This window comes from Salinarimonas soli, assembly GCF_008386575.1.
In the GTDB taxonomy this organism is placed as follows: Bacteria; Pseudomonadota; Alphaproteobacteria; order Rhizobiales; family Beijerinckiaceae; genus Salinarimonas_A; species Salinarimonas_A soli.
This window is the reverse complement of the sequence record NZ_VUOA01000024.1, coordinates 1-55,598: the sequence shown is the minus strand read 5'-3', so window position 1 is coordinate 55,598 and position 55,598 is coordinate 1. Positions and strand designations below refer to the sequence as shown.

51 protein-coding genes and 1 pseudogene (1 of these 52 running past the window's edge) are annotated in these 55,598 nt (G+C 71.7%); 29 read left to right on the top strand and 23 right to left on the bottom strand.

All coding sequences use genetic code 11. The features are described from left to right. Window positions 1-694, top strand: partial view of a PAS domain S-box protein gene (locus F0L46_RS13755; protein WP_149818458.1) — the 3' end only. It extends 2,309 nt beyond the left edge of the window; only the last 694 of its 3,003 coding nucleotides appear in the window; its start codon lies off the left edge, out of view; it ends in the stop codon at window positions 692-694. A gap of 4 nt (window positions 695-698) precedes the next feature. Here the strand turns inward: F0L46_RS13755 and F0L46_RS13750 are convergent, their stop codons facing one another. From F0L46_RS13750 to F0L46_RS13730, 5 genes are all read right to left on the bottom strand, one after another. Next, window positions 699-2,522 (bottom strand): histidine kinase famiy protein, encoded by a 1,824-nt coding sequence (locus F0L46_RS13750; RefSeq protein WP_149818456.1) that lies wholly within the window; start codon window positions 2,520-2,522, stop codon window positions 699-701. Between the two features lie 115 nt (window positions 2,523-2,637). Then, window positions 2,638-5,316 (bottom strand): GAF domain-containing hybrid sensor histidine kinase/response regulator, encoded by a 2,679-nt coding sequence (locus F0L46_RS13745; protein WP_149818454.1) that lies wholly within the window; start codon window positions 5,314-5,316, stop codon window positions 2,638-2,640. Between the two features lie 299 nt (window positions 5,317-5,615). Continuing rightward, the gene (locus tag F0L46_RS13740; protein WP_149818452.1) at window positions 5,616-5,891 is read right to left on the bottom strand and encodes a DUF2189 domain-containing protein; all 276 of its coding nucleotides are present in this window, start codon (window positions 5,889-5,891) and stop codon (window positions 5,616-5,618) included. Window positions 5,892-5,923: 32 nt separating this feature from the next. Next, complete coding sequence (locus tag F0L46_RS13735) at window positions 5,924-6,181, bottom strand: PilZ domain-containing protein (protein ID WP_188311966.1); 258 nt, start codon at window positions 6,179-6,181, stop codon at window positions 5,924-5,926. 186 nt (window positions 6,182-6,367) lie between these two features. Next, a complete protein-coding gene (locus tag F0L46_RS13730) occupies window positions 6,368-7,537 on the bottom strand; it encodes an enolase C-terminal domain-like protein (protein WP_149818448.1) in 1,170 nt (389 codons plus the stop codon). A gap of 165 nt (window positions 7,538-7,702) precedes the next feature. Between F0L46_RS13730 and F0L46_RS13725 the strand changes: the two genes are divergently transcribed. Beyond that, the gene (locus F0L46_RS13725) at window positions 7,703-8,617 is read left to right on the top strand and encodes a DMT family transporter (RefSeq protein ID WP_149818446.1); all 915 of its coding nucleotides are present in this window, start codon (window positions 7,703-7,705) and stop codon (window positions 8,615-8,617) included. Window positions 8,618-8,860: 243 nt separating this feature from the next. Here F0L46_RS13725 and F0L46_RS13720 read toward each other — a convergent pair whose 3' ends face one another. The 7 genes from F0L46_RS13720 to F0L46_RS13695 all read right to left on the bottom strand — a co-directional run bounded on the left by F0L46_RS13720 (window position 8,861) and on the right by F0L46_RS13695 (window position 14,790). Further along, window positions 8,861-9,817, bottom strand: a complete 957-nt coding sequence (locus tag F0L46_RS13720; RefSeq protein WP_149818444.1) for a CobW family GTP-binding protein — start codon at window positions 9,815-9,817, stop codon at window positions 8,861-8,863. Between the two features lie 47 nt (window positions 9,818-9,864). After that, the gene (locus F0L46_RS13715; RefSeq protein WP_149818442.1) at window positions 9,865-10,779 is read right to left on the bottom strand and encodes a metal ABC transporter substrate-binding protein; all 915 of its coding nucleotides are present in this window, start codon (window positions 10,777-10,779) and stop codon (window positions 9,865-9,867) included. 3 nt (window positions 10,780-10,782) lie between these two features. Further along, window positions 10,783-11,649, bottom strand: a complete 867-nt coding sequence (locus tag F0L46_RS13710; RefSeq protein WP_149818441.1) for a metal ABC transporter permease — start codon at window positions 11,647-11,649, stop codon at window positions 10,783-10,785. A 181-nt stretch (window positions 11,650-11,830) separates the two neighbouring features. Then, window positions 11,831-12,568, bottom strand: coding sequence for a zinc ABC transporter ATP-binding protein AztA (aztA, locus tag F0L46_RS13705; RefSeq protein WP_149818439.1), 738 nt, complete (start codon window positions 12,566-12,568; stop codon window positions 11,831-11,833). Window positions 12,569-12,572: 4 nt separating this feature from the next. Continuing rightward, window positions 12,573-12,710, bottom strand: coding sequence for a hypothetical protein (locus tag F0L46_RS26200; RefSeq protein WP_188311965.1), 138 nt, complete (start codon window positions 12,708-12,710; stop codon window positions 12,573-12,575). 240 nt (window positions 12,711-12,950) lie between these two features. Next, window positions 12,951-14,525: an OpgD/OpgG family glucan biosynthesis protein gene (locus F0L46_RS13700; RefSeq protein WP_149818437.1), complete on the bottom strand. Its 1,575-nt coding sequence runs from the start codon at window positions 14,523-14,525 to the stop codon at window positions 12,951-12,953. An 82-nt stretch (window positions 14,526-14,607) separates the two neighbouring features. Then, window positions 14,608-14,790: a hypothetical protein gene (locus F0L46_RS13695; protein WP_149818468.1), complete on the bottom strand. Its 183-nt coding sequence runs from the start codon at window positions 14,788-14,790 to the stop codon at window positions 14,608-14,610. Window positions 14,791-14,971: 181 nt separating this feature from the next. On the opposite strand from F0L46_RS13695, the gene F0L46_RS13690 reads away from it, so the two are divergent. Then, entirely contained in the window at window positions 14,972-16,564 is a 1,593-nt protein-coding gene (locus F0L46_RS13690; RefSeq protein ID WP_149818435.1) for a gamma-glutamyltransferase family protein, read from the top strand. A gap of 233 nt (window positions 16,565-16,797) precedes the next feature. Here F0L46_RS13690 and F0L46_RS13685 read toward each other — a convergent pair whose 3' ends face one another. Beyond that, window positions 16,798-17,400, bottom strand: a complete 603-nt coding sequence (locus F0L46_RS13685; RefSeq protein ID WP_149818433.1) for an HD domain-containing protein — start codon at window positions 17,398-17,400, stop codon at window positions 16,798-16,800. Between the two features lie 112 nt (window positions 17,401-17,512). On the opposite strand from F0L46_RS13685, the gene mutL reads away from it, so the two are divergent. Continuing rightward, window positions 17,513-19,372 (top strand): DNA mismatch repair endonuclease MutL, encoded by a 1,860-nt coding sequence (gene mutL, locus F0L46_RS13680; RefSeq protein ID WP_149818431.1) that lies wholly within the window; start codon window positions 17,513-17,515, stop codon window positions 19,370-19,372. Between the two features lie 98 nt (window positions 19,373-19,470). Here the strand turns inward: mutL and F0L46_RS13675 are convergent, their stop codons facing one another. Further along, entirely contained in the window at window positions 19,471-19,995 is a 525-nt protein-coding gene (locus F0L46_RS13675; protein ID WP_149818429.1) for a hypothetical protein, read from the bottom strand. Window positions 19,996-20,085: 90 nt separating this feature from the next. Beyond that, window positions 20,086-21,255 carry a benzoate/H(+) symporter BenE family transporter gene (locus tag F0L46_RS13670; RefSeq protein ID WP_149818427.1) on the bottom strand — a complete coding sequence of 390 codons (1,170 nt, stop codon included), beginning with the start codon at window positions 21,253-21,255 and terminating at the stop codon, window positions 20,086-20,088. A 291-nt stretch (window positions 21,256-21,546) separates the two neighbouring features. Here F0L46_RS13670 and F0L46_RS13665 point away from each other — a divergent pair, with 291 nt between their 5' ends. Together F0L46_RS13665 and F0L46_RS13660 are read left to right on the top strand one after the other, a co-directional pair. Further along, a complete protein-coding gene (locus tag F0L46_RS13665) occupies window positions 21,547-22,800 on the top strand; it encodes a lytic murein transglycosylase (protein WP_149818425.1) in 1,254 nt (417 codons plus the stop codon). Between the two features lie 116 nt (window positions 22,801-22,916). Further along, window positions 22,917-24,260 carry an SGNH/GDSL hydrolase family protein gene (locus tag F0L46_RS13660; protein WP_149818424.1) on the top strand — a complete coding sequence of 448 codons (1,344 nt, stop codon included), beginning with the start codon at window positions 22,917-22,919 and terminating at the stop codon, window positions 24,258-24,260. 9 nt (window positions 24,261-24,269) lie between these two features. On the opposite strand, the gene F0L46_RS13655 is transcribed toward F0L46_RS13660, so the two are convergent. After that, complete coding sequence (locus tag F0L46_RS13655; RefSeq protein ID WP_240539989.1) at window positions 24,270-25,538, bottom strand: ATP-binding protein; 1,269 nt, start codon at window positions 25,536-25,538, stop codon at window positions 24,270-24,272. Between the two features lie 76 nt (window positions 25,539-25,614). Next, a complete protein-coding gene (locus F0L46_RS13650; RefSeq protein ID WP_149818421.1) occupies window positions 25,615-26,670 on the bottom strand; it encodes a YihY/virulence factor BrkB family protein in 1,056 nt (351 codons plus the stop codon). A gap of 182 nt (window positions 26,671-26,852) precedes the next feature. Here F0L46_RS13650 and F0L46_RS13645 point away from each other — a divergent pair, with 182 nt between their 5' ends. From F0L46_RS13645 to F0L46_RS26195, 4 genes are read left to right on the top strand one after another with little or no spacing between them, the layout of a single operon-like run. After that, on the top strand, window positions 26,853-27,380 hold the full coding sequence (locus tag F0L46_RS13645; RefSeq protein ID WP_188311964.1) for a hypothetical protein: 528 nt from the start codon (window positions 26,853-26,855) through the stop codon (window positions 27,378-27,380). A 10-nt stretch (window positions 27,381-27,390) separates the two neighbouring features. Next, on the top strand, window positions 27,391-27,792 hold the full coding sequence (locus F0L46_RS13640) for a phage holin family protein (protein ID WP_149818419.1): 402 nt from the start codon (window positions 27,391-27,393) through the stop codon (window positions 27,790-27,792). Next, window positions 27,789-28,196, top strand: a complete 408-nt coding sequence (locus tag F0L46_RS27075; RefSeq protein ID WP_149818417.1) for a DUF3618 domain-containing protein — start codon at window positions 27,789-27,791, stop codon at window positions 28,194-28,196. Before F0L46_RS13640 ends, F0L46_RS27075 begins: the two co-directional genes overlap by 4 nt. 34 nt (window positions 28,197-28,230) lie before the next feature. Beyond that, window positions 28,231-29,115, top strand: coding sequence for a hypothetical protein (locus tag F0L46_RS26195; RefSeq protein WP_188311963.1), 885 nt, complete (start codon window positions 28,231-28,233; stop codon window positions 29,113-29,115). 66 nt (window positions 29,116-29,181) lie between these two features. Here F0L46_RS26195 and F0L46_RS13625 read toward each other — a convergent pair whose 3' ends face one another. Further along, window positions 29,182-31,881 (bottom strand): hybrid sensor histidine kinase/response regulator, encoded by a 2,700-nt coding sequence (locus F0L46_RS13625; protein WP_149818415.1) that lies wholly within the window; start codon window positions 31,879-31,881, stop codon window positions 29,182-29,184. Between the two features lie 128 nt (window positions 31,882-32,009). Between F0L46_RS13625 and F0L46_RS13620 the strand changes: the two genes are divergently transcribed. From F0L46_RS13620 to F0L46_RS13610, 3 genes are all read left to right on the top strand, one after another. Continuing rightward, entirely contained in the window at window positions 32,010-33,185 is a 1,176-nt protein-coding gene (locus F0L46_RS13620; RefSeq protein ID WP_149818413.1) for an ATP-binding response regulator, read from the top strand. Then, window positions 33,182-34,447: a pilus assembly protein TadG-related protein gene (locus F0L46_RS13615; protein WP_149818411.1), complete on the top strand. Its 1,266-nt coding sequence runs from the start codon at window positions 33,182-33,184 to the stop codon at window positions 34,445-34,447. Before F0L46_RS13620 ends, F0L46_RS13615 begins: the two co-directional genes overlap by 4 nt. Window positions 34,448-34,601: 154 nt before the next feature. After that, a complete protein-coding gene (locus F0L46_RS13610; protein WP_188311962.1) occupies window positions 34,602-34,937 on the top strand; it encodes a response regulator in 336 nt (111 codons plus the stop codon). A gap of 60 nt (window positions 34,938-34,997) precedes the next feature. Here the strand turns inward: F0L46_RS13610 and F0L46_RS13605 are convergent, their stop codons facing one another. Continuing rightward, on the bottom strand, window positions 34,998-35,393 hold the full coding sequence (locus tag F0L46_RS13605; RefSeq protein WP_149818407.1) for a hypothetical protein: 396 nt from the start codon (window positions 35,391-35,393) through the stop codon (window positions 34,998-35,000). A 276-nt stretch (window positions 35,394-35,669) separates the two neighbouring features. Here F0L46_RS13605 and F0L46_RS13600 point away from each other — a divergent pair, with 276 nt between their 5' ends. Beyond that, entirely contained in the window at window positions 35,670-36,749 is a 1,080-nt protein-coding gene (locus F0L46_RS13600; protein WP_149818405.1) for an apurinic/apyrimidinic endonuclease family protein, read from the top strand. Beyond that, window positions 36,746-37,057, top strand: a pseudogene (locus F0L46_RS26865) (hypothetical protein); the annotation flags it as partial. The gene F0L46_RS13600 and the pseudogene F0L46_RS26865, both read left to right, overlap by 4 nt. A gap of 167 nt (window positions 37,058-37,224) precedes the next feature. Here the strand turns inward: F0L46_RS26865 and F0L46_RS13590 are convergent. Further along, complete coding sequence (locus tag F0L46_RS13590; RefSeq protein WP_210247638.1) at window positions 37,225-38,157, bottom strand: dihydrodipicolinate synthase family protein; 933 nt, start codon at window positions 38,155-38,157, stop codon at window positions 37,225-37,227. 167 nt (window positions 38,158-38,324) lie between these two features. Between F0L46_RS13590 and F0L46_RS13585 the strand changes: the two genes are divergently transcribed. From F0L46_RS13585 to F0L46_RS13575, 3 genes are all read left to right on the top strand, one after another. After that, the gene (locus F0L46_RS13585) at window positions 38,325-38,654 is read left to right on the top strand and encodes a hypothetical protein (RefSeq protein WP_149818401.1); all 330 of its coding nucleotides are present in this window, start codon (window positions 38,325-38,327) and stop codon (window positions 38,652-38,654) included. 13 nt (window positions 38,655-38,667) lie between these two features. Then, on the top strand, window positions 38,668-39,036 hold the full coding sequence (locus F0L46_RS13580; protein ID WP_149818399.1) for a PRC-barrel domain-containing protein: 369 nt from the start codon (window positions 38,668-38,670) through the stop codon (window positions 39,034-39,036). A 265-nt stretch (window positions 39,037-39,301) separates the two neighbouring features. Further along, window positions 39,302-39,964, top strand: a complete 663-nt coding sequence (locus F0L46_RS13575) for a vitamin K epoxide reductase family protein (protein ID WP_149818397.1) — start codon at window positions 39,302-39,304, stop codon at window positions 39,962-39,964. A gap of 51 nt (window positions 39,965-40,015) precedes the next feature. Here F0L46_RS13575 and F0L46_RS13570 read toward each other — a convergent pair whose 3' ends face one another. Beyond that, the gene (locus F0L46_RS13570) at window positions 40,016-40,558 is read right to left on the bottom strand and encodes a GcrA family cell cycle regulator (protein ID WP_149818395.1); all 543 of its coding nucleotides are present in this window, start codon (window positions 40,556-40,558) and stop codon (window positions 40,016-40,018) included. Window positions 40,559-41,018: 460 nt separating this feature from the next. On the opposite strand from F0L46_RS13570, the gene F0L46_RS13565 reads away from it, so the two are divergent. The 10 genes from F0L46_RS13565 (at window position 41,019) to glmM (ending at window position 51,760) form a co-directional block, all read left to right on the top strand. Continuing rightward, a complete protein-coding gene (locus F0L46_RS13565) occupies window positions 41,019-42,227 on the top strand; it encodes an aspartate aminotransferase family protein (protein ID WP_149818393.1) in 1,209 nt (402 codons plus the stop codon). Then, window positions 42,224-43,147 carry an ornithine carbamoyltransferase gene (gene argF / locus F0L46_RS13560; RefSeq protein ID WP_149818391.1) on the top strand — a complete coding sequence of 308 codons (924 nt, stop codon included), beginning with the start codon at window positions 42,224-42,226 and terminating at the stop codon, window positions 43,145-43,147. The genes F0L46_RS13565 and argF overlap by 4 nt, the downstream gene beginning before the upstream one ends. A 150-nt stretch (window positions 43,148-43,297) precedes the next feature. Next, complete coding sequence (locus tag F0L46_RS13555) at window positions 43,298-44,281, top strand: Hsp33 family molecular chaperone (protein WP_149818389.1); 984 nt, start codon at window positions 43,298-43,300, stop codon at window positions 44,279-44,281. 240 nt (window positions 44,282-44,521) lie between these two features. Next, window positions 44,522-45,061: a ubiquinol-cytochrome c reductase iron-sulfur subunit gene (gene petA, locus F0L46_RS13550; protein ID WP_149818388.1), complete on the top strand. Its 540-nt coding sequence runs from the start codon at window positions 44,522-44,524 to the stop codon at window positions 45,059-45,061. 51 nt (window positions 45,062-45,112) lie between these two features. Beyond that, entirely contained in the window at window positions 45,113-46,393 is a 1,281-nt protein-coding gene (locus F0L46_RS13545) for a cytochrome b (RefSeq protein WP_149818386.1), read from the top strand. 28 nt (window positions 46,394-46,421) lie between these two features. After that, window positions 46,422-47,306, top strand: coding sequence for a cytochrome c1 (locus F0L46_RS13540; RefSeq protein ID WP_149818384.1), 885 nt, complete (start codon window positions 46,422-46,424; stop codon window positions 47,304-47,306). Between the two features lie 291 nt (window positions 47,307-47,597). Then, window positions 47,598-48,473 carry an S-methyl-5'-thioadenosine phosphorylase gene (locus F0L46_RS13535; protein WP_149818382.1) on the top strand — a complete coding sequence of 292 codons (876 nt, stop codon included), beginning with the start codon at window positions 47,598-47,600 and terminating at the stop codon, window positions 48,471-48,473. A gap of 312 nt (window positions 48,474-48,785) precedes the next feature. Then, a complete protein-coding gene (locus F0L46_RS13530; RefSeq protein ID WP_149818380.1) occupies window positions 48,786-49,331 on the top strand; it encodes an adenine phosphoribosyltransferase in 546 nt (181 codons plus the stop codon). After that, complete coding sequence (locus F0L46_RS13525; RefSeq protein WP_149818378.1) at window positions 49,332-50,351, top strand: MaoC family dehydratase; 1,020 nt, start codon at window positions 49,332-49,334, stop codon at window positions 50,349-50,351. A 68-nt stretch (window positions 50,352-50,419) separates the two neighbouring features. Further along, the gene (gene glmM, locus F0L46_RS13520; RefSeq protein WP_149818376.1) at window positions 50,420-51,760 is read left to right on the top strand and encodes a phosphoglucosamine mutase; all 1,341 of its coding nucleotides are present in this window, start codon (window positions 50,420-50,422) and stop codon (window positions 51,758-51,760) included. A 40-nt stretch (window positions 51,761-51,800) separates the two neighbouring features. On the opposite strand, the gene F0L46_RS13515 is transcribed toward glmM, so the two are convergent. After that, the gene (locus F0L46_RS13515) at window positions 51,801-52,397 is read right to left on the bottom strand and encodes a hypothetical protein (protein ID WP_210247637.1); all 597 of its coding nucleotides are present in this window, start codon (window positions 52,395-52,397) and stop codon (window positions 51,801-51,803) included. Between the two features lie 35 nt (window positions 52,398-52,432). Then, entirely contained in the window at window positions 52,433-54,217 is a 1,785-nt protein-coding gene (locus F0L46_RS13510) for an ABC transporter ATP-binding protein/permease (protein WP_149818374.1), read from the bottom strand. A gap of 215 nt (window positions 54,218-54,432) precedes the next feature. On the opposite strand from F0L46_RS13510, the gene F0L46_RS13505 reads away from it, so the two are divergent. Further along, window positions 54,433-55,428 (top strand): sialic acid TRAP transporter substrate-binding protein SiaP, encoded by a 996-nt coding sequence (locus tag F0L46_RS13505; RefSeq protein WP_149818372.1) that lies wholly within the window; start codon window positions 54,433-54,435, stop codon window positions 55,426-55,428. Window positions 55,429-55,598: the final 170 nt, after the last annotated feature.

Below are 55,598 nucleotides of genomic sequence, written 5' to 3'. Positions count from 1 at the left end.
GGCGGTGGAGGAGATGCCGGCCCTGCGGGGGCACGCGGGCGGGCCGGGCGCCTTCGTGGCGGTCTCCGTCACCGACACGGGCGCGGGCATCGCGCCCGACAAGCTGCCGCACATCTTCGAGCCGTTCTTCACCACGAAGGAGGTGGGCAAGGGCACGGGCCTGGGATTGTCGCAGGTCTACGGTTTCGCCAAGCAGTCGGGGGGCGACGTGGCGGTGGAGAGCCGGGTGGGGGAGGGCACCACCTTCATTCTCTACCTGCCGCGCGTCGAGACCGCGCCCGCGCCGGAGGCGAGCGGGCCTGCCGCGGACGCCCCCGAGGCGGGGCGGGGCCGCCGGGTGCTCGTGGTGGAGGACAACGTGGACGTGGGCCGGTTCTCGACCCAGCTCCTGGAGGATCTCGGCTACGAGACCACCTGGGCCGCCAATGCCGACGAGGCCCTGCGCCTCCTCGCCGCCGCCCCCGACGGCTTCGACGTGGTGTTCACCGACGTGGTGATGCCCGGCATGAGCGGCGTCGAGCTTGGGCAGGAGATCCGGCGTCGGCACCCGGACCTGCCCGTGATCCTGACCTCCGGCTACAGCCACGTGCTGGCCGAGGAGGGCCGCCACGGCTTCGAGCTCGTGCAGAAGCCCTATGCCGTGGAGGAGCTCTCCCGGGTCCTGCGGCGCATCGCGTCGCGCCGCCCGCGCTAGGGACTCAGCCCTCGGCGGCGGGGTTGGGCTGGCGGGGCTGGCGCCGGGGCGCCTCGACGGTCTCGCCCCGGGCGTGCCGGGCCGCCGCCTGGTTCAGGGCCGCCCGCACCCGGTCGGCGAGCTCCGAGCGGCGATAGGGCTTGCCCAGGACGTCCATGCCGGGCGCGCCGGGCCCGTCGGTCACGAGCTCGTCGTTGTAGCCCGTGGTGAGCAGGACGGGCAGGCCGGGCTGGCGCTCGCGCAGGCGCTGGGCGAGGACGAGGCCGTTGATCCCGCCCGGCATGGCGATGTCGGTGAACAGGATGTCGACATGGCCGCCCGCCGCCTCGTAGGCCGCGAGCGCCTCCTCGCCGCTGCGCGCCGTGAGCACCGTGTAGCCGAGATTGGACAGGTGGTTGCGGGCGAGATCGAGCACGTCGTCGCTGTCCTCCACCACGAGGATCGTCTCCGCCATGCCGCGGGGATCGTCCTGCAGCGCGCGGCCCGTGGACGCCGGCGACCGGGACTCGGCGGCGAGCGCCTCCGCCTGGGCGGTGGTGGGAAACAGCATCCGCACCGTGGTGCCCCGGCCCGGCGTGCTGTCGAGCTCCAGGCGCCCGCGCGATTGCTGCACGAAGCCCTGGACCATCGCGAGGCCGAGGCCCGTGCCCTTGCCCACCTCCTTGGTGGTGAAGAACGGCTCGGTCGCGCGCTCCAGCACGCGGGGGGGCATTCCCGGGCCCTCGTCGCGCACCGAGAGGGCGATGTACTCGCCCGGCGGCAGCTCGTGCGCCTCCGTGTCGGCGTCGAGGCGCACGAGCTCCGTCGAGGCCGTGACCACGCCGCCCTTGGGGCCCAGCGCGTCGCGGGCGTTGATGAGCACGTTGAGGAGCGCCATCTCCAGATGGGTCGGGTCGACGAGGCAGGCGGGCAGGCGCTGCTTCAGGTTGAGGACGAGCTCCACCGACGACCCGAGCGTCGAGGAGAGCATGTCCCCGAACTCGATGAAGAGGGCGTTGAGGTTGATGGGCTTGGGCTCCAGGCGCGTGCGGCGCGCGAAGGCGAGGAGCTGGCGGGTGAGCCGCGAGCCCCGCTCGACAGACCGCATCGCGGTGTCGAGCGCCCGGCGCTGACGGTCGGTCAGGGGATCGTCGGCCACGATCTCGAGGTTGCCCTCGACCACCTGCAGGAGGTTGTTGAAGTCGTGCGCGAGCCCGGCGGTGAGCTGGCCGATCGCCTCCATCTTCTGCGCCTGCCGGAACGCCTGCTCGCTGCTGCGCCGGCGGGTGACGTCGAGCTGCGAGGCGAAGAAGTAGAGAAGCTTGCCGCCCCGGTCGAAGACGGGCCCCACGAACACCGCGTTCCAGAACGGCGTTCCGTCGCGCTTGTAGTTCAGGATCTCGGTCGAGATCGCGCGCTTGGCGAGCACCGCGTCGCGCAGCTCGGACACGGTGTCGGGATTGGTCTGCGCGCCCTGGAGGAAGCGGCAATTGCGCCCCACCACCTCGTCCTCGGCATAACCCGTGAGGTCGAGGAAGGCGCGGTTGGCGAAGGCGATGGGGTTGTCGGGCCTGTTGGGATCCGTGAGGATCATGGGCATGCGCGTCATCTCGATCGCGGCGAAGAACACGCCCCCGCGATCGTCGAGGCCGGGCCGGGTGATCGTGCCCTCCTGCCAGTGCAGGACGCCAGGGCCGCCGGTGGGCGAGTAGGAGCTCTCGTCGGGCAGGCCGGCGGCGGGCACGCCCTCGCTTTGGCCCTTGCCCGATGTGCGGTCGACGCTCTCGGCATAGGGCTCGCCGTCCCCGCTATGGGGCGGGCGGTTGTCCTTGGCGGTCTCGTCGTCCATCACGCCTGCCTTCTCCCCTGCGGCGCCTCTCGCGCCCGGAGCCCGTCCCGCGGCTCCTCGTTCCAAGCCCTTCGATGCCATGCCCCGGCCCCACCGGGCAAGGCCGTCCGGCCCGTCACCCGGTCGAGCGCCAGGAGCGCGCGGGCGCCGCCTGGTCGCCGAGCACGTCGCGCACCTTCGCCAGGAGATCGTAGCGGCGGTAGGGCTTGTCGAGCACCGGGTACTCGGCGCCGCGGCTCGCGTCGCCGTGCAGGCCGAGCGAGGCGTGGGCATAGCCCGTGGTGAGCAGGACGGGCAGGTCCGGGCGGCGCCGGCCGACCTCGCGGGCGAGGTCGAGCCCGCTCATGCCGCCGGGCATCACCACGTCGGAGAACAGGAGGCCCACCTCCGCGCCGGCCGGGTCGGCGAGGATCGCCAGGGCGCGGGGACCGTCGGGCGCGCGCAGGACCCGGTAGCCGGCATCCACGAGCACCGCCTCGGCGAGGTCGCCCACGGCCTCCTGGTCCTCGACCACGAGCACGGTGAGGGGGCCGCCGTCGGCCCGGCGCACGTCCTCGGCCACGCCCTGAGCCAGCCCCTGGCGCGCGACGGGAACGGCGGCGGGCTTGGTCTCGGCGACGGGCAGCAAGAGCTTCACGGTCGTGCCGGAGCCCACCACGCTGTCGATGAGCACGGTGCCGCCGCTCTGCTTCATGAAGCCGAACACCGTGGGAAGGCCAAGCCCCGTGCCCTTGCCCTGCTCCTTGGTGGTGTAGAAGGGCTCGAAGATCCGGGTCATGGCCTCGGGCGGGATGCCAGCCCCCGTGTCCGAGACGGCGATCTCCACGTAGCGCCCCGGGGCGATCCCGGCCGCGGCGGCGATGCCGGCGTCGATCTCGCGGTTGGCGGTGCGGATGGTGAGGCGGGCCTCGGCGCGCTCGGCCATGGCGTCGCGCCCGTTCACCGCGAGGTTGAGGATCGCGTTCTCGAGCTGGTTGGGGTCGGCGACGGCGGGCCACAGGTCGAGCGCCGCGTCCGTCTCGAGGTGGATCGCCTCGCCGAGCGTGCGCGCCAGGAGATCGGCCCCCATGCTCGTGACGAGCTCGTTGACGTCGACGGCGCGGGGGGCGAGCGGCTGGCGCCGGGAGAAGGCGAGCAGCCGCTGGGTCAGGGCGGCGGCGCGCTGCGCGCCCTTGAGGGCGTTGTCGATGAGGCGCTGCGTGCGGGCCTCGTCCCCTGCCGCGAGGCTGCGGCGGGCGATGTCGAGGCTGCCCGTCACCACGGTGAGAAGATTGTTGAAGTCGTGCGCCACGCCGCCCGTGAGCTGGCCGATCGCCTCCATCTTCTGCGCCTGGCGCAGGGCCTCCTCGGCCTTGAGGAGCTCGGCGGTCCGGTTGTCGACCTGCGTCTCCAGCGTCTCGTTGAGGCGGCGCAGCTCGGCCTCGGCGACGCGCAGGTCGTGGACGTCGGTGTGGCTGCCGATCCAGCTGCCCACGGCGCCGCTCTTGTCGGGGATCGGCACGGCGCGGGCCAGCATGTGGCGGTAGGCGCCGTCGCGGCGGCGCAGGCGGTACTCGGCCTCGTAGGGCGAGCGGGTCTCGACCGCCCGCGCCCAGAGATCCGCGACCCGGTCCCGGTCCTCGGGATGGATGGCGTCGAGGAAGCCGTGGCCCTTGAGCTCGTCCCAGCTCTGGCCCGTGAAGGCGGACCAGTGCGGCTGGGGCTCCTCGAAGGCGCCGCTCGCGGGCGCGTCCCACACGATGGCCGCGGTGGCCTCCACGAGCGAGCGGTAGCGCTCCTCGCTCGTGCGAAGCGCGGCCTCCGCGTTGGCGCGCTCGACGGCGCTCCAGATGCGCTCCGCCACCTCCTCGACGAGGGCGACGTCGCCCCGGGCCCAGGAGCGGGGCTCGCGGGCATGCACGTAGAGCGCCGCCTGCATGCGTCCGTTCTTGAGGAGCGTGCTCGTCACCACCGACGCCGTCTCGATCGCCGCGAAGGCGGCCACGGCACGGGGCATAGCGGTGCGGGGATCGGCGCGCACGTCGTCGATGACGAGGGTCTCGCCCCGGCGCAGGGCGCCCAGGATCTCCGGCCCGAAGGCCTCCAGGTCGTGGGTGCCGTGCCGCGGGGGGACGGTGCCGTCCGTCCAGTTGTTCGTGGTGGTGAAGTAGCGGAGCGCCCCGGCGTCGACCTCGCCGTAGCCCACGCGGTTCGCGCCCAGATGCTCGCCGAGGAGCGCCTGCGCGGTCGCGATCACGTCGTCGGGCTCGCCGATGTCGCGCAGGCGCCGCTCCAGGTCGAGGCGGAAGGCCTGGCGCCGGGTGGCATGGACCTGGTCCGTGATCTCGTGGCCCTGGTTGAGCACGCCCGTCACGGTGCCGTCCTCGCCCCGGATGGGAGTGAGGCTGTAGTTCCAGAAGGTCTCCTGGACCCGCCCGCCGCGGCGGATGGGCAGCATCTGCTCGAAGGTGGAGAAGCCCTCGCCGGTCTCCAGCACGTGCCGGAACTGCGGCCCCACCACCTCCCAGATGTCGCTCCAGACCTCGACGGCCGGGCGGCCGAGGGCCCAGGGGTGGCGCTCGGCGGGGATCGGCGCCCAGGCGTCGTTGTAGAAGAGGCGCAGATCAGGCCCCCAATAGACCGCCGTGGGGAAGGCGGCGCTGAGGCACAGGTCGAGAGCCGAGCGCAAGGTGGACGGCCACGACGGGAGGGGGCCCAGCGGGGTCGCGGCCCAATCGTGCCCGCGAATCCGGGCCGCCATCCCGCCTCCGGCGGGGCAGGTGTCGGAGAGCGCGGCACCCGGCGCAGCCGACATCAGGCGGGCTCACCCACGTGAACGCCAATCCACCCCGTCCCTGGAGCCAACGTGCCGCGATCGGACATCAGCCAGGAGATCATCGAACTGCAAACGGCCATGCTGATCGGGTCGCACGAACGCGCCGCGTCGTCAATGCGCCCGGCCGTCCGCAGGCCCGGTTCGGGGCCTCCCGCCGCCTCGGCACGGGAGCCGCGAAGGCCGTGGCGGCCAACGCTCCGGGAGCGGGGGATGGCTTGGTTGCGATGTCTCCGGCCTGCGGGCACATGACGCAGCGTAAGGTGCGCCCCGCCCACCCGTTAGACCTCGGGCGCGACGAGACGGTGATAGAGGTGCCACGTGGCGTGGCCGAGCACCGGGAGCGTGACGGTCACGAGCCACGCGAGGCAGGCCACGAGGCCAAGGCCGCCGAGCGCATGGAAGCCGTCGAGGAACAGGCCGAAGGCGGGCGCGGTGCGAAAGTCCGCGAAGCCGGACCGCAGGGCGTCGGTCGCGTCGCGCCAGGCGACGAGGCGGATCTCCGGCGCGGCGCGCAGGGCACCCGGGGAGGGGATCGCGGCGTCGTTCGGGGACATGGCGGTTCTCCGTCGGGCCTGAAGGTCTCGCCCTAGCGGCGGAAGCTCACTCCCGCCGAGCGGCCGTTCTGCCACATCACGGTGCAGAAGCGCGGCGTCCCGGGGCGCTCGCCGAAGCTCATCGTGAAGTCGGGGGGAAGCTCCACCTCCTCGTCGAAGAGCAGCATCGCCCCCGTCCGCGAGATGTCCTTCACCGAGCAGCGAAGGATGCGGTGGCCTAGGCGCACCAGGGCCGGCGCTCCCAGCCGCTTGCGGGCGCTTTCCCGGCGATTGTCGGTCTCGAACAGCATGTCGTCCCTGCCCATCGGTCGACGGGCAGGCGCCAGGGTCCCAGGGGCGCGCCGCGGATCGTCGATGCGGGCGGCAAGCTAGGCGATGTGACGCACCGGAAATCCACAGGCGCGGAGGAGGATTCGGCACCTCTACGTGATCGTCCGGAGGCCGCGCTCGCCGCAGGGTTGACGGGCGGTGAACGTCTAACCCTCCGCCACGGGGCGCATCACCGCGTAGAGCGCGCTCTTCGCCTCGAAGCCGATGCCGGGGATGTCGGGCATCGCGACGCGGCTGTCCCGCACGGGCACGCTGTCGGCGAACCCCCCGAACGGCGCGAACACGTCCGGGTAGCTCTCGTTGCCCCCTAAGCCCAGCCCCACCGCGATGTTGAGGGCGAACTGGTGCCCGCCATGGGGCACGCAGCGGCGCGGCGACCAGCCGTGCGCCGCGAGCATGTCGCGCGTGCGCAGATATTCCACGAGGCCGTAGGAGAGGGCGGGATCGAACTGGAGGATGTCGCGGTCGGCGCGCAGCCCCCCGTGGCGGACGAGGTTGCGGGCGTCTTGCATGGAGAACAGGTTCTCGCCCGTGGCCAGCGGCGGGGCATAGACCGTGGCGAGCGCGGCGTGAGCGAGGTAGTCGAGGGGGTCGACGGGCTCCTCGTACCAGCGAAGATTATAGGGCGCGATCGCGTGGCCGAAGCGGATCGCCTCCTCCAGGGAGAAGCGCCCGTTCACGTCGACGCACAGCCGCGAGCCGTCGTGGTCCAGCACCGCGAGCGCCGCCTCGATGCGCGCCAGGTCCTCCTCGAGGGGCACGAGGCCCACCTTCATCTTCACGGTGGAATAGCCCCGGTCAAGATAGGAGCGCATCTCGTCCTGGAGGCCCTCCAGGCCCTTGCCGGGGTAGTAATAGCCCCCCGCCGCGTAGACCCACGCCGTCGCGTCGGCCTCGCCTCCGTTGTAGCGGTCGGCGAGGAGGCGCCAGAGGGGCACGCGGTTGGCCTTCGCGACCGCGTCCCACAGCGCCATGTCGAGGACGCCGACCGCCACCGAGCGCTCGCCGTGCCCGCCGGGCTTCTCGTTGCGCATCATCGCGGCCCAGGCCCGGTGCGGGTCGACGAGCCCGTCCTCGCCCTGGAGGTCCTCAGGCCTGGCCGAGAGGAGGCGGGGGATGAAGCGCTCGCGCAAGAGGCCCTGCGGCGCGTAGCGGCCGTTGGAATTGAAGCCGAAGCCCACCACGGGCCGGCCCTCCACCACTACGTCCGTGACGACCGCCACCACGCTCGCCGTCATGGTGGAGAAGTCGATATAGGCGTTGGCGATGTCGGATTTGATCGGCGCGACGATGTCGCGGATGGCGGTGATGCGCATGGAGCGGTCCCGTGGCGTGTGACCGAGGGCCGGGCCGGCGGCCCCTCACGGGCAGATTGGCCGACCCTGGCCGCCCTGTCGACGCGAACCACCCATGCGTCGTGCGCATTGAGGAGGGTAGGCGCGCGGGCTAAGGTCCCGCACCCGGCAGGACATCGCCCCCGCATGCCCCGTTCCACCTCTGCCACGGCTGCGACCGGCCCCTGGTCGCAACCTTATCTCCTCCTTACGCTCACCGCGCTCATGTGGGGCGGCAACGCCGTGGCGGGGCGGCTCGCGGTGGGCGAGGTCTCGCCCATGGCGCTCACCGCCCTGCGCTGGCTCATCGCCGTGGCGGTGCTCGCGGTCGTGGCCCGGCGCGACCTCGTGGAGGCCTGGCCGGTGCTGCGGCCGCGCTGGGCCTCGCTGGCGCTCTTCGGCACCATGGGCTTCACGGCCTTCAACGCCCTGTTCTACGTCGCGGCCCATCATACGGCGGCCGTGAACCTCGGCATCATCCAGGGCGCGATCCCCGTCGTGGTGCTGCTCGGCGCGCTGGTGGCGTTCCGCACGCCGATCCGGGGCGTCCAGGTGCTCGGGGTCATGCTGACGTTGGTTGGCGTCGCGGTGGTGGCGGCGCGGGGCGATCCGCGCGTGCTGGCGACCCTCGCCGTGAACGCGGGCGACCTCTACATGCTCCTCGCCTCGGTGCTCTACGCGCTCTACACCCTGGCGCTACGCAACCGGCCCCCCGTCTCGGGGCTCGCCCTGTTCGCCGCCATGGCGCTGGCCGCCTGCCTCAGCTCCCTGCCGCTCGTCGCCTACGAGGCCTGGAGCGGCGCGTTCCACTGGCCCACCCCGAAGGGCTGGCTGATCCTCGTCTATATCGGGCTCTTCCCCTCGCTCCTGTCGCAGATCCTGTTCATCCGGGGCGTCGAGCTCATCGGCCCGGGGCGGGCGGGCCTCTTCGTCAACCTCGTCCCCGTCTTCGCCGCGATCCTCGCGGTCGGCATCCTCGGCGAGCCCTTCCGCTGGTACCACGGCCTGGCGCTCACCCTGGTGCTCGGGGGCATCTGGCTGGCGGAGCAGCGGCGGCGGTAAGACCGCGGGAGGCCCGCTCCCACCTCGCCGATCCCACCCTCGCCCTCGTCCTGAGGTGCCCACCGCAGGTGGGCCTCGAAGGGCGTTCCAGCGGTCTCCGGAGGGCTGTGGAAGCGCTCTGCGTGGTTCGAGACGCGCTCTTCGAGCGCTCCTCAGCATGGGGGGAGACTGCTGGATCAGCGTCCAGCCCCTCACCCGGAGCACTTCGTGCATCCCTCTCCCTATGGGAGAGGGGAGAGGGCGTCACACAGCGCAGGCCATGAAGCCCGCGCGGATCGCTTCCGCGTCGAGGTTGCGGCCGATGAAGACCACCCGGCTCTCGCGGGGCGCGTCGCCCCAGTCACCCTGGAGATCCCCGTCGAGGATCATGTGGACGCCTTGGAAGACGAAGCGCTGCGGCTCGTCGGGGAAGGCCACGATGCCCTTGCAGCGCAGGATGCTCGGACCCTCGCGCTGGGTGAGGTCCGTGATCCAGGGCATGAACTTGGCCGGATCGACCTCGCCCGCCCGGAAGGAGAAGGACTGCATCTCCTCGTCGTGGTGATGGTGGTGCCCCGCCTCCAGGAACTCCGGCTCGATCTCGATGATGCGGTCGAGGTCGAAGGCCTTGCGGTCGAGCACCTCCGTCACGGGGATCTCGCAGCGCTGGGTGCGGTGGATGCGGGCATAGGGGTTGATCGCGCGGATGCGCGCCTCCACCTCGCCGAGCTCGGCCTCGGAGACGAGGTCGATCTTGTTGAGCACGATCACGTCGGCGAAGGCGATCTGGTTCTTGGCCTCGGGGGCGTCCTTGAGGCGCTCGGCGAGCCACTTGGCGTCGGCCACGGTCACCACGGCGTCGAGGCGGGCGGCGTCGGAGACGTCCTGGTCGACGAAGAAGGTCTGGGCCACCGGGGCGGGGTCGGCCAGCCCCGTGGTCTCGACGATGATCGCGTCGAACTTGCCCTTGCGCTTCATCAGGCCGTCCATGATGCGGATGAGGTCGCCGCGCACGGTGCAGCAGATGCACCCGTTGTTCATCTCGAACACCTCCTCGTCGGCGCCCACGACGAGGTCGTTGTCGATGCCGATCTCGCCGAATTCGTTGACGATCACGGCGTAGCGCTTGCCGTGGGGCTCGGTGAGGATGCGGTTGAGGAGGGTGGTCTTGCCGGCGCCGAGATAGCCGGTGAGCACGGTGACGGGAATCTTGTCGGTCATGGAAGGCTCCGGGGGCGCGGGGCTGGGCCGCCTGGGGGGCGGCCGCTCTAGCTCGACAGCGCCTGGCTGATCGCCCTTATATTGTGGCGCATCATGTCGATGTAAGTGGGGGCGGGGCCGTCTGGGCCCGACAGGGCGTCGGAATAGAGCCGCCCGCCCGTCACCGCGCCCGTGTCCTTCGCGATTCGCTCCACGAGCCGCGGGTCGGACACGTTCTCGAGGAACACCGCCGGGATGCGCTCGCGGCGGATCTGGTCGATGATGCGGGCCACGTCCCGGGCGCTCGCCTCGGCCTCGGTCGAGACGCCCTGGGGCGCCACGAAGTCGAGCCCGTAGGCCGCCTCGAAATAGGCGAAGGAATCGTGCGAGGTGATCACCCGGCGCCGGTCGGGCGCGAGCCGGGCGATCGCGTCGCGGATCTCCCGGTCGAGGGCGTCGAGGGCCGCGAGATAGGCGTCCGTGCGGGCCCGGTAGCCGTCGGCGCCGGGGAGATCGGCCTTGATGAGGGCGTCGCGGATCGTCGCCACGTAGAGCTTCACGTTAACGACGTCCTGCCAGGCATGCGGATCGACGCTGCCATGGGCGTGGCCCTGGCCGTGATCGTCCGCCGCCTTGAGGGTCCGCACCCCCCGCGAGGCTTCCACGATCGTGGCCTTCGTGCCCGAGGCCCGCACGAGCCGGTCGATCCAGCCCTCGAAGCCCAACCCGTTCGCCACCACGATGCGCGAGGCGGTCAGGCGGCGGGCGTCGGCGGGGGTGGGCGAATAGACGTGCCCGTCCCCGTCGGGGCCGACGAGCGCCGCGACCTCGACCCGGTCGCCGGCGATCTGGCGGACGAGGTCGGCGAGGATCGAGAAGGTGGCGGTGACCCGCATGCGCTCCGCGCCTTGCGCCCGCGCGGGGCCGCTGGCGGCGAGGGCGAGGCCGGACAGCCCGGCGAGAAGTGTCCGTCGCGTGATCATGCGTCAAGCCTCCAGGTGCTTGCGCGGCCGGGCGAGCCAGAGCAGGCCGCCCTCCCGCCCGACGACGAGGGAGACGAGGTAGACGCCCCCGGCGGTGAGGATGATGGCGGGTCCCGCGGGAAGCTCGGCATGGAAGGAGAGGAGGAGCCCCGCGATCCCCGAGACAATGCCGATCCCCGTAGCGATCACGATCATGGCGGTGATCTCGGCGCTCCAGAACCGTGCCGCGGCGGCGGGCAGCATCATGAGGCCCACCGCGAGCAGGGTGCCGAGCGCCTGGAACCCGCCCACGAGGTTGAGCACCACGAGGCCGAGGAAGATCAGGTGCGCCGGGGTCCCGGCCCCGCTCACGGAGCGCAGGAAGACGGGATCGACGCAGTCGAGCACCAGGGGGCGGTAGGCAAGCGCCAGCGTCACGAGGGTGAGGGTGGCGATCCCGGCGAGCAGGACCAGCGCCGCGTCATCGAGCGCCAGCACCGTGCCGAAGAGGACGTGGAGCAGGTCGACGTTGGAGCCGCGCAGGGACACGATGGTGACGCCGAGCGCGAGCGACAGGAGGTAGAAGGCCGCAAGCGAGGCATCCTCCTTGAGCGCCGTGACCCGGGCCACGAGCCCCGCGAGCAGCGCCACGATCACCCCCGCCACGAGCCCGCCGACCGTCATGGCGGGCAGCGACAGGCCGGCCACGAGATAGCCCAGCGCCGCGCCGGGCAGGATCGCGTGCGCCATGGCGTCGCCCGTGAGGCTCATGCGCCGCAGCATGAGGAACACGCCCACCGGCCCCCCGCCGAGCGCGATGGCGATCACGCCCACGAGCGCCCGCCGCATGAAGGCGAACTCGGTGAAGGGGGAGAGGAGGTCGAGGGTCATCCCCCCGCCCTCCCCCCTCCCCCTTGCGGGGAGGGGTCGGGGGTGGGGGTCGCAAAGTCGGAGCTGGCGGAGAGGTCGGGAGCACGCAGGCCGCTACAGCCCTGTTCTGGACCGTCGGCGGGTGGCGTCCCGACCTCCACCCCCGGCCCCTCCCCGCAAGGGGGAGGGGGGATCATCGCGCTCACCGCGCGCACGCGGCGGCGTGGGGGTCGTGGGCCTCGACCATGCGGCGCGCCCGCAGGAGGTTCTCGGCGCTCAGGACGGCGCCGGTCTCGCCCCAGGCCACGGGCTCGCGGGCGATGAGCAGGGTGCGGGGGAAGATCCGCTTGACCACGTCGAGATCGTGCAGGACCGCGACCACCGTGCGCTCCTCCGCGTGCCAGCGGCGCACGAGGTCGAGGAGGTCGGCGGTGGTCTTGGCGTCGATGGCGGTGAAGGGCTCGTCGAGGAGGATGAGGGAGGCGTCCTGGAGGAGGAGCCGCGCGAACAAGGCCCGCTGCATCTGGCCCCCGGACAGGGTGCCGATGGGCCGGCGCTCGAAGCCCGTGAGCCCGACCGCCGCGATCGCCTCCTCGATGGAGGCCTGCTGGCGCCGGCCGATGCCGCCGAACAGGCCCACCTTGCCCCACAGGCCCATGGCGACGAGGTCGAACACGCTCACGGGAAAGCTGCGGTCGATCTCGGCGGCCTGGGGCAGGTAGGCGAGGCGCTTGGCCCGGCCGCCCGCCACCTCGATGCGCCCCTCCAGGGGCGGCAGGGCGCCGGCCACGGCCTTGAGCAGGGTCGACTTGCCGGCCCCGTTCGGGCCCACGATCGCGGTTAGGCTGCCGGCGGGGATCGTGCCGCGCAGGTGGTGCACGGCGGGACGCCGGCCATAGCCCAGCGTCACGTCCTCGAAGCGGATGGCGGCGGCGCTCATGCGGTCAATCCATCGCAAGCCAGACGAGGCCCCACAGCACCGCCAGCACGACGCCGCTGCCCAGGAGCCGCTGCAGCGCCGAGGCGCGCAGGAGCGACAGGGTCGGGGCTGCGGCGACGGCGTGATCGTGGTGAGGGGCCATGAATGTTCTAATATAACATTTCAGGCCGGAGCGGAAGAGGGCGTGGCCGTTTCGCCTCAGAGCCTGACCCGAAAGGGTTCGCACCTGTCCCCCTCATGCTGAGGTCCCCTGCGGAGCCCGGCCTCGAAGCACGCACCACCTCTGCCACGGCCGTCCGGAGATCTGCGCAGGGCACCTCGGAACGAGGGTGGAGCGGGGGCCGTGCTTATGGGCCAGCCTCTCAGGCCACGCGCCGACCCGCTAGAACGGAAGGTACTGGTAGAGCCAGGTCTCGGAGAGCACGTCGCCGCCGTTGCGCAGGAAACAGCGCATCTCGACGGGCTCGCTGCCCGACACGGTGAGGTCGAACTGCGCCCGCCAGTGGCCCGGCACGTCGTTGGGGACGGCCTCCGTCCGGACATAGGAGAACGTGCCGCGCGAGGCCCAGAGCACGGGCTCGGGGAACACGCCCGAGGGGATGCGCGTCAGGGGCTCGCCCTTGAACTCGATCATGAACTTGCGCACGCCCTGGGGCCGGGCGGTGCCGGCCTGCCCGCCATTGCCGAGGCGGGTCGCGACGACGCGCGCGAGGGGCGTGGGGAAGGGCTCCTCGTCGACCCAGTGCATCCGGTAGCGGAACTCCAGCGCCGCGCCGGCCTTCACGGGCTCGGCGGGCACCCACATGGCGACGATGTTGTCGTGGATCTCGTCGTCGGTGGGGATCTCCACGAGCTGCACGCTGCCCCGGCCCCACGGGCCCTGCGGCTCGATCCAGAGCGAGGGGCGGCGCTCGTAGTGGACGCCGTCGAGATAGTGGTCGAAGGCGCGGTCGCGCTGCATGAGGCCGAAGCCCCGGGGGTTCTCGTCCCCGAACGCCGACACGACCGTGCCGCGCGGGTTGTTGAGCGGGCGCCAGATGCGCTCGCCGCCCCCCGTCCACATGGCGAGCCCGTCCGAGTCGTGGATCTCGGGGCGCCAGTCGAGGGCCGTGGGCTTCGACTTCTCGGAATACCAGTACATGGAGGTGAGCGGCGCCACCCCCAGCCGCGCGATCTCGGCGCGGGGGAAGAGCGCCTTCTCGATGTCCATGACCACGGACTTCGTGCGGCGCATCACGAACCGGAACGCCCCCGACAGGCTCGGGCCGTCGAGGAGCGCCATCACCGTCACGGTGTCGGACTCGGGCGCGGGCGTCTCGAGAAAGACGTGGGTGAAGCTCGGGAACTCCTCGGCCTTGCCGAAGACGGCGGTGTCCACCGCGATGCCGCGGGCCGAGAGGCCGTACTGGTAGAGCTCGCCGATGGCGCGAAAGTACGAGGCGCCGAGGAAGGCCACCCAGTCGTTGCGCCGCCAGTCGAGGGGCCCGCGGCTCGATTCCTGGAAGCGGAAGCCCGCGAAGCCCGATCCCCGCGGCAGGAGCCGGGCGGGCGAGTCCGCCGGCATCTCGAAGTAGGCCTCGTCGTAGACGATCTCGCGCGCCTGGCCGCCCTCGACGGCGTACATGCGCACGGGCGTCTGGAAGTAGCGGCCGAGATGGAAGAACGTGACGGGGAACTGGCTCGGGCCCTGCGCCCACAGGGCGGCCTCGGGCTTGAAGCGGATCCGGCCGTGGGCGTCGTAGTCGATCTTCTCGAGGATCTCCGGCGAGGGCCGGGGCGGCGCCGCGTGGGGGCCCCGGGCGAGATCGCGGGCACGCGCCTTGAGGGCGTCGAAGGAGACGGGCCGGGGCTCGCCGAGGCGCAGGCCCTGCTGGGCGAGCGCCTGGCGCGAGAAGCCCGTGGCGGCGAGCGTGCCCGTCGCGAGGGCGCCGGAGAGGAGCGTGCGGCGATCGATCATGGGAAGGCGTCGGTCCGGGCTGGCGGGGGAGGGGGCGCCCCACACATGGTCCGCATCGGCGGACCTTCAAGACGGGAAGGGGTCAGGCGCGGATCGGCTCGACTTGAACCGCGCGGCGCCAGAGCACCACCATGGCCCAGGCGCCGAGCCCGCTGAACAGGAGCATGAGCACGTAGCTCACCGTGTCGCCGAGCTCGAACAGGCCGGCGATGGCCCAGCCGGCCGCCACGGCGACGCCGAAGACCTCCGTGCCGATGAGGATCATGGCGCTCACGATCGTGATCAGGTTCTGCTGCGGCGTCCGGCGGGCGGGCTCGGTCAAGGCTGGGGCTCCGGGTAGGGCGTGAACCGGTTCATAGGCGATCGGGGGCCTTTACGAAAGCAGGCCCTACCCCAGATGCGGTCGCACGTGCAAGAATTCGAGCCCCCGGCCCCATCGAGATCCCATGCCCGAAACCCCTGTCTTCTCCACGGCCGCCGTCGCGGCGCCCCACCACCTCGCCGCCCAGAGCGGGCGAGACGTCCTGGCCCAGGGCGGCAACGCCGTGGAGGCGATGGTCGCGATGGCCGCCACCATCGCGGTGGTCTATCCCCACATGAACGGCATCGGCGGCGACGGCTTCTGGCTCGTGGCCGAGCCGAACGGCCGGGTGCGCGCCTTCGAGGCCTGCGGGCCGGCGGGCGAGCACGCCACCATCGCGCGCTACCGGGAGAAGGGCTACGACGCCCTGCCGCCCCGCGGCCCCGACGCCGCCATCACGGTGGCGGGCGCGGTGGGCGGCTGGCGGCTCGCCTGCGACTATGCCCGCAGCATCGGCGGCGCCCTGCCGCTTGCCGTGCTGCTCGGCGACGCCTTGCGCTATGCCCGCGACGGCTATCCCGTCTCCCGCTCGGAGGCCCATTACGCGCCCAAGGAGATCGAGGCGCTGAAAGCCGCGCCCGGGTTCGCGGAGTTCTTCCTCGTCGACGGCAAATCGCCGCCCGAGGGGCTCAGTCGGCGGGCGCCGCGCGTGGCGGACGTCCTCTCGCACCTTATCAATGCCGGCCTGGACGACTTCTATCGCGGCGACGTCGCCCGCGAGATCGCCGCGGACCTCGCCGAGATCGGCGCGCCCGTCACCCGGGCGGACCTCGCCCGCTTCGAGGCCCGGGTGGTGGAGCCCCTGTCGGTCCGCTACCGCGACGCCACGGTCTACAACCTGCCGCCGCCCACCCAAGGCCTCGCCTCGCTCGTCATCCTCGGCCTCTACGAGCGCTTGAAGGTGGCCCGCGCCGACAGCCTGGAGCATCACCACGCGCTCATCGAGGCCAGCAAGCGGGCGCTTCGCATCCGCGACGAGGTGGTGACGGACCCGGCCCATCTCACCGCCGACCCGGCCTCGTTCCTGGCGCCCGCCGCCCTGGAGGCGCAGGCCGCGCGCATCCGCATGGACCGGGCTGCGCCCTTTCCCCTCCCGCCGGGCGACGGCGACACGATCTGGATGGGCGCCATCGACGCGCAGGGCGTGGCGGTGTCCTACATCCAGTCGATCTACTGGGAGTTCGGCTCAGGCTGCGTCCTGCGCCGCACGGGGCTGCACTGGCAGAACCGGGGCGTGTCCTTCGCCCTCGACGAGCGGGCCCGCAACCCCCTGCGCCCGGGCCGCAAGCCCTTCCACACCCTCAACCCGGCGCTCGCCCGCTTCGACGACGGGCGCGTGGCCCCTTACGGCTCCATGGGCGGCGACGGGCAGCCCCAGTTCCAGGCGCAGGTGCTCACCCGCTACATGGGCGGCCAGGGCGTCGCCGACGCCGTCGACGGCCCCCGCTGGCTGCTCGGCCGCACCTGGGGCTCGGCCAGCACCTCGCTCAAGGTCGAGGATCGCTTCGACCCCTCCCTGCTGGAGCGCCTGAGCCGCATGGGCCACGAGATCGAGGAGATGGGCGCGCCCTATCTCGACGCCCTGGGCCACGCGGGCCTCCTCGTGAAGCACCCCCGCAACGGCCACGTCGAGGCGAGCCACGATCCCCGCTCCGACGGGGGCGCGATGGGGCTGTGAGCGGGTGAGCCGGCGCCGCTTGCGCGGCGGATTCATGCCGGGCTGGATCCCGGATCTGCGATCCGCTTCGCCTGCGGCGGCGCTCCTCTTGTCTGGGAAAGTGGTGGAGGGTGGTCCAGAGCTCTCCCGAACCACGACGCCACTTTCCCGGACCAGCTGCACGAAGTGCAGCGCAGATCCGGGACCCAGCGCAAGAACCCACGGCGAAGCCGCTCCTTATACACCCAACGCCCTCACGCCTCCGCCACGGCCTCCACGGCCGTTCGGTAGCGGGCGCCCGCCACCTCCGTCGGCCAGGGCGCGAGGAAGGCTTCGATCGCCTCGCCAAGCGGCTCCGGCCGGCCGAAGAAGGTCACGCCCTCCTCGCGGGAGAAGCCGGCGAGCCGCGTCGCCTCCAGATAGGCCGCGAGGCGGTCGCAGCGCTTGACGAAGCGCTGCACGGGGGCTGCTGGGGCGGCAGGCAGGCCGAAGCGCAGGCGGATGGCGCCGAGAAGGCGCGCCTCGACGTCCTTGTAGGATTCCCCCACCACCGCCTTGAAAGGCGAGATGATGTCGCCGATCACGTATTCGGGCGCGTCGTGCAGGAGGAGCGTCAGGCGGTCGGCCGGCGCCAGGCCGGGCTGAAGGTCGCAGGCCACCGCCTCGACGAGCAGCGAGTGCTGCGCCACGGAGAACACGTGCTCGCCCCGGGTCTGGCCGTTCCAGCGGGCGACGCGCGCGAGCCCATGGGCGATGTCCTCCAGCTCCACGTCGAGGGGGGAGGGGTTCAGGAGATCGAGGCGGCGGCCCGACAGCATGCGCTGCCAGGCCCGGGGGGGCTTCGCGGGACGGCTCATCCCCGGCCTCATCGCCCGTCCGGCCCGGGCGATCAAGGGCGCTTGCGGGAGGCGTCGCGAATCGCCAGCTTTCATGTGAGATCACCGCCCCATCCGAGACCGCTCCCCCGCCATGCCCGTCCGCCGCCTCGATCCCGTGCTCGTCGACCGCATCGCGGCGGGCGAGGTCGTGGAGCGCCCGGCCTCGGCCGTGAAGGAGCTCGTGGAGAACGCCATCGACGCGGGCGCCCGCGCCATCGACGTGACGCTGGAGGCCGGCGGGCGGCGCCTCATCCGCGTGGTGGACGACGGCGGCGGCATGGCGCCCGACGACCTCGCGCTCGCGGTCGAGCGCCACGCCACCTCCAAGCTCCCCGACGGCGACCTCACCCGCATCGGCACGCTCGGCTTTCGCGGCGAGGCCCTGCCATCCATCGGCGCCGTGAGCCGGCTCACCATCACGACCCGCGCCGCGGGCGCCGAGGCGGGGGCCTCGATCCTCGTCGAGGCGGGCCGCAAGCACCCGGTGCGCCCCGTCGCGGCGGGGCCCGGCACCCGCATCGAGGTGACGGACCTGTTTGCCGCGACGCCCGCCCGCCTCAAGTTCCTGAAATCCGACCGGGCGGAGGCGGGGGCCGTGGCGGAGGTGCTGCGCCGGCTCGCCGTCGCCCATCCCGCGATCCGCTTCACGCTGCAGGGCGACCACCTCACCAACCTCACGCTGCCCGCCGAGACCCCTGATGAGGCGGGCCTGCGGCGCCGGCTGTCGCGGGTGCTCGGCGCCGACTTCGCGCCCAACGCCGTGGCGCTGGAGGCCGCCCGGGAGGGGTTCGGGCTCACGGGGCTCGTGGGGCTCCCCACCTTCCACCGCGGCTCGGCGGCCCACATCCATTTCGTGGTCAATGGCCGGCCGGTGCGCGACCGGCTCCTGCTCGGCGCCGTGCGCGGGGCCTATTCGGACACGATGGCGGGGGACCGGCATCCCGTGCTCGCGCTCACCATCGCCTGCGATCCCCGCCTCGTGGACGTGAACGTCCACCCCGCGAAGACGGAGGTGCGCTTTCGCGATCCGGGCCTCGTGCGCGCGCTCCTCGTCTCGGCGATCCGCGACGCGATCCAGGCCGCGGGCCACCGGGCCGCGACCACGGGCGGGGCGCGCACGCTCGAGGCGCTACGCCCCGGCACGGGCGCCGTCCGGCCCGGCTACGAGGCGCCCCACGCGCCCCGCCCGAGCCCGGCGCTGCGCGGCTGGCAGGCGCCCCTCGATCAGGCCCCCTTCGAGGCCGCACCCTTCGATCACGCAATTTTGGAGCGCCCGGGCTTCGGCGAGGGTGCGCAGGCGGCCTTCGAGCCCTTCACGCCCTCCGCCGACGCCCGCGCCCACATGAGCGCGCCCGAGCCCGAGGCGGTGGCGGCGCCGCTGGGCGCCGCGCGGGCGCAGGTGCACGGCACCTACATCGTGTCGCAGACGGGGGACGGGATCGTCATCGTCGACATGCACGCGGCCCACGAGCGCCTGGTCTACGAGCGGCTCAAGGCCGAGCGGGCGGGCCGGGGCGTGGCGCGCCAGCCGCTCCTCATCCCCGAGATCGTGGAGCTCGACGACGGCTCCGCCGAGATCCTCGCCGAGGCGGCGGAGCGGCTCGCCGAGGTGGGGCTCGTGGTGGAGGGGTTCGGGCCGGGCGCGGTGGCGGTGCGCGAGGTGCCCGCCGCGCTCGCCGGAGGCGATCTGCGGGCGCTGGTGCGCGACGTCGCCGACGCGCTCGTGGAGGGGGACGGGGCGGCGGCCGTCGAGGCGCGCCTCGATGCGATCCTCTCGCGTATGGCCTGCCACGGCTCGGTGCGCGCGGGCCGCCAGATGCGCCCGCAGGAGATGGACGCGCTCCTGCGCCAGATGGAGGCCACGCCCCTGTCGGGCCAGTGCAACCACGGGCGCCCGACCTATGTCGAGCTCAAGCTCGCCGACATCGAGCGCCTGTTCGGGCGGCGCTAGAGCATCGTCACGTGAGGTGGGTCCGGCTCACGTGAGGACGATGCGACCGCTCAAGGAAGAGAGCCGTTTCCGTGCAAACGGAAACGGCGCTGGGCGCCCTATTCCTCGGCGAAGCCCAGCGCCGTCGCGGGACGGGTCTCGCCCCCGGCAGGCGCGGCCGCGGGGCCCGCATCCGCCACGAGGAAGCCCGCGATCTCGTTCATGCTGTCGGCGGCGAGGCGGCGCAGGGCGTCGCGGTCGAGGCCCTCCCAGGGGCTCGCCGCGCTCGCCGCCCGGATGGGCTTGGCGCCCGCCACGCGCTTGGCGCGGCGCTTCTCGGCGTCGAACACGTCCCACACGAAGGCCACCGCCGTGCTGCCGTCCTCGGTGGTCTCGGCCGAGAGGTAGCCCCGGACCCGGTAGCGGGCGTCGGCGCCCGCGCCCACGAGGGTCATGCGCCGCTCCTGCGCGGCCGAGGCGAGCTCACCCTGGAGCGCGCTCTGCACGCCCTGGGGAGCGCCCTCGATGCTCTCCACGGCGATGGGGACCCCCGGCGCGCTCACCAGGGCGCCGCCCGCCGTCTGGCAGCCCGCAAGCCCGAGCGCGGCGGCGAACGCCAGCGCCGTGATGGTCCGTGAAGCCATGTGCCCCTCCTGCCGTTTCGGCAGCCCCGTTAAAGATCTATTATCGTTAACGATGTGTTTACGTGCGCCGCGGCCCGCGGTCCAGCCTGCTCAAGGGCGCCCGGCGGCCCGTCCCCGCCAGGCCCGGGCGGCGCTCTCCGAGCCGATCACGGCAAGCCCCGCGAGAAGCCCCCAGAACGCCGAGCCGATGCCCCCGAGCGCCAGGCCAGACGCCGTCACGGTGAGGGTGAGCACCGCCGCGAAGCGGTCGCGCTCCACGGCGAGCGCCGAGCCGAGCGCGCCGGCGAGCGCTCCGGCCAGCGCCAGACCCGCCACCGTGCGCACGAGCTCGACCGGCAGCGCCGCGAAGACGCCGACAAGCGAGGCGCCGAAGGCGGCGAGCCCCACATAGGCCGCCGCCAGGACCGGGCCCGTGAGCCAGCGCCGGGCGGGATCGGGGTGGGCGTCGGGACCGGCGCAGATCGCCGCCGTGATGGCGGCGAGGTTCGAGGTCAGGACCCCGAACGGCGCCGTGACGAGGGAGGCCAGCCCCGTGACCGCAAGGATCGAGCGGGCGGGCACGGGATAGCCGTTCGCCCGCAGCACCGCGAAACCCGGCAGGTTCTGCGAGGCCATGGTGACGATGAAGAGCGGGAGGCCTAAGCCCGCCAGCACGGCGGGATCGAAGACCGGGGTCACGAGGTTCAGGGTCGAGAGGCCCGGCGAGGGCAGCGGCCCGATGCGTCCCAGCGTCCCGGCAAGGCCTAGCCCCACCGCGATCACGGCGAGCACCGCGCCCGCGGGGCTGACGAGGCGCGCCACGAGGAAGGTGGCGACGAGGGGCAGGACGAGCTCGGGCGCCGTGCCCGCGCTCTCGAACACGCCGATCACGAAGCGCACGAGGATGCCGGCCAGCATGCCGGCTGCGACCGCGGTCGGGAGGCGCTCGATGAGGCGCGCCACCGCGGGCACCGCCGCCGTGAGGAGGACGAGAGCCGCCGCGAGCAGGAACGCGCCCACGGCCTGGCCGATGCCGATTCCCGTGGAGGCCGCGACGAGGGCGGCGCCCGGCGTCGACCAGGCGGTGACGATGGGCAGGCGATGGCGCAGGCTCAGGTACCCGGTGGTGCCCGCGATGGCGAGGCAGAGCCCCGCGACCCAGGACGAGGTCTCCTCGGGCGTGGCCCCCACCGCCCGGGCCGCCGCGACGATGATCGCGAGCGTGCCGGCAAAGCCCACGAGGGCCGCGACGAGGCCGGAGGCGGCGACCGAGACGCGCATCAGCGCACCCGTCCGGCGGGGCGGGACGGGACGTGGGTTCCCACGGGCGGATGGCCCTCTCGGCACATCATGCGGCTGCCTTCGCTGGCGACTCGGTACGGGCCGACAGGTGAGCGAAGCGGGGCGGCGGGTCAATGGCGGATGCGCCAACGGACGCCCGCGCGCCTCCGGGCGAACCCGGATGGCGGGTTGCGGGATAACCGGGCGTTAACCATCATCAGATGGTGTAGGGAGCCGCGGGCGCGTCCGCCCGCCCGGCACTCGAACCGCCCGACCCTGGAGAACGACCCCATGATCGGCTTCCAAGGCCGTCCGGCCCGCGCCCGCGGGCTCGCGCTGCTCCTCGCCGCCGCCGTCCTCGCGCCGATCGCCGCCGCCTCCTCGGCCGCCGCGCAGGTTCCCGATCCGGAGACCACCGCCGCCGCCCCGACGCAGGCCGAGTTCCGCCGGTTCGTCGAGGCCCTGTGGCCCGAGGCGCGCCAGCGCGGCGTATCGCGCGCGACCTTCGACGAGGCCTTCCGGGACGTGAGCCCGGATCCGAAGATCGTGGCGCTCACCAAGAAGCAGTCGGAATTCGTGCGCCCGATCTGGGAATATATCGGCGGGGCGGTCAGCGCGTCCCGGCTCCAGCGCGGGCGGGAGATGGCGCAGCGCTACGCCGCCCAGTTCGACGCGGCCGAGCGCGCCTACGGCGTCCCGCGCGCCGTGATCCTCGGCGTGTGGGGCATGGAGACGAATTACGGCTCGTTCACGGGCAACATCTACGCCGTGCGGGCCCTCGCGACGCTCACCTATGTGCGCTATCGCGGCGAGTTCTTCCGCAACGAGCTCCTCACCGCGCTGCAGATCCTCGAGGAGGATCACATCGACCGCGCCAAGATGCTCGGCTCCTGGGCCGGCGCCATGGGCCAGACCCAGTTCATGCCCTCGAGCTTCATGCGCTTTGCCGTCGACGGCGACGGGGACGGGCAGCGCGACATCTGGAGCTCGGTGCCCGACGCCATCGCCTCCACGGCGAACTACCTCAAGGAGCACGGCTGGACGCCCGGCCTGCCCTGGGGCTACGAGGTCGCGCTCCCCGACGGGTTCGACTTCCGCAACCTGCGCCAGACCTTCGCGGGCTGGGGCCAGCTCGGCGTGGCCCGCGTCGACGGGCGCGCCCTGCCGGGGGGCGGCGAGGCGACCCTGCTCCTGCCGGCGGGCGCGGGCGGGCCCGCCTTCCTCGTCACGGCGAACTACGACGTGATCAAGGCCTACAACGCCTCGGACGCCTACGCGCTGGGGGTGGGCCATCTCGGCGACCGGGTGCTCGGCGGGCCGGCCATCCAGGGCGACTGGCCGACCAAGGAGCGGATGCTCGACAAGGATCAGCGCGTCGAGGTGCAGAAGCGGCTCATGGCGCTCGGCTTCTACCAGGGCGAGACGGACGGCAAGCACGGCTCGCGCACCCGCGACGCGGTGCGCCAGTTCCAGCTGCGCCGGGGTCTCGTTCCCGACGGCTACGCCAACGTCGCCGTCCTGGAGCAACTGCGCCGGGCGCGTTGATCGCCCGCGCCAGCGCCGGGGTGGCCACCGCGCCGAAGGTGGTGCAACATGCACGCCTTGGGGGCGTTGTGGGATCGCGGGCCCGATCCGGGCCGGCGCGGAGCTGTCGAGGGAACATGCGTTTGCCGTCCATCGCCGGGATCCTGGCCGTCCTCGCGGTTCTGCTCGCGACGGGCGTGTCGGGCCTGCATGCCGAGAACGACGACGTCCTGCGCTATCCGGGCAGCCGCGGGAGCCTGTTCGGCGCGCCCTCCCAGGGCCAGCCGCGCCGGCAGCAGACCGTCCAGCCCTACGGCTCCGGGTATCCGGGCCCCCGCGGGCCGGCCCAGCCCTATGCCGGGACGCGCTATCCCGGCCAGGTGGACCCCTATTACGACCCGCGCCGCGACCCGCGCTACGCCGCCCCCGAACGCCGCGCCGCGCCCCGTCCGCCCGCCGCGCGCGCCACCGCCCGGCGGCAGGCGCCCGCCGCCGCGCAGCCGGCCGGCGAGCCCAAGAAGCAGGAGGCGAAGGTCGAGATCACGACGCGCATCGCCGTGTTCGGGGATTCCCTTGCCGATCTCGTGGCCGACGGCCTGAGCGACGCCTTCGAGGACGCGGCCGAGGTGGAGGTGACGAGCGAGGCAAAGGCCAATTCGGGCCTGGCGCGCACCGACGTGCAGGACTGGCCCAAGGCCATCCGCGACTACATCGCGGCGAACGACAAGCTCTCGGTCGGCGTCATGATGGTGGGCGTGAACGACCGCCAGCCCATCCGCGAGGGCGACGAGACCCACGAGCCGCTCTCCGACCGCTGGCGCCAGCTCTACGGCGACCGGGTCGACGCGGTGGCGGCGGCCTTCAACGAGCGCAAGCTGCCCTTCGTCTGGATCGGCGCGCCGCCCGTGCGCAGCGAGCGCCTGAGCGCCGATCTCATCGCCATCAACGACATCATCCGCGAGCGCGTGCAGCGGGCGGGCGGCGTCTATGTCGACATCTGGCCCGGCTTCGTCGACGACGAGAACCGCTACACGCCCACGGGCCCCGACCATCGCGGGCAGACGGCGCGGCTGCGCAGCGGCGACGGCGTGCTCCTGACGAGCGCGGGCGCCCGGACGGCGGCGGAGTTCGCGGTGACGGAGCTCAAGCGCATCATCGAGCGCAAGCGCTTCGACGCGCCCGCGGTCGCCGCCTCCCCCGAAACGGATCCCGCCGCGCAGCAGGCCGCGATCGACCGGATGATCGACGGCGCCGTGCAGCCCCTCCTGGAGCAGGGCCAGGTCGCGGCCCTGCCGCAGCGCCCTCTCGCCGGGCCCGTGGTGCCGCTCACCCGGCCCGAGGTGGCGCCGGGCGGCGTCCTCATCTCGGCCCGTCCGGCCTTCGACGCCGATACGGCGGCCCTGAACCGCCGCGCCCTCGACCAGGGCATCCCGCTGCCCTCGCGCCCCGGGCGCGCCGACGACTTCCGCTGGCCGCGCTGAGGGCGCGGCTCACGGGGCGGCGCGGGGCAGGTAGAGGCGCACGGTCGTGCCCTGCCCCGGCGCGCTCTCGACGAGGATGCGCCCGTTCGACTGGGTGACGAAGCCGTAGACCTGCGAGAGACCCAGCCCCGTGCCCTGGCCCATGGGCTTCGTGGTGAAGAAGGGCTCGAAGACCCGGTCGATCACCTCGGGCGGGATGCCCTCGCCCGTGTCGGCCACCTCCACCATCACGTAGTCGGCGGCCGGCAGGTCGGGCACGAGGGCCGCGGCCGCTTGCGGCAGGTTGGCGGTGGCGAGCACGAGCCGCCCGCCGGCCGGCATGGCGTCGCGGGCGTTGACGGCGAGGTTGACGAGGGCGTTCTCCATCTGGTTCGCGTCGATGCGCGTGGGCCACAGATCGGGTGCGGGGCTGGTCTCGAGGGCGATCTGCTCGCCGAGCGTCCGGCGCAGGAGCTCGGCCATGCCGGCCACGAGTTCGTTCACGTCGACGAGGCTCGGCTCCAGCGGCTGCTTGCGGGCGAAGCTGAGAAGCTGCTGGGTGAGCGCCGCGGCGCGCTCGGCGCCCGTCATGGCGTGGCCGAGCGTGCGCTTCACGTCCTCGCTCGCGTCCGGGAGCTTGCGCTCCAGCCGCTCGAGATTCGCCACGATGACCGTCAGCAGATTGTTGAAGTCGTGGGCGACGCCCCCCGTGAGCTGGCCCACCGCCTCCATCTTCTGCGACTGGCGCAGCATGGCGGCCGTGCGCTCGCGCTCCGCGGTCTCCCGGGCGAGCGCCTCGAGGGCGAGGTCGCGCTCGCGGATGCCGGCGGCGAGCGCCTCGTTGAGGTGCTGGAGCTGGCCGGGGGAGGGGAGGGCGAGGGCCTGCGGGATCAAGGGCCAGAGGGCCGCGGCCGTCACCACCGAGGCCACGGCCGTGAACGCCTTCACGAGGGCCTCGCTGCCGTAATCGGGCCGCCAGAGCGTCCAGATCGAGAAGAAGTGGGTGGTGCCGCAGGCCAGGATGAAGACCGCGAAGCACCAGAACATCCACGAGAAGGCGAGGTCGCGGCGCCGCGAGACGAAATAGCCGAGGGCAAGCGGGATCGAGAAATAGGCCGTCCCGATGAGGGCGTCCGAGACCACGTGGGTCCAGACGAGCTCCGGCCGCCAAAGGAGGCAGATCCCGTGCGGCGAGAGGCTCTCGGACTCGAACAGGTTGCGCAGGTAGTCCAGCATGGGCGGCCTCTCGGGCGCGACCGAGGAGCCGTGGGACGCCGTGCCGTCGGGCGGGCGCCGCACGCCGCCTCGTAGCCGCGGTGGGACGCCACCGTTAGATCATCGAGAGCCGCCCCGGCGCAACCCGGGCCCGGCCCCGTCAGCTCCCCGCAGGCGCGATGTGGTCGGCCATCTTGGCCCCGCGCTGGCCCATGGGGCGCTCCGGTCCCGTGGTGGTGTCGCGGGAGGTCTGGTGCTCCAGCTCGGAATTGAGCTCGGCCCCCACCAGCACGATCCACATGGAGAGATAGATCCAGGTCATGAGGCCGACCACGGCGCCGAGCGAGCCGTAGGTGGCGTTGTAGCTGCCAAAATTGGCGACGTACCAGGAGAACAGGGCGGAGCCGATCAGCCACACGACGGCGGCGACGATCGAGCCCGGGGTGATCCAGCTCCACTTCGCCCGCGAGCGGCTCGGGCCATAACGGTAGAGGGCCGCGAGGCCTGCGATCGCCACGGCGAAGAGGACGATCGGCGGCAGCACGGCGACGAGCACCTTGCCGAAGGGCCCGAGCGGCAGGTAGCCGAGGACGTTGGGCAGCACCGCCACCACGCCGATCACCATGACCACGAAGACAATGGCCGCGAGGGTGAAGATGAGGGAGGCGACGTTGAGGGCGATGAAGCCGCGCTTCTCGTCCTCGTCATAGGCGACGTTGAGGGCGTCGAAGAGCGCCTTCACGCCGCTATTGGCGCTCCACAGGGCGACGGCGAGGCCGAGCGCGAACTTGAAGCCGAGGCCGTCGCTGGGCTGCGACACCAGCCGGCGCAGCTCCGTCTCGATCAGCCCCAGGGCCTCGCCCGGCAGGACGCCCCTGAGGCTCGCGATGTGCTGCTCCAGGGATGCCGGGTCGGCGACGAGGCCGTAGACAGACACCATGGCGGCGAGCGCCGGGAACAGGGCGAGCAGGAGGAAGAAGGTCGTACCGGCGGCGATCGAGCCGATGCGGTCGTCGGAGACCTCCTGGTAGAGGCGCTTGGCAACCTCCTTCCAGCCGCTGGCGGGGATCTGGGTCGGCTTGTCGGCGTCCCGGCCGCGCCCGCCCTCCTTGGCGCGCCGCTCCTGGACGCGCTTTGCGACGCGTTCCTCCTCCCGCGCGCGCAGCTCCTGCACGCGCTTGGCCACCTCGTCGTCCTGATGCACGCGCTCGTCCATGACCCACGCGATCCTTCACGCCAATGCGATTGTCCCTGCGGATTGAACGCATGAGGGGGACGAACGTTGCAGTGGAGACAGCGCCGCCGCACGTGGCGCCGCACCAGAGGCCACGCTCGCGCGTCCCGGGAACCGGGACAGAGGAGCGCGGTTGTTCCATCGAGACATTGAGGAGGTTCCCCATGAGCGTCGGCCAACCGAACGGTGACACCACTCGCGGCCAGTCCGCAGGCGCCAGCGGCGCCGAGACCTGGGATTCCGTCAAGGAGGACGTGACCGAGCTGGCCGGCACCGCCGCCGAGCGCGGGCGCACCTTCATGGAATCGGCCATGGGTCAGGCGACCGACTACGTCGACCGCCGCAAGGGCGACGCGGCCCAGTCGGTGGAGGACATCGCGAGCTCGCTGCGCGAGTCCGGCCGCGCCTTCGACGACCGTCCCAACATCAAGGCCTTCGTGGACGTGGCGGCCGACGGCCTCGAGCAGCTCGCGGACTCGATCCGCGGCCGCGAGTTCGCGGACATCTACGCCGACATCGAGGACGCCGCCCGCCGCCGCCCCGTGGCGCTCGCCGCGGTGACCACGGTCGCGGGCTTCATGCTGGCACGCTTCCTGAAGAGCTCGGCGCAGAACGCCTCGGCCCAGGCCCGAGCCTACCGCGCCGCGAACCCCCCGTCCCGGCAGGCCTCCGCTCCCGCGCCGCGCCGGTAAGGAGGACATCATGCACCACGATCATCAGCGAACGCAGACCGAGAGCATCCAGAGCCTCTTCGGCGAGGCGCTGCGCGAAAGCGGCGATCTCGCCCGCAAGGAGCTCGCGCTCTTCCGGACCGAGATGGCCGACAACGTGCGCAGCCTCGTCATGGGCATCGCGATGCTGCTCGCGGCGGCGGTGTTCGGGATGGCGACGCTCATCCTCCTCACCAACGCCTTCGTCGAATGGCTGGCGACCGTGGTGAACTCCGAGGCTCTCGCGGCTCTGATCACCGCGGGCATCACGGCGGCGATCGCGATCGGCCTCGGCCTCTTCGCGCGGTCGAAGTTCTCCTCGATCACGCCGAACCACACCGTGCGCTCGATCCAGCGCGACGCCGATCTCCTGTCCGAAAGGGTGTCCCGATGACCCAATCGATTACCGATCTCGAGCGGGACATCGAGGAGAGCCGCGCGCGGCTCGACCTCACGATCGACCGCATCCAGGGCAAGCTGTCCACCTCGGGCGTGGTCGACGACGTGATCGGCCAGGTGCGCCGGTCCGGTTACGGCGTGGTGGTCGACCGCTCGCTGGAGGCGATCCGCAACAACCCGGTGCCCGTGCTCCTCGTGGTGGCGGGCTTCGGCTGGCTTCTCCACCGGGCGGCGCGCCAGCAGGGCGCCGGCCGCGTGCGGGTCTACGACACGGCGTCGGGCGACGGCGTGCCGGTGGTGCGCACGCGGGTGAACCCGGTCTACGACCCCGACAACCCGACCCCGCATCCCAACGCCGACTATCTCGAGCCGCGCCGCAGCGTCGACGCGCGCGCCTGACGAGCCGCGCGACCCCTCATTTCAGGAGACCATCATGGCCGACAACAAGAACGACCCGCAGACCCCGACCACGGGCGCCTCGACTGGCCAGAAGCCCGACGACGCCAAGATCTCGGCCGGCTCCTCGCTCGGCAGCGCCGGAACGCCGCCCAAGCCCCCCGGCATGACGGGCGCGTCCTCCTCCGCGGGCGGCAGCCTCGGCGGCAGCCCCGCCATGGGCTCGACCCCCAGCACCGCGACGGGAACCGGCATGGGCGCCGGCTCGACGGGCGGCACGGGGGCGCAGTCCTCGACGCTCGCCTCGCACACCTCGCGGCCGCTCGGCGGCGGCGCGGGTCCCACGGGGGCGGGCGCTCGGCAGGGCTCCGAGTTCGCGCGCCATCAGGACCAGAGCGCCCATGGCGGCGGCCAGGGTGCGCAGGGCGGCCAGGGCGGCTCGTCCGACCAGGCCCGCGAGGCGGCCGACCAGATCCGCGAGCGCGCGTCCGACATGTACGAGAGCGCGTCCGACTGGGCCCGCGACAAGTACGACGCGGCGTCCCAGTGGGCGTCGAGCTCCACGGGCTCCCGCGGCGGCCGCTCGACCGGCAGCTTCACGCGCTTCGCCAACGAGAACCCCATGCTGGTCGGCGTCGTCGGCCTCGCGGCGGGCCTCCTGCTCGGCGCGCTGCTGCCCCGCACGCGTCCGGAGGACCAGACCTTCGGCGAGTGGAGCGACGAGGTCCGGTCGCAGGGCCTGCGCTATGCCAGCGAGGCGGTGCATCGCGGGCGTGAATATGCCGAGCAGGCCTTCACGGGCGACGATCCGGCCCATGCCCAGCACGAGAGCGAGTTCCGCCGCCCCGCGGGCAAGGACGACGAGGCCGCCCAGGCGGCGCGCGTGACGAGCCCCATCGCCGGGCAGTACCGCAACCACTGATCCGGCCCGCAACGGCAGGACCTCGAACGCCGGCCTCAGGGCCGGCGTTTTCGCGTGCGGCCCGGGTCAGGACGCGAGCGCGGCCGGCGCCGTTCCGGGGAAGCGCTCGTGCAGGGCCGCGAGCGTGGCGTCGAGGCAGGCCTGGACCTCGTCGAGGGCGGCAGGAGCGGGAATCGCGCTCGCGCCCCGGGCGTCGCTCTCAATCGCCGCAAGATGCCGCGCCAGGGCCGCGGCGCCAATGTTGAGGCTCATCGATTTCAGGCCATGGGCCGCCGCCGCGACCCGCTCGCCCGCCCCGGCCGACGCCGCCTCCCGCAACCCCGCCATCCCCATGGGGGCATGGTCGGCATAGAGGCCGATCACGCGGGCCAGGAAGCCCGACCCGCCCGAGGCCGCCATGTCCTCCAGGCCCCGCAGCGCCTCCGGATCGAGGAGCGGGGCATCGACGGCCGGTGCGTCGACCTTCGCCGCGGCCGGTGCCCGCGTGCCATCCGGCCCCATATGGGCCGTGAGGCACTCGGCGAGCCGGGCGAGGGTGAAGGGCTTGTGCAGCACCCCGTCCATGCCGGCCTCGCGCCAGGCCTCCGCCTCGGCCCCGACCACATGCGCGGTGAGAGCCACGATGGGCGTGCGGGCGCGGCTCTCGGCCCGCTCGCGGGCGCGCACGAGGCGGGTCGCCTCGAAGCCGTCGAGCCCGGGCATCGAGCCGTCCATGAGCACGAGATCGAACCGGCCCTCGGCGATGGCCTCCAGGGCCTCGCGGCCGTCCGCCGCGGTCTCGGCCCGGACGCCGAGGCGGGACAGGGCCTCGCAGGCGACCTCCCGGTTCACGGCGGCGTCGTCGACGACGAGGACCCGAGCGTCGGGGAAGCGGGGGAGGGCGTCCGACGGGCGCGCCGCGCCGCCGCGATCCTCGAAGGGAAGCCCCGCCGCCAGACGGTGCAGGGCCGCGTCCCACTCGCTCGGCGGCAGGGGACGGCGCAGGAGCCCGTCGGCGAGCCCTCGCTCCAGCACCTGCAGACCCGCGCGATCCCCCATGCCGGCAAGCGCAAGCACCCGCGCCGCGCCGCCCGGCCTGCGCCCGAAGCGCATGAGGGCCCCGGCATCGACGATCCAATGCGCCGGTTCGTCGTCGGCGAGCTCGGAGCGGGTCGCGGGAGCGAAGCCCCCGGCCGCAAGCCCGGTCTCCAGGGCAAGCCGCGTCGCCTCGCCCTCGACCGCGACGAGAACCCGGACCGGGGGCCGGGGCACGGCGCGGGACGGCGCGGGCACCGGCTCATGGCCCAGCGGGATTGTGACGACGAAGCACGAACCCTCCCCGACCCGGCTCGTCACCTCGATGCCGCCGCCCATCGCCTCCACGAGGCGCCGGCAGATCGAGAGCCCGAGCCCTGTGCCGCCGAAGCGGCGCGCCGTGGAGGCGTCGGCCTGGGCGAAGGCGTCGAAAAGGCGACCGATCTTGTCCTCGGGGATGCCGATGCCCGTGTCGCTCACCGTGAGCCGCAGGCTCGTGCCCACGCGCTCGGCCCGGATCAGCACGTGGCCCTTCGGCGTGAACTTCAGGGCGTTGTTCACGAGGTTCGACAGGACCTGGGTCAGCCGCACGGGATCGTTGACCACGTGGCGGGGCACGTCGGGCGCGATCGCGACGGCGAGGTCGAGGCCCTGCCCCGCGGCCCGCTCGCCGAACAGCGTGGTGACGGTCTCCAGCACCTCGCGCGGGTCGACCGCGATGCGCTCCAGCTCCAGCTTGCCGGCCTCGACCTTCGCAAGGTCGAGGATGTCGTCGATGATCGCGAGCAGGCTCTGCCCGGAGCGCGCGATCACCTCGGCATAGCGGCGCTGGCGCTCGGGCAGGTCGGCGGCGGCAAGCAGCTCCGCCATGACCATCATGCCGTTCATCGGCGTTCGGATCTCGTGGCTCATCGTGGCGAGGAAGTCCGACTTCGCCCCGTTGGCGGCCTCGGCCGCCTCCTTGGCGTGGCGCAGGTCGGCAGTGCGCTCGGCCACCTCCTGCTCCAGGCGTTCGCGATGGCGGGCGAGCCGATCGTCGCGCTCGCGGATCTCGGCGATCATGCGGTTGAAGCCCCCGGCCAGGACGGCGACCTCGTCGTCGCCGGCCACCTCGACCGCGGCGCCGTAATCGTGATTCCGGCCGATGGCGGCCATCGTGCCGGTGAGGCGCACCAGCGGCCGGGTGATCGAGCGCTGCAGCCGTACGGCGATGACGAGCCCGATCGCCATCGCGAGCCCCGCCCCGAGCACGGCGAGCACCAGCACGTCGCGGAACCGGCCCGCCAGGTCGCTCGTGTCGCTCACCACGACGATGCGCCCGACGGGAACGGTGGCATGGACCACGTCCACGGCCACCTTCATCGTGCGCGTCGCGATCACGTCGAGGGGCGAGGGCCGCGCGCCGTCGCTCAGGTCGAGGTCCCCGTCGAGGCGCACCGTGCCGCCGAGATCGGCGATCACGACGCCCTCGAGGTCCTCCAGCGCCGCGTAGAGGAGCCCGTCGACCCTGCGCATGGCCCGGAACGTCTCGATCACGGCCCGGCGGTCGCCCGCCGCCACCGCGCTGCCGGTGGCGGCGGCGAAGACCTGCGCGGTGGCGAGCAGGCGCTCCCGCTTGTCGGCCGCGTAGCGCTCGGTCTCCCCCCAGATGCCGAGGCCCGCCACCACCGTCGAAGCGACGCCGACGGCCACGAGCACGAGGCGCCCGAGCTTGGCATTGATCGAGCGGCGCGGCGCGAGGGTTCCGGTCATCGGGGCCAAAACATGTGGACGAGCCCGATCATTCGCAGGCTCGGTAAGGATTGCCTTAACCCAAGCATTTAACCCCGACTTATCGGTTCGGCGGCTATGGGTTTTCTATCGTCGCGCGAAACGAGACCATGCTTCTGTCCATCACCGCCGCGGGAGCCGTCTACCTCTTCGACCGACCGACCAGGGTTCTGGTGGCGGACGACGATCCCATCATGCGTGAGTTCGCGATCGCGCAGCTCGCCCATCCGGGCGGAACCATCGTCACGGCGGCGGACGGGGAGGAGGCCTGGGCCATCCTCGAACGCGAACCCGCCTTCGATCTCGTGCTCAGCGATCTGGAGATGCCGGTCCTCAACGGCTTCGGGCTCGTGGAGCGCATCCGCACGAGCGAGCGGCACGCCCATCTGCCGGTGGTGGTGATCACGAGCCGGGACGACATGTTCGCGATCGACCGTGCCTACGAGGTCGGCGCCACGTCCTTCGCGGTGAAACCCGTGAACTGGCGCCTTCTCGCCTATCAGCTGCGCTACGTCCTGCGCGGAAGTCGCATGGAAGGCGACGTTCGCGCGGCGCGGGACGAGGCCGAGCGGGCGCGCGATCTGCGCACCACGCTTCTCACCCTCCTCCAGCACGAGACCCGCACGCCGCTCAACGGCATCGTGGGCTATTGCGAGATCCTGCGCGCCACGGCGTCCGGCGGGTCCATCGCCGGCAGTTCGCTGGCCGATTGCGTGGAGCAGATCGTCACCTCCGCCAAGGGCCTCAACGAGGTCCTGCGGCGGGTGTTCTATTTCGCCCGGCTCTCCGCCGAGCCCCTGCGCATCGACGCCGAGACCGTCCGGGCGAGCCACGTCGCCGACGAGGTGGTGCGGGTCTGGCAGGCGGCGGCGCGCCGGGCCGGTGTCGCGCTGCGACTTGCCGAGAGCCCGGACGACGCGCTGCTCGCCGCCGACGTCGGCCAGATCTCGACGGCGCTCGGCGAGCTCATCGCCAACGCCCTCGCCCACGCCCTCGGTAGCGCGGTGGAGCTGGCGGTCCTGCGCCGCGGGGACGAGGCCGGCATCGAGGTGCGGGATCACGGCCCGGGGATCGACCCCGCCCGGCTGCGCCGCTGCCTGGAGCCCTTCGGTCAGGGCATGGATCCGCTGACCCGGGCCTCGGAGGGCCTGGGCCTCGGCCTGCCGATGGTGAAGCGTATCGCCGAGCTCCATGGCGGCACCCTGGAGATCGACAGCTCGGGGGAGGGCACCGTCGCCCGCCTCCTGCTGCCCACCGCGCTTGCCGCACGGGCCTACGGCACATGATCCTGCCGCGCGCCGCCACCCTGGCCGGCCGCTTCCGCCGGGACCGCGGCGGGGGCGTCGCCCTCGTCCTCGCCCTCGCGCTCGTGCCCCTGGTGAGCGCGGTGGCGGTCGCCGTCGATATGTCGACCTGGTACAATCAACGGGCGAAGCTGCAGGCCGTGGCCGACGGGGCGGCGCTCGCTTCCGCCCGCGAGCTGCGGATCGCGAGCCCCACGTCGCAGCACATCTCGCGCGTCGCGGAAGCCTATGTCCTGGGTGCGCCGGCGCTCGCAGGCGCGTCCCGCCCGGCGGTCGCCGCCTCCGTCAACGCAGCCCGCAACGCGGTCCAGGTCGACCTCACGGCGGAGGTCAGCCCCATCTTCACCCGCATCCTCACCGACCAGCTCCAGACCGTGACGGTGCGCGCCGTCGCGCGGGTGAGCGGGTCGCTGCCGGTCTGCGTCGTCGCCCTGGAGCGCACGCAGGAGAAGGCGCTCCACCTCGACAAGTCGGCCCGCATCACCGCCGAGCGCTGCGCCATCTACTCGAATTCCAGCAGCGCGCAGGGTCTTCGCGTCGACGCGGACGCCGTGATGCGGGCGGGGCTCATCTGCTCGGCGGGCGGGCGGTTCGGGAAGGGATCCAGCTTCGAGCCACAGCCGCTCACCGATTGCCCGGCGATGCCGGACCCACTCCAGGGTCGCCAGACGCCGAGCGCCGGCTCCTGCGCCGCCGGGGCGCCGCCGCGGATCGTGAACACCAACGAAACCCTCGCGCCCGGCCTCTATTGCGGCGGGCTCCAGATCACCGACGGCGCGAGCGTCACCCTGCTGTCGGGCGTCTACGTGATCGCCAACGGCCCGTTCCGGGTCGACAAGGGCGGCCGTGTCACGGGGCGCAACACGAGCTTCTATTTCCGCGGCGACGCGGCGGTGGTGGATTTCAGGCCCGAGTCCGAGATCAGCCTCACGGCGATGCGCGACGGCGCCCTCGCGGGCCTCCTGTTCTTCGAGGATCCGACGGCGCCCCTCGACCGCGACTTCCGGATCACGAGCGACAATGCCCGCCTGCTACTCGGCACCATCTACCTGCCGCGCGGCCACCTCCTCGTCGATGCCAAGCGCCCCGTGGCGGACCTCTCGGCCTATACCGTGATCGTGGCGCGGCGCCTGAAGCTCTCGGACGGGCCCAACCTCGTGCTGAACACGGATTACGCGGCCACCGACATCCCCGTGCCGAAAGGGGTCGGTCCGGGCACGGGGCAGATCTCACTTTCGCAATAGCGGGCGGCCGGGCGCGGCATTAACCATCCCTCAACCATGAATGCCGACAATTTGAGTGATCGCCCCTCTCGCGAGCAACGGCGCCGCGGTTCTCGGGGTTGATCCGGCAGCCCGGCCGATGGTGCGGGACGGTTGCGTCAGGGGGAGAGCCGGAATGGCAAAGCGGGTGCTGATCGTCGAGGACGACCCTCTCATCGCCTTCGACCTCCAGGCGATCGTGGAGGATGCCGGGCACGAGGTCGTGTCGGTCTGCGCCTCGCGTCGTGACGGGCTCGCCGAGCTCGGCCGCGGGATCGATTTCGCCCTTCTCGACGTCGATCTCACCGATGGCAAGAGCTTTCCCGTCGCGCAGGCGCTGCGCGCCCAATGCATCCCGTTCGTCTTCGTCTCGGGCTCGCTCCGCAGCGAGCTGCCGGCGGAGCTGGGCGCCGTGCCCTTCATCGCCAAGCCTTATGCCGAGGCCGCCATCGTGCGGGCCCTGCCGGCCTGAACGCGGAACATGAGAAGGCGCGCCCGAGACCGGGCGCGCCCCTCGCGTCAGAGATCGGCCTTAGCGGCGGGGAGCGCCGCCGGTCTGCGTGTTGAGCTCGTTGGCCGGGCCGCCGGCCTGCTGGTTGTCGCCCTGCTGGAAGGACGGGGTCAGCGGGCCGCCGCGCGAATCCGGGTTGCCCTGGGTGCGGGTCAGCGGGTCGGCCGTCGCGGCCGGATCGGCGGAGCGAACCGTGCCCGTGGTGGACGGGGCCACCATCGTGCCGCTCGACATCGGGGCGCGGGTGCCGCTGGCGCGGCCGGCCGGGCCGCCGGCGTCCTGGTTGTCGCCGCCCAGATGCGGGTTGTTGCCCTGGGTCTGGGTGTTGGGGTTCGAGGCGGGGGCGGTGGTGGTCTGGGCGAGGGCCGGGCCGGCCAGGAGGGCAGCCGCGGCGGCCGCGATCATGAGCTTCTTCATGGGGTCAGTCTCCTTCATCGAGGAACGATCAAGCGCTCCGACGGGCGGGGAACGATGAACGGCCCCCACGATCGACGCTCTGCCGGGATCAACGAGCCGAAGCGGCCTAGGTTCCGCAAGGTTTCGATGTCGCTCGCGATCGCCCGATCCTGACCCCGCGAGGTAAAGACCCGCACCCTCGCGTCGTGATGCTTGGGCCGGACGACCGGGGGCGAGCCAGCGCGTCAAATCGTGTCGGCGGGTGATCCCGGGGCGATCGTGACGCGTTTAAGGTCCATGACCCACGAAGATTCCAGGCTCGGCTTCTGCTGCAAGTTCATCCCCGCGGACGGCGACGCCGCCGAGGCGAAGCGGATGAACATCACCATGGTCACCATGGCCTATCTGGGGCGGCTCGGGCCGGGGGCCGCCTACGACAAGGTCGCCGCCGTGGTGGCCCATAATCTCGAGGCCGTGCGCCGGCAGATCGAGTGGGTGGCGGGACGACCGCGGCCGGAACGCCTCCTGCGTCTGGCAAGCCAGATCCTTCCCGGCTACACCCACCCGGTAGCGCGCGACTTCTACCGCGACGGCGACCTGCGCTCGCTCATCGAGACGAGCCTCGCGGAGGCGGGCCAACGGGCGCGCGAGGCGGAGATCCGCCTCTCCATGCATCCGGGCCAGTTCTGCGTCCTCTCCACGTTGAGCGAGAGCGCGCTCAAGAACGCGATCGAGGAGGTCGAGTACCACACCGAGATCATGGCGATGCTCGGCTATGCCGGCGGCTGGCATCCGCACGGCGCCCACATCAACATCCATGGCGGGGCGCGGGCGCCGGGCGTCAAGGGCTTCCGGGTGGGGTTGTCCAAGGTGTCGGCGGCCGCGCGCGACCTGCTCACGGTCGAGAACGACGAGACCTCCTACGGCCTCGACGACCTCCTGCCCCTGACCGACACCCTGCCCATCGTCCTCGATCTCCACCATCACTGGATCGCGAGCCGGGGCGAGTACATCGAGCCCGACGATCCCCGCATCGCGCGCATCGTCGAGTCCTGGCGCGAGGTGCGGCCCCTGAGCCACATCAGCGTGTCGCGGGAGGATCTCCTCGTCGACCACGACCCGGACGTCCGTCCCGACTTCGCGACCCTCATGGGGGCCGGCATCACGGCGAAGGATCTGCGGGCCCATTCGGACATGATGTGGAACGGGCCCGTGAACGATCTCGTCGGCCGGCATCTCGCCTGGTCGGATTTCGAGATCGAGGCGAAGTTCAAGAACCTCGCCTCCGAGGGCATCGCGGCCCACGTGGCGGGGCAGGCCGTGCCGGCGCGGGCGGGGCTCATCCTGCCGCCGGACCTTCGCGACGCAGCCGAATGAGCGGGCCGCCCGTCACGCCCGACGGACGCTACCTCGTGGTGCGCGGCCGCCTCTGGCGCCGGGCGAACCCGTTCCTTCCCGAGCCCGAGCGCGCGGCTCTCGTCGCCAAATTGATGGACGCGCGACGTGCCGTCGGCGCGGCATTGCGGGCCGGGAATGCGGAGGTGCTCAAGGCGGCGCGGGCGCGGGTCGATGCGGCCAAGCGGGCCTTGGGCGAGCGCGGGCCGGTCTGGTGGGACGACGGGGCGCCGGACCTCAACCGCCGGATGGCGCGCAACACGGTCTATGCCGGCTGGTGGGCCGCCATCTCCCCTCCCCCTTGCGGGGAGGGGTTGGGGGTGGGGGTCGGAAAGTCGGAGCTGGCGGGGAGGCAGGGAGCACGCACGCCTATACAGCCCTCTTCTGGACCGACGGCGGATAGCGTCTCGACCCCCACCCCTAACCCCTCCCCGCAAGGGGGAGGGGAAAAGGCACGTCACGCCGCGAGCTTGCCCGCGCGGGCGTCGCCGCGGGCGACCCGGGTGAGGAGGTAGTCCACCTCGGCCCGCGCGGCGGCGCTGAGGGAGCCGCCGGGCTTGCGTTGCGCGTCGCTCGCGAGGATGCCGCGCCGCTTGAGCACGTATTTGCGCACCGCAAGGCCGATGTTGGGCTGCTGCTCGTAGCGGATTAGGGGAAGATGGGCGTCGAAGAGATCGTGGGCGGCGTCGCGCCGGCCCTCCCGCGACAGGCGCACCACGTCGGCGAGCATGTCGGGGAAGGCGTAGCCCGTCATGGCGCCGTCGGCGCCGCGCTCCATCTCGAAGTCGAGGAAGAGCCCGCCATTGCCGCACAGAATCGAGATCGGCCGCATGGAGCCGTCGGCCTGGAAGCCGCGGAGCTGCGAGATCTTCTCCAGCCCCGGCCAGTCCTCGTGCTTGAGCATGACGCAGGACGGGTTGGCCTGGACGATGCGGCGGATGACGCCTGGCGTCATGACGACGCCGATCGCGAGGGGATAATCCTGGATCACCACGGGGATGTCGGCGCCGATCGCCTCGATGGCCCCGGCGTAATAGCCCACGATCTGGTCGTCGGTGCGAAGCGACGAGGGCGGGGCGATCATCACCCCCGCCGCGCCCGCGTCCATCGCGGGGCGGGCCAGGGCCCGCATGGCCGCGAAGCCCGGGGCCGAGACGCCCACCACCACGGGGATGCTGGCGCGCCGGATGATCCGGGTCGCGATGGCGAGCGCCTCCGCGTGCTCGAGCTTAGGCGCCTCGCCCATCATGCCGAGCGCCGTGATGCCGGTGCAGCCCGCCTCCATGAAGAAGTCGGTCATCCGGTCCGTGGAGGCCTCGTCGACGCGGCCGTCGTCGTGGAAGGGGGTGGGCGCGATCACGTAGACGCCGGCGGCGGAAGCATCGAGCATGGGGGTTCCGGGCATGAGCTCAAGGGCGCCGGAGCCTAGGCCCCGGCCGGGGCCTTCGGCAAGCCGCGCATTCTCGCAGGCCGCCTGGCGCGTCTCCCCGAGGGCCCCAAGCGCGACCGGAACCGCGCACCCCCCACGCCGGTTCTCCCCTCGAACAGGAGGCGACCATGCCCATCTCGAAATGGAGCGCCGCGGCGCTCGCGCTCGTGCTCGCCGGTCCCGCGCTGGCGCAGACCGCCACGGCCCCGCGCGATCCCAACATGCCCAGTCCCCAGACCGTGCCGGCCGAGAAGGTGCGGCCCGAGGGCTCCGAGCCCGGCACCACGGGGTCCACGACCGGCGAGAACCTTACCGAGCGGCTGAAGCGCAACGAGGGCGTGCTCACGCCCGGCCCCACCGGCGACAACGAGATCGTCTCGCGTCCGCCCGATACGGGCACGACCCCGGTGATCCGCCCGCCCGGCATGACCAACGACTCCCCCGTCAACCCGAAATAAGCGAGACCACCCCATGGCGGAAAGCCGCGAGCCCCTGGCCGTCGACGAGACGGACCGCCTGATCGCCGCCAACAAGGTGGAGGGCACGGCCGTGTTCGGCCGCTCCGGCGAGCGGCTCGGCGAGGTCTACACCTTCATGGTGGACAAGCGCTCGGGCCAGGTCGCCTACGCGGTTCTCTCGCTCGCCGGGCGGGGCGGGCGCTATCACCCGCTCCCCTGGAAGGCGCTCGACTACGACACGGGGCTCGGCGGCTTCCGGGTCGATCTCGACGGGGACCGTCTCGCGGGCGCCCCCCATTACGGCCACGACGAGGATCCCCTCGCCGATCCGCAATATGGCCGCAACGTCTACGGTTATTACGGCATCCCCTACTATTTCTGAGGGGCCGCTTCTCCCCTCCTCCACCTCGTCCCCCGCCTGAGCGGGGGCGGGCTCTGAGGCGCCCTGCAGCGCGGGACCTTGAAGGGCGCTCCAGGGATCACGGGACGGCTATGGAAGCGTCGTGCGTGCTCCGAGACGGCTGCTGACGCAGGCTCCTCAGCAGGAGGGCGTGGATTAGCCTTCGCCCGGGGCCGCGATTGTCGCGGGCGGGATCGGATCGCGGCGGCTGTCGTTGAGCCCTCATGGTCCACATGAGGAGAGCCCGATGGCCCCGTCGCCCCGTGAACTCAGCCGTCAATTGCGCGAGGAGACCTCCGAGGATCTGGCGCGCCGCCGCTGGACCCTCGGCCTGTCCTTCGTCGGCGTCGGCGCCGGCATGATCGTCGGCCTCTACCAGACCGGCATCCTGCGCCGCCTGCCCGACCTGCCCTCCAAATATTTCGACGCCACCCGGGTGGACGCCTCGACCTACGCCTACAAGCGGATGCAGACCCCCGACGGGCTCCTCATGGTGGCGAGCTATGCCGTGACGGCGATCCTCGCCGGCGCGGGCGGGCGCGACCGGGCCCGCGAGAACCCGGCGCTGCCGATCGCGCTCGCGGCCAAGACCGTCTACGACGCCGGCGTCGCGCTCAAGCTCGGCAAGGAGGAATGGGACGAGAACGGCGCCCTGTGCGGTTATTGCCAGGCCGCGACGCTCGCCTCGCTCGCCTCCGTGGCGCTCGCCCTGCCCGAAGCCGTGAAGGCCGTCGACCACCTGCTGGAGCGCTCGCGCGACGGTGAGCTCGCCTCCGTCGACCACACCCTGGAGCGTGATCCCGGCCGGCGCTTCGCCCCCGAGCGGATGATCGACGAGGACGGCTCGCACCAGCCCATCGCGCCGCGCAGCCGCCCGCACCAGGCGCAGCCGGGCGGCCGGCCGGCATGAAAAAGGGCCGTCGCGAACGACGGCCCTCATGAAGGCGTCAGGCCGGACCGCTCAGGCGCGCATCAGCTTGCGGTCGCGGCGGCGGTCGGCCGCCGGTTGGTAGGCCACCTGGGCGTGCTCCGGGCAATAGGGCAGGCCCGTGATGGACCGGCCGCCGCAGAAGCGGAACTCGGGGTTCGTCGGGTCGCCGATGGGCCAGCGGCACATGGACTCGCGCAGGTCCATGATCGTGACGCGCTGCGACAGGGGCAGGGCGATCTCGACCACGCGGTTGTCCATGTAGACCGGCGCCGCGGCGGCCTCGACGGCGGGCGCGATCGGCTCGGGGCGCAGGATGATCTCGTCCTCGTCCTCCTCGGCCACGGGGCCGGCGGGACGGGGCGCGGAGGGCTTGCGGGGACGGGGCGCCGCGGCCGCCACGGGCGCCGACTTGCTGCGCCCGGACAGGCCGAGGCGGTGAACCTTGCCGATCACCGCGTTGCGGGTCACGCCGCCGATCTCGGCCGCGATCTGGCTGGCGCTCAGACCGTCGCTCCAGAGCTTCTTGAGCACCTCGACGCGCTCGTCCGTCCAGCCCACGCTTGCATCCGTCATTCGCCGTCTCCGCCTTAGGCCGGCGCGTCGAAGTTCGAATCCCTCAGGGTTCGCGGACGGCGTGTGTCCGGCCGCGTGCCCTGGCCCAGCCTCTTGGGATGTGGATCGCGCTTCGACAGCGCCGTCTGATCGATGGGGCGACCCTACAGGATCGGCTGACTCGGGGGCAAGAGTCCCCGGAATCGGCTCTCCGTTTTCCCCAGGCAATCTGCGTCAAGCGACTTTTCGGCAACAGGGTTAATTCGCGAAAAGCCTTATGAATCAAGGCCTGCCGCACGGGTAAGGGCGCGCGCGTCCAAGGATCCCAGGAAAAAAACGCCGCCGCGCGGCACTTTTTCGGTTTCGTGAGCTTTCAATTGACACAAAGTTCCAAGGCCATACTATTCGCCCCCGTGCCGCCCCTTTCGGGCGGCGCTTTCGTTTTCCGGACGCACTCGCGTCTAAAGTGCGGAGATCAGCCGTGACCTCGCCGCTGCTTGGAACCTATGCGCGCGCCGACGTGGCCTTCGAGCGGGGGGAGGGCGCCTGGCTCGTCGCGCAAGACGGGCAGCGATATCTCGATTTCGGCGGCGGCATCGCGGTGAACGCCCTGGGCCACGCCCATCCGCATCTCGTGGAGGCCCTGACCGAGCAGGCCAAGAAGGTCTGGCATGTCTCCAACCTCTACCAGATTCCGGAGGGCGAGCGCCTGGCGCGCCGCCTCGTGGAGAGCACCTTCGCGGATCTGGTCTTCTTCTCGAACTCGGGCGCGGAGGCGAACGAGGCGGCGATCAAGATGGCGCGGCGCTACCATGCGGCTCAAGGCCAGCCCGAGCGCTTCCGCATTCTCACCTTCGAGGGCGCCTTCCACGGCCGCACCCTCGCCACCATCGCGGCGGGCGGGCAGAAGAAATATCTCGAGGGCTTCGGGCCGAAGGTCGAGGGCTTCGACCAGGTGCCCTTCGGCGACCACGAGGCCATGCGGGCCGCCATCACCCCGGAGACGGCCGCGATCCTGATCGAGCCGATCCAAGGCGAGGGCGGCATCCGGCCGGTGCCCAATCAGTGCCTGCGAGGCCTGCGCGACCTGTGCGACGAGACCGGCATGCTCCTCATCTTCGACGAGGTGCAGACGGGCGTGGGCCGCACGGGCAAGCTCTTCGCCTATGAGTGGAGCGGGATCGCCCCCGACATCATGTCGGTGGCCAAGGGCATCGGCGGCGGCTTCCCCATGGGGGCGTGCCTTGCCACCGAGCGGGCGGCGAGCGGCATGACGCCGGGCTCCCACGGCACGACCTTCGGCGGCAACCCGCTCGCCATGGCGGTGGGCAACGCCGTGCTCGACGTGGTGCTGGCGCCGGGCTTCCTCGACCACGTGAGCCAGATGGGGCTCCTCTTCCGGCAGCGCCTCGCCGAGCTGAAAGACCGCCATCCGGCGGTGGTGGCCGAGATCCGCGGCTCGGGGCTGATGCTCGGCATCAAGACCCACGTGCCCAACACGGCCTTCGCGGCCGCGGTGCGGGACGCCCGGATGCTCGTCATCCCGGCCGGCGACAACGTGGTGCGCCTGCTGCCGCCGCTGATCGTGACGCAGGCGGACGTGGGCGAGGCGATGCAGCGGCTCGACGCCGCCTGCGCCGCGATCGAGGGCGAGCTCAAGGCGATCGCCCAGCGCGGAGCCGCCGAATGAGCACCCGCCACTTCCTCGACCTCACGGATTTCACGACGGCCGAGCTTCGCATGCTCCTCGACGCCAGCGCCGCCATGAAGGCGCGCAGGCGCAAGGGCGAGCCGCCCCAGGAGCGGCCGCTCGCGGGCAAGATGCTCGCCATGGTGTTCGACAAGCCCTCCACCCGCACCCGCGTCTCGTTCGACGTGGCCATGCGGGAGCTGGGCGGCGAGACCATCATGCTCACGGGCGCCGAGATGCAGCTCGGCCGCGGCGAGACCATCGCCGACACGGCCCGGGTGCTGTCGCGCTACGTCGACGCGATCATGATCCGCATCCTCGACCATGACATGATGACGGAGCTCGCCGAGCACGCCACCGTGCCCGTGATCAACGGCCTCACGAAGCTCACCCATCCCTGCCAGATCATGGCGGACGTGCTCACCTTCGAGGAGCACCGCGGCGCCATCAAGGGCCGGACCGTGGCCTGGACGGGGGACGCCAACAACGTGCTCGCCTCCTGGATCCAGGCGGCCCAGCGCTTCGAGTTCCAGCTCAACATCGCCAACCCGCCCGAGCTCTCCCCCCGCCGCGACGTGCTCGACTGGGCGCGCCGCGAGGGCGCCCGCATCGCGCTCACCAACGATCCCCGCGAGGCGGTGCGCGGCGCCGACGCGGTGGTGACCGATTGCTGGGTCTCCATGGGCGACGAGGACGAGGGGCGGCGCCATAATCTCTTGAAGCCGTACCAGGTGAACACCACCTTGATGGAAGCGGCGAATCCCGGCGCGATCTTCATGCATTGCCTCCCGGCCCACCGCGGCGAGGAGGTCACCGACGAGGTGATGGACGGACCGCAATCGGTCGTCTTCGACGAGGCCGAGAACCGTCTGCATGCGCAAAAGGGCATCCTGGCATGGTGCCTCGGAGCCATCGGCTAGAGCACCGATCGGCAGGACGGCTCCGGCTCGCGCGCGACGCCCAACCGACCGGGAGCTGACCTCACCCGCGTGAGGGCGGCTCCCTTGTTGCCATCGACGCCACCCCGCGGACGCCGACCGGCCCGCCCGGTGCCCTGGAGCCCACAGATCATGCAGTCCCCCGGATTGGAGGGGCGGGACGACGCGGTCCTGCCCTTCGCCGTCGAAGCCCTGGACGTGCGCGGCCGCGTGGTCCGCCTCGGCGACGCCCTCGACGTTCTCGTCTCCCGCCACGGCTATCCCGACGCGGTCGCCCGCGTGATCGGCGAGGCGGCGGCGCTCACCGCGCTGCTCGGCTCCTCGCTGAAGTTCGACGGCCGCTTCCAGCTCCAGACGAAGAGCGACGGGCCGATCGAGCTCCTCGTCGTCGACTACGACGCCCCCGACCGGCTGCGCGCCTATGCGCGCTTCGACCCCGAGCGCGTCGCCGCGGCGGCGGACGGGGGGCGGGCGCGCAGCGGCGAGCTCCTCGGCCACGGCCACCTGGCGCTGACCATCGACCAGGGCCCCGAGATGAGCCGCTACCAGGGCGTGGTGGCGCTCGAGGGCCAGGGCCTGGAGGACGTGGCGCACCAATATTTCCGCCAGTCGGAGCAGATCCCGACCCGCGTGCGCCTCGCGGTGGCCGAGCAGTTCGGGGCCGGCGGCCACGGCTATCGGGCGGGCGGGCTGATGATCCAGTTCCTGCCGACCTCGCCCGAGCGCCTGCGCCAGGGCGATCTCGACCCGGGCGACGCGCCCGCGGGGCACAGCGTGGGCGAGGTCGACGAGGACGATGCCTGGGTCGAGGCCCGCACCCTCGTGGACACGGTCGAGGATCACGAGCTCATCGATCCGAGCGTCGGCAGCGAGCGCCTGCTCTACCGGCTCTTCCACGAGCGCGGGGTGCGGGTCTTCGAGGCGCAGGGCCTGCGCGAGGCCTGCCGCTGCTCGCGCGAGCGCGTCATGACCGTGATGGCCCGCTTCTCGCCCGAGGACCGGCGCGACATGGTGGGCGACGACGGCCGCATCGGCGTCACGTGCGAGTTCTGCTCGCGCAGCTACGACTTCGACCCGGCCGAGGTCGAGGCCGAGGTGGCGGGCGGCCGGGTCTGACCCCTCCGCCCGCCAGGCGCCGCCGGGGCTGCGGCGCTTCGTCCGAGGCGGGATTTCCTTAAGCCTTCCTGGCTATGGACAACCGCGTAGGCGCATGCCAAAGACCGCCCGCGCGGCGACCCCCGGTCGCATTGCGTGCGCGCGGGCGTTCGTGCATCGACAGACGACGTCTTGGCGTTCCGGCCGACAGCGGCCGCGCGGCGTGCAAGCCCTTATGATTGCTACGTGGGAGAGTTTGACGTGGCCCAGACCACCAGCGCAGCCGAGCCGACGCGGCGCGACTTCCTCTACATCGCCACGGGCGCGGTCGGCGCCGTCGGCGTGGCCGGCGTCGCGTGGCCCTTCATCTCCTCCCTCGCCCCCGACGCCCAGACCGTGGCGGCGGGCGCGCCGGTCGAGCTCGACCTGACGCCGATCGCCGAAGGGCAGATCGTGAAGCTGTTCTGGCGCGGCAACCTCATCTTCGTCCGCCACCGGACGGCGGAGGAGATCCAGGCCGCTCGCTCGGCGCCGCTCACCGCCCTTCGCGACCCGCAGCCCGACGAGGCCCGGACCAAGGAGGGCAAGGCCCAGTGGCTCGTGGTCTACGGCAACTGCACCCATCTGGGCTGCGTGCCGCTCGGCCAGCAGGGCGAGTACAAGGGCTGGTTCTGCCCCTGCCACGGCTCGATCTTCGACACGTCGGGGCGCGTCCGCGGGGGCCCGGCCCCCATCAACCTCCCGGTCCCGCCCTATACCTTCACGTCCGACACCGCGATCCGTATCGGCGCCGAGGCGTAATCACCAGGTCTTGCCCGGCTCGCCGGGACGCTGTGACATCAGGCGATATCCATGAGCGATCATCCCACTACCTACGTTCCGCAGAGCGCGCTGGCGAAGTGGTTCGAGAGCCGGCTCCCCGTCATGGGGCTGCTGCACTCGTCCTTCGTGGCGTTCCCCGTGCCGCGCAACCTGAACTATTTCTGGACCTTCGGCGCGGTCCTGTTCTTCATGCTCATCTCGCAGATCGTGACCGGCATCGTGCTGGCCATGCACTACACGCCGCATGCCGACTACGCCTTCCAGTCCGTCGAGCACATCATGCGCGACGTGAACTACGGCTGGCTGCTGCGGTACCTGCACGCCAACGGCGCCTCGATGTTCTTCGTCGCGGTCTACATCCACATCTTCCGCGGCCTCTATTACGGCTCCTACAAGGCGCCGCGCGAGGTCTTGTGGATCCTCGGCGTGATCATCCTGCTCCTCATGATGGCCACCGCCTTCATGGGCTACGTGCTTCCCTGGGGCCAGATGAGCTTCTGGGGCGCCACCGTGATCACCAACCTGTTCTCGGCCATCCCCGTGGTCGGCGAGGGCATCGTCCACTTCCTCTGGGGCGGCTTCTCGGTCGGCAACCCGACGCTCAACCGCTTCTTCTCGCTGCACTATCTCCTGCCCTTCATGATCCTGGGCGTGGCGATGCTGCACGTGTGGGCCCTGCACGTGCCGGGCAACAACAACCCGACCGGCGTGCCGATCAAGTCGGGCAAGGACGCGGTGCCGTTCCACCCCTACATGACCGTCAAGGACGCGTTCTCCCTCGTCCTGTTCCTGATCCTGTTCTCCTGGTTCGTGTTCTACATGCCCAACTATCTCGGGCACGCGGACAACTACATCCCGGCGAACCCGTCGGTCACGCCCGCCCACATCGTGCCGGAATGGTACTTCCTGCCCTTCTACGCGATCCTGCGCGCGATCCCCGACAAGCTCGGCGGCGTCATCGCCATGTTCGCCTCGATCGCGATCCTGGCCTTCCTGCCCTGGCTCGACACCTCGAAGGTCCGCTCGGCCGCCTACCGGCCGCTCTACCGGATCTTCTCCTGGGTGTTCGTGCTCTGCGCCATCGGCCTGGGCTATCTCGGCGCCATGCCGGCGGAGGGCGGCTACGTGATCGCCTCGCGCCTGCTCACCGCCTACTACTTCGCCCACTTCCTGATCATCATCCCGCTCCTGGGCCTCTTCGAGACGCCGAAGCCGCTGCCGAACTCCATCGTGGAGTCCGTGCTCGGCAAGGCCGGCTCCGGGTCCGGCCTGCCGACCGGCGCCGCCGCCGAGCCGCAGACCAAGGGTTGATCGAAGCGCCAGAGGACCAGGTCAGACCATGAACAAGATCAACCTCATCGCCGGCGCTCTCGGCCTGGCTCTCGCGTTCGCCGGGACGGCTCACGCCGCCGGCGAGGGCGTGAACCCGCCGCGTCAGAACTGGAGCTTCGCGGGGCCGTTCGGCTCGTTCGACCGCGCCCAGCTGCAGCGCGGCTTCAAGATCTACCGGGAGTCCTGCTCCTCCTGCCACAGCCTGAACAAGGTCTATTTCCGCAACCTGTCGCAGCCCGGCGGGCCGGAATTCTCCCCCGGCCAGGTCCAGGCCCTGGCCGCCGAGTACAAGATCAAGGACGGCCCGAACGAGTCGGGCGAGATGTTCGAGCGCAGCGGTCGCCCGTCCGACCGCCTGCCCTCGCCCTTCCCCAACGAGCAGGCGGCGGCCGCCGCCAACGGCGGCAAGGCGCCGCCGGATCTGTCGATCATGGCCAAGGCGCGGACCTTCACCCGCGGCTTCCCCTGGTTCATCACCGACGTGTTCACGCAGTACACGGAGAACGGCCCGGATTATGTCCGCGCGGTCATCACGGGCTACGAGGACCCGCCGGCGGGCTTCACCGTCCCGGACGGCGGCAACTACAACAAGTACTATCCGGGCCACGTGATCGCGATGCCCAAGCCGATCAGCGACGGCCAGATCGAGTATCCCAAGACCCCGGACGGCCGCCCGCAGGTGCCCGAGACGGCGGAGCAATACGCCAGGGACGTGACCGCGTTCCTGATGTGGACCGCCGAGCCGCATCTCGAGCAGCGCAAGCGCATGGGCTTTGCCGTGATGGTCTTCCTCGCGGTGTTCGGCGGCCTGCTCTACTTCACGAAGAAGAAAATCTGGGCACGGGTGGGTGGCGATCCGGTCGCCATGCACCATCCGCACCAGTCGCACTGATCAGGGGCCCTTCGGGGCCCTTTTTCTTGAGAGGCTGGCCCCCGTAAGCACGGCCCACCCACTACCCTCGTCCTGAGGCGCCCTGCGGAGCCCGGCCTCGAAGGGCGGTCCAGGGATCTCCGGAGAGCCGTGACAGAGGTGGTGCGTGCTTCGAGGCCCGCCTTCGGCAGGCACCTCGGCATGAGGGGGACAGGAGCGAACCCTGTCGGGTCAGGATCTGAGGCGTCGAGGGCCCTTGCCGCAGGGCGCGGGTTCGCCCACCCTGTCGGCCGGAGCGAGCGAGGGGACGGCATGCCGGCAGCGATCCTGGGCGTCATGGGCGGGTCGGGGGTCTACGACCTGCCGGGGATGGAGGACGTGCGCGAGGAGAGGATCGCCTCGCCCTGGGGCGAGCCCTCGGACGCGCTGCGCATCGGCCGCATCGGGCCGACCACGGTCGCCTTCATGCCCCGCCACGGGCGCGGCCACCGGGTCTCGCCCTCCGACATCAACTACCGCGCCAATATCGACGTCATGAAGCGGGCCGGCGTCACGGACCTCGTGTCGCTCTCGGCCTGCGGCTCCTTCAAGGAGGAGTGCCCGCCCGGCACCTTCGTGCTCGTCGACCAGTTCGTCGACCGGACGCACCGGCGCGAGAGCTCGTTCTTCGGGCGAGGCTGCGTGGCCCATGTCTCCATGGCCCACCCCATCGGCCCCCGCCTCCAGGAGCGCCTCGCCCAGGCCGCCGCCGCCGAGGGGATCGCGGTCTCGCGCGGGGGCACCTATGTCTGCATGGAGGGGCCGCAATTCTCGTCGCTCGCCGAGTCCCTCACCTACAAGGGCCTCGGCTACACCGTGATCGGCATGACCAACATGCCCGAGGCGAAGCTCGCCCGGGAAGCCGAGATCACCTACGCCACGGTCGCCATGGTGACCGATTTCGACTGCTGGCACCCCGACCACGAGGCCGTCGAGGTGGCGGACGTGATCAAGGTGGTGCGCGCCAACGCCGACAAGGCGGCCCGCCTCGTGAGCCGCCTCGCCCGCGACTTCCCCGCCGAGCACGAGCCCTGCCCCGCGAAATCGGACCGGGCCCTCGACACCGCGATCATGACCCCGCCGGAGTTCCGGGACCTGGAGCTGGTGCAGAAGCTCGACGCCGTGGCGGGCCGGGTGCTGGGGCGCTAGCCTTCCCTCTCCCAGGGGGAGAGGGGCCGGGGGTGAGGGGGTACCACCTCGAACCAGTGATTTCCCACCCCCCGCATGCTGAGGCGTGAGCCGGCGGCGAGCCTCGAAGCACGCAGCACGCCTGCCACAGCCGTCCGGAGAGCCCTGGCACGCCCTTCGAGGCTCGCTCCGCTCGCACCTCAGGACGAGGTGCAACGTGAGATCGGCTGTGGCAGAGCGCGTATCCCCACCTCCGCCCAGGGCCCGAACCTGCCCCCTGGTCAGCCGCCGCCGATCGGCTAAGGTGCCGCGCCAATCCGGGAGAGCCGCCCCATGGACGACCGCCTCGCCTCCGACCTGCGCAGCGCGATCCGCACCATCCCCGATTACCCGAAGCCCGGCATCATGTTCCGGGACATCACCACCCTGCTCGGCGACGCCCGAGCGTTCCGCCGCGCGGTGGACGAGCTGGTGCACCCCTATGCGGGCGCCAAGATCGACAAGGTCGCGGGCATCGAGGCGCGGGGCTTCATCCTGGGGGGCGCGGTGGCGCACCAGCTCTCGGCGGGCTTCGTGCCGATCCGGAAGCGGGGCAAGCTGCCCCACCGCACGGTGAGCGTGGCCTACGCCCTCGAATACGGCTCCGACGAGATCGAGATGCATGCCGACGCCCTCGTCCAGGGCGAGCGGGTGGTGCTGGTGGACGACCTCATCGCGACGGGCGGCACGGCGACCGCTGCGGTCAAGCTCCTGCGCGGCATCGGGGCCGAGGTCGCGGCGGCCTGCTTCATTATCGACCTGCCCGATCTCGGCGGTGCCGAGCGCCTGCGCGCCATGGGCGTGGACGTGCGAAGCCTCATCGCCTTCGAGGGCCACTAGATGCCCCGCTACCACTTCGAGGATTTCGAGCCGGGCTCCACCATGGCCTATGGCGCGGTGGAGGTGACGGCGGACGATATCGTGGCCTTCGCCCGCGATTTCGATCCGCAGGTCTTCCATCTCGACGCAGCGGCGGCGCGGGAGACCTTCGCGGGCGAGCTCATCGGCTCGGGGTGGCACACCTGCGCCCTGCTCATGCGCATGATCGCCGACGGCTTCATCCTCGACAGCGCCTCGCAGGGGGCGCCGGGCATCGAGGAGGTGAAGTGGATGCGCCCCTTGCGCCCGGGCGACCGGGTCTCGGCCCGCCATACGGTGCTGGAGGCGCGCGCCTCGAAGAGCCGCCCCGATCTCGGCCTCGTGCGCTTCCGCTTCGAGATCGTCAACGCCGCCGGCGAGCCGCTCGCCACCCAGACGAACTGGATCATGATCGGGCGGCGCGGGATGGACGGCGTGCCCGCGGCCCCCCTCGCCCGAACCCCCGCGACGGGGGAGGGCGCGGAGCCGGCCGCGCCGGCGGGGGATCCGCCAGAGCATCCCTTCCCGTTCTTCGAGAGCGTGGCCGTCGGCACCGTGAACGAGCTGGGGAGCCACCGCTTCGGCGCCGACGAGATCGTGCGCTTCGCCCGCGCCTTCGATCCCCAGCGCTTCCATGTCGATGCCGAGGCCGCGCGCGGCAGCCTGTTCGGGGCCCTGTGCGCCTCGGGCTGGCACACGGGAGCCTTGTGGATGCGGCACATGGTGGAGCACCGGAGGGCCGCCGCCGAGGCGGCGCGGGCGCGGGGCCTCCAGCCCGCCTCGCTCGGACCCTCGCCCGGCTTTCGCGATCTCAAATGGCTCAAGCCCGTCTATGTCGACGACGTGATCACCTACCGCTCGACCGTCACGGACAAGCGCGCCTCGGCCTCGCGGCCGGACTGGGGCCTCGTGTTCAACGAGAACACGGGCCACAACCAGCACGGGGAACTCGTCTTCGCCTTCCAGGGCTGCGTCTTCTGGGAGCGCGAGCCGCGCTCTTGACCCGGCGCCTCAAGGTTGCTTTCTCACGGATTCAATTCGGATCGCTTCAGGCCTAGCGGAGATCAGGCGTGCGCAAATATTTCGGGACCGACGGCATCCGCGGACGCGCCAACGGCGTCATCACGCCCGAGCTCGCCCTCAAGGTGGGCCAGGCGGCGGGCCTCCTGTTCCGCCGCGGCCACCACCGCAACCGGGTGGTGATCGGCAAGGACACCCGCCTGTCGGGCTACATGATCGAGACCGCCATGGTGGCGGGCTTCACGTCGGTTGGCATGGACGTGCTGCTCCTCGGCCCCATGCCGACGCCCGCGGTCGCCATGCTGACCCGCTCCATGCGCGCCGACATGGGGGTGATGATCTCGGCCTCGCACAACGCCTACGAGGACAACGGGATCAAGATCTTCGGGCCCGACGGCTTCAAGCTCTCCGACGACGTGGAGCGCTCCATCGAGGAGCTCCTCGATTCCGACCTCGCCCGCCGCCTCGCGGGATCGAAGGACCTCGGGCGCGCCAAGCGCATCGAGAGCGTGCACGCCCGCTATATCGAGTTCGCCAAGCGCACCCTGCCGCGCCGCATCGACCTCGAGGGCATGCGCGTCGTCGTCGATTGCGCCAACGGGGCGGCCTACAAGGTCGCGCCCGAGACCCTGTGGGAGCTCGGCGCCGAGGTGGTGGCGATCGGCGTCGAGCCGGACGGCTTCAACATCAACCGCGACGTGGGCTCGACGTCCCCCGACGCCCTGGTGCGCAAGGTGCGCGAGCTGCGCGCCGATGTCGGCATCGCGCTCGACGGCGACGCGGACCGGGTGCTCATCGTCGACGAGAAGGGCACGCCCGTCGACGGGGACCAGCTCATGGCGGTGGTGGCCAAGAGCTGGCGCGACGCCGGCCGCCTGTCGCAGCCGGGCGTGGTGGCCACCATCATGTCCAATCTCGGCCTGGAGCGCTATCTCGGCGGGCTCGGGCTTGATCTCGTGCGCACGGCGGTGGGCGACCGCTACGTCCTGGAGCACATGCGCGAGCACGGCTTCAATCTCGGCGGCGAGCAGTCGGGCCACATCATCCTGTCGGACTACACCACCACGGGCGACGGCCTGCTCGCGGCGCTCCAGCTCCTCGCGGTGGTCAAGCAGTCGGGCAAGCCCGTCTCCGAGGTCTGCCACTGCTTCGAGCCCCTGCCGCAGATCCTCAAGAACGTGCGCTACCGCTCCGGCCAGCCGCTTCAGAACGAGGGTGTCGTCACGGTGATCGAGGCCGCCCGCGAGCGCCTCGGCAACGCCGGCCGCCTCGTCATCCGCCCCTCGGGCACCGAGCCCGTGATCCGCGTCATGGCCGAGGGCGACGACCGCGACCTCGTCACGGAGGTGGTGAACGACGTGGTCGAGGCGCTGACCAAGGCGGCGGCCTGAGCCGATCCCCCTCCCCGCAAGGGGGAGGGGGGACAAGAGCTCACCCCCGCTTGCGGTACACCAGCACCGACTTGAACATCCCGACCCGCTCCACGTCCCGGGTCGCCTCCCACTCCGCCACCACGTCCTTCGCGCTGTGATCGGCGCGGTCCCAGGCGTAGGAGCCGGGGAAGAACAGGATGTGGCCGCCGGGGCGGGTGTGGTCGGTGAGGAGCTGCGTGACCTCGAGATCCGTGAGCGCGTCGTAGGCGTCGTTCTTCTCGCCGCGGAACTCGCACAGGTGGAACAGGGTCACCACGTCGAAGGCCGGCAGGAGCCGGTCGTTGATGAGGTAGATGTCGCCGAACACGCAATTGTAGTGGCGCAGCACCTCCGGGTGGGCGATCGCGAGCTTGACGAAGTCGTCATATTCCTGCGGCGCGGCCGTGATGCCGAGCACCGCGTTGCGGCGCTTGGGCGACGCGCACTCGATGCCCACATGGTGATGCCCGCCGGTGCCGAAATGGTAGATCGTGCTATCGACGATGCCGGTCTCGTCGAGCCATTCGACGAAATGCACGTCGCAGGGGCATTCCTTCTCGCGAAGTCCCCAATAGGCGTCCCAGAAATGCAGGGTCTTCGCGGCGGCGTCGGTCATGGTGCCTCTCTCGTCGGGGTGGGGATGGTGGCCCGTCAGCGCACGGCCCGCAAGCCGCGGGGCGTGTGATCCTCGACGAGCCTCGCGCCGTCCTCCCCCGCCACCAGGGCGAGGCGGCGGTCGTGGAAGGCCTCGAGGCCCGGCCGGTGGCCGATGGAGATCAGGGTGGATTCGGTCAACCGCTCGCGCACCAGCAGCATCAGGCGGGCCTGGAAGGCCTCGTCGAGGGCCGAGGTAGCCTCGTCCATGACGACGAGGCCCGGGCGCTGGAGGAAGAGGCGGGCGAAGGCGAGGCGCTGGCGCTCGCCGCTCGACAGGATGGCGTCCCAGCGCTCCACGGCGTCGAGGCGGGGCGCGAGATGGCTCAGCCCGCAGGCCACCAGCGTCTCCACGATCTCGGCGTCGTCCACGGGGAGGTCGAGGGCAGGGTAGAGCAGGCTGAGGCGCAGGGAGCCTAAGGGCAGGTAGGCGCGCTGCGGCATGAAGGCTACGGCGGTATGCTCGGGCAGCAGGATTCGCCCCTCGCCCCAGGGCCACAATCCTGCGACCGCGCGCACCAGCGTGCTCTTGCCGATGCCGGACTCGCCCGTGATCAGCACCTTCTCGCCGGGCGCGATCGCAAGATCCGTCCGTCCGATGAGGGGCCGGCCCGCACGGTCGCGGATGACGAGGCCATGCAGCGCCACGCGGGGATCGGCCACGCGCAGCACCTGGATGCCACCCTCGATGCCGGCCGGCGACACGCCCTCGTCGAGCTCGTCGGCGGCGGCCACGAGGGCGGTGAGGCGGCGCGCCGAGGCGTACCACTGGGCGACGGCCTTGTAGTTGTCGACGAGCCAGGCGAAGGCGACCTGGACCTGGACGAAGGCCGCCGCGAGCTGGGTCACGGCCCCAAGCGACAGCTCGCCCGACAGGTACTTCGGCGCGGCGAGGAGGACGGGCACCACGGGAACGAGGGCGCCCGAGCCGTTGGTGAGCCAGGTGAGGCGGCCATGCAGGCCCACGACCCGCAGCCAGCGGCGCACGAGATCGGCGTAGGAGGCGTCGAGCACCCGGCCCTCGTCGCGCTCGCCGCGCACGAGCGCCACGCTCTCCGCGTTCTCGCGCAGCCGGGTCAGCTCGTAGCGAAAGCGCGCCTCGGCCTCGTTCTTGGCCGCCACCGCCGTGACGAGCGGGCGCCCGACCCGCATCGTGAGGCCAGACAGCAGGAGCCCGTAGGCCATGGCGGCGAGCATCATGTAGGCCGGCACCGTGACCGAGCCGACGGCGAGCGACCCGCCCACCGTCCACAGGATGCCGACGAAGGCCGCGACGGTGAGGAAGGCGTTGAGGAGCCCAATGGCGAAATCCGCCACGGGCTCCGTGGAGAGCCGGCTCTCCTCCGCGATGCGGTGCTCCGGGTTGGAGGGCTCAAGGCCCGACAGGCCGAGCCGGTAATAGCGCTGCCCACCAAGCCAAAGCCCCGTGAGCCGGGCGACGAGCCATTCGCGCCAGCGCACCTGGAGGGTCTCGCGGGTCATCACGATGAGGACGCCCACCCCCGCCACCATGACGACGAGGCCCGCGAAGATCGCGACCGCGGTGAGGATCGTGCCACCGTCGCGCCGCTCCAGGGCGTCGAAGAAGAAGCGGTTCCAGGTGTTGAGGGCGAGGTTCGCGCCGATGTTGAGGATGACGAGCGCCGCAAGAGCGGCGGTCAGGCCCCAGGCCTGGCGCGCGGTGGCCCCGCTCCACCAGCCCCGCACCGTCCTCCAGAACAGGCCCACCAGCGCGCGTTCATACGCGACGGCCGGTTCGCCGGGGGAGGGGGAGGCGGCCATCGGGGCGGTCTCGCGCGGGGACGTGAACCATGCGTACGGCAATCTGAACACGAGCTAAACGCGAGCGGGCGGGACTGCCCGATTTCTCCTCTTGTGCCGAGCCCCAGGCCGGTTAGCCTATCGTCCACGCCCTGGAACAGGCCCGAAGAGGCCGGACAGCGGCATTGCGCGAGCGGATCCCGCCCGCGCATCGAGGAACGCAACAGGAGGAAGCCATGTCCGCCATCACCCGCCGGGGGGTCGCAGCCCTCATCGCCGCCGCCGCGGTGACGCTCACCGCGCTGCCCGCCGCCGCCCAGACGAAGCTGAAATGGGGCCACGTCTACGAGACGTCGGAGCCCTATCACAAATGGGCCGTGTGGGCCGCCGACGAGTTCAAGAAGCGCACCAACGGCAAGTACGAGATCGAGGTTTTCGCCGCGTCGTCGCTCGGCAAGGAGACCGACATCAACGAGGGCCTGTCGCTCGGCACGGTGGACATCATCTATACGGGCCAGCTCTTCGCCGGCCGCTCCTACGGCCCCCTGTCCATCGGCGGGTCGCCCTACATGTTCCGCGACTTCGGCCATTGGCAGGCCTTCCGCAACTCGGACCTCTTCAAGGAGCTCGGCGAGGGCTACGAGAAGCGCACGGGCCACAAGGTGGCCGCGCTCACCTATTACGGCGAGCGTCACGTGACCTCGAACCGCGACATCGCCAAGCCCGAGGACATGAAGGGCCTGAAGATCCGCGTGCCCGATGCGCCGCTCTACACCATGTTCCCCCGGGCGGTCGGCGCGAACCCGACCCCCATCGCCTTCGCCGAGGTCTATCTGGCGCTGAGCCAGGGCGTGGCCGACGCGCAGGAGAACCCGCTGCCGACCATTCAGGCCAAGAAGTTCCACGAGGTCCAGAAGAACATCGTGCTCACCGGGCACATCACGGACGCGCTTCTCACCATCGTCTCCGGCGGCACCTTGAAGCGCATGTCGGCGGACGAGCAGAAGACCCTCGCCGAGGTCCTGAAGGCCGCCGCCGACAAGGCCACCGACGAGATCGTCAAGTCGGAGAAGGAGCTCGTCGACTGGTTCAAGGCCCAGGGCAAGAACGTGGTCGCCATCGACCGCAAGCCGTTCCGCGAGGCGACCGTGAAGCTCCACATGGGCAAGGACGCCACCTGGGACCAGAAGACCTACGACCGCCTCCAGGCGCTCACCTCGGCGACGAATTGAGGCAATCTCTCCTCTCCCCGCGAGCGGGGAGAGGGCTCCGGCTGCGGATCGGCAGCCGGAGCAAGCGAAGGAAGTGAGCGGGGGTGAGGGGGCTCAGCCGGACGAGGCTCTGCCTGAGACGCCCCCTCACCCTCGGGCTGCCGCCCTTGCCTCAGCCCCCGGTGAAGGGG

Excerpts from the sequence above, each read along its gene's own strand:
- F0L46_RS13715 (WP_149818442.1), bottom strand. The coding sequence starts at position 10,779 with ATGATCACGCGACGGACACTTCTCGCCGGGCTGTCCGGCCTCGCCCTC.
- F0L46_RS26200 (WP_188311965.1), bottom strand. The coding sequence starts at position 12,710 with ATGGCCCCTCACCACGATCACGCCGTCGCCGCAGCCCCGACCCTGTCG.
- F0L46_RS13530 (WP_149818380.1), top strand. The coding sequence starts at position 48,786 with ATGGACGACCGCCTCGCCTCCGACCTGCGCAGCGCGATCCGCACCATC.
- F0L46_RS13580 (WP_149818399.1), top strand. The coding sequence starts at position 38,668 with ATGGCGGAAAGCCGCGAGCCCCTGGCCGTCGACGAGACGGACCGCCTG.
- F0L46_RS13695 (WP_149818468.1), bottom strand. The coding sequence starts at position 14,790 with ATGATCCTCATCGGCACGGAGGTCTTCGGCGTCGCCGTGGCGGCCGGC.
- F0L46_RS13750 (WP_149818456.1), bottom strand. The coding sequence starts at position 2,522 with ATGGACGACGAGACCGCCAAGGACAACCGCCCGCCCCATAGCGGGGAC.
- F0L46_RS13745 (WP_149818454.1), bottom strand. The coding sequence starts at position 5,316 with ATGTCGGCTGCGCCGGGTGCCGCGCTCTCCGACACCTGCCCCGCCGGA.
- F0L46_RS13510 (WP_149818374.1), bottom strand. The coding sequence starts at position 54,217 with ATGGCCGCCTCCCCCTCCCCCGGCGAACCGGCCGTCGCGTATGAACGC.
- F0L46_RS13720 (WP_149818444.1), bottom strand. The coding sequence starts at position 9,817 with ATGACCGACAAGATTCCCGTCACCGTGCTCACCGGCTATCTCGGCGCC.
- F0L46_RS13710 (WP_149818441.1), bottom strand. The coding sequence starts at position 11,649 with ATGACCCTCGACCTCCTCTCCCCCTTCACCGAGTTCGCCTTCATGCGG.
- argF (WP_149818391.1), top strand. The coding sequence starts at position 42,224 with ATGAGCACCCGCCACTTCCTCGACCTCACGGATTTCACGACGGCCGAG.
- F0L46_RS13730 (WP_149818448.1), bottom strand. The coding sequence starts at position 7,537 with ATGCGCATCACCGCCATCCGCGACATCGTCGCGCCGATCAAATCCGAC.
- F0L46_RS13505 (WP_149818372.1), top strand. The coding sequence starts at position 54,433 with ATGTCCGCCATCACCCGCCGGGGGGTCGCAGCCCTCATCGCCGCCGCC.
- F0L46_RS13600 (WP_149818405.1), top strand. The coding sequence starts at position 35,670 with ATGACCCACGAAGATTCCAGGCTCGGCTTCTGCTGCAAGTTCATCCCC.
- F0L46_RS13570 (WP_149818395.1), bottom strand. The coding sequence starts at position 40,558 with ATGACGGATGCAAGCGTGGGCTGGACGGACGAGCGCGTCGAGGTGCTC.
- F0L46_RS13545 (WP_149818386.1), top strand. The coding sequence starts at position 45,113 with ATGAGCGATCATCCCACTACCTACGTTCCGCAGAGCGCGCTGGCGAAG.
- F0L46_RS13665 (WP_149818425.1), top strand. The coding sequence starts at position 21,547 with ATGATCGGCTTCCAAGGCCGTCCGGCCCGCGCCCGCGGGCTCGCGCTG.
- F0L46_RS13690 (WP_149818435.1), top strand. The coding sequence starts at position 14,972 with ATGCCCGAAACCCCTGTCTTCTCCACGGCCGCCGTCGCGGCGCCCCAC.
- F0L46_RS13615 (WP_149818411.1), top strand. The coding sequence starts at position 33,182 with ATGATCCTGCCGCGCGCCGCCACCCTGGCCGGCCGCTTCCGCCGGGAC.
- F0L46_RS13575 (WP_149818397.1), top strand. The coding sequence starts at position 39,302 with ATGGCCCCGTCGCCCCGTGAACTCAGCCGTCAATTGCGCGAGGAGACC.
- F0L46_RS13670 (WP_149818427.1), bottom strand. The coding sequence starts at position 21,255 with ATGCGCGTCTCGGTCGCCGCCTCCGGCCTCGTCGCGGCCCTCGTGGGC.
- F0L46_RS13555 (WP_149818389.1), top strand. The coding sequence starts at position 43,298 with ATGCAGTCCCCCGGATTGGAGGGGCGGGACGACGCGGTCCTGCCCTTC.
- F0L46_RS13590 (WP_210247638.1), bottom strand. The coding sequence starts at position 38,157 with ATGCTCGATGCTTCCGCCGCCGGCGTCTACGTGATCGCGCCCACCCCC.
- F0L46_RS13740 (WP_149818452.1), bottom strand. The coding sequence starts at position 5,891 with ATGTCCCCGAACGACGCCGCGATCCCCTCCCCGGGTGCCCTGCGCGCC.
- F0L46_RS13585 (WP_149818401.1), top strand. The coding sequence starts at position 38,325 with ATGCCCATCTCGAAATGGAGCGCCGCGGCGCTCGCGCTCGTGCTCGCC.
- F0L46_RS26195 (WP_188311963.1), top strand. The coding sequence starts at position 28,231 with ATGGCCGACAACAAGAACGACCCGCAGACCCCGACCACGGGCGCCTCG.
- F0L46_RS13685 (WP_149818433.1), bottom strand. The coding sequence starts at position 17,400 with ATGAGCCGTCCCGCGAAGCCCCCCCGGGCCTGGCAGCGCATGCTGTCG.
- F0L46_RS13725 (WP_149818446.1), top strand. The coding sequence starts at position 7,703 with ATGCCCCGTTCCACCTCTGCCACGGCTGCGACCGGCCCCTGGTCGCAA.
- aztA (WP_149818439.1), bottom strand. The coding sequence starts at position 12,568 with ATGAGCGCCGCCGCCATCCGCTTCGAGGACGTGACGCTGGGCTATGGC.
- F0L46_RS13645 (WP_188311964.1), top strand. The coding sequence starts at position 26,853 with ATGAGCGTCGGCCAACCGAACGGTGACACCACTCGCGGCCAGTCCGCA.
- mutL (WP_149818431.1), top strand. The coding sequence starts at position 17,513 with ATGCCCGTCCGCCGCCTCGATCCCGTGCTCGTCGACCGCATCGCGGCG.
- F0L46_RS27075 (WP_149818417.1), top strand. The coding sequence starts at position 27,789 with ATGACCCAATCGATTACCGATCTCGAGCGGGACATCGAGGAGAGCCGC.
- F0L46_RS13605 (WP_149818407.1), bottom strand. The coding sequence starts at position 35,393 with ATGAAGAAGCTCATGATCGCGGCCGCCGCGGCTGCCCTCCTGGCCGGC.
- F0L46_RS13700 (WP_149818437.1), bottom strand. The coding sequence starts at position 14,525 with ATGATCGATCGCCGCACGCTCCTCTCCGGCGCCCTCGCGACGGGCACG.
- F0L46_RS13640 (WP_149818419.1), top strand. The coding sequence starts at position 27,391 with ATGCACCACGATCATCAGCGAACGCAGACCGAGAGCATCCAGAGCCTC.
- F0L46_RS13610 (WP_188311962.1), top strand. The coding sequence starts at position 34,602 with ATGGCAAAGCGGGTGCTGATCGTCGAGGACGACCCTCTCATCGCCTTC.
- F0L46_RS13535 (WP_149818382.1), top strand. The coding sequence starts at position 47,598 with ATGCCGGCAGCGATCCTGGGCGTCATGGGCGGGTCGGGGGTCTACGAC.
- F0L46_RS13525 (WP_149818378.1), top strand. The coding sequence starts at position 49,332 with ATGCCCCGCTACCACTTCGAGGATTTCGAGCCGGGCTCCACCATGGCC.
- F0L46_RS13625 (WP_149818415.1), bottom strand. The coding sequence starts at position 31,881 with ATGACCGGAACCCTCGCGCCGCGCCGCTCGATCAATGCCAAGCTCGGG.
- F0L46_RS13735 (WP_188311966.1), bottom strand. The coding sequence starts at position 6,181 with ATGCTGTTCGAGACCGACAATCGCCGGGAAAGCGCCCGCAAGCGGCTG.
- F0L46_RS13540 (WP_149818384.1), top strand. The coding sequence starts at position 46,422 with ATGAACAAGATCAACCTCATCGCCGGCGCTCTCGGCCTGGCTCTCGCG.
- F0L46_RS13650 (WP_149818421.1), bottom strand. The coding sequence starts at position 26,670 with ATGGACGAGCGCGTGCATCAGGACGACGAGGTGGCCAAGCGCGTGCAG.
- F0L46_RS13675 (WP_149818429.1), bottom strand. The coding sequence starts at position 19,995 with ATGGCTTCACGGACCATCACGGCGCTGGCGTTCGCCGCCGCGCTCGGG.
- F0L46_RS13660 (WP_149818424.1), top strand. The coding sequence starts at position 22,917 with ATGCGTTTGCCGTCCATCGCCGGGATCCTGGCCGTCCTCGCGGTTCTG.
- F0L46_RS13515 (WP_210247637.1), bottom strand. The coding sequence starts at position 52,397 with ATGACCGACGCCGCCGCGAAGACCCTGCATTTCTGGGACGCCTATTGG.
- F0L46_RS13620 (WP_149818413.1), top strand. The coding sequence starts at position 32,010 with ATGCTTCTGTCCATCACCGCCGCGGGAGCCGTCTACCTCTTCGACCGA.